Source organism: Micromonospora tulbaghiae, assembly GCF_900091605.1.
Lineage (GTDB): Bacteria > Actinomycetota > Actinomycetes > Mycobacteriales > Micromonosporaceae > Micromonospora > Micromonospora tulbaghiae.
The window spans coordinates 166,750-223,010 of record NZ_FMCQ01000008.1; the positions used below are offsets into that span (position 1 = coordinate 166,750).

The 56,261-nt window shown below is 73.5% G+C and carries 54 protein-coding genes (2 of these 54 only partly in view); 19 read left to right on the plus strand and 35 right to left on the minus strand.

What is annotated here, in order from left to right; genetic code table 11:
• The 4 genes from GA0070562_RS22600 to GA0070562_RS22615 all read right to left on the minus strand — a co-directional run.
• Window positions 1-164, minus strand: partial view of a hypothetical protein gene (locus GA0070562_RS22600; protein WP_091425654.1) — the 5' portion only. 439 nt of this gene lie to the left of the window's left edge; the window shows 164 of its 603 coding nt (coding positions 1-164); the start codon lies at window positions 162-164; its stop codon lies beyond the left edge, outside the window.
• A 39-nt stretch (window positions 165-203) separates the two neighbouring features.
• Window positions 204-1,205, minus strand: coding sequence for a type III polyketide synthase (locus tag GA0070562_RS22605; protein ID WP_393353315.1), 1,002 nt, complete (start codon window positions 1,203-1,205; stop codon window positions 204-206).
• A 267-nt stretch (window positions 1,206-1,472) separates the two neighbouring features.
• Window positions 1,473-2,639, minus strand: a complete 1,167-nt coding sequence (locus GA0070562_RS22610) for an acyl-CoA dehydrogenase family protein (protein ID WP_091425657.1) — start codon at window positions 2,637-2,639, stop codon at window positions 1,473-1,475.
• 40 nt (window positions 2,640-2,679) lie between these two features.
• Entirely contained in the window at window positions 2,680-3,438 is a 759-nt protein-coding gene (locus GA0070562_RS22615; RefSeq protein ID WP_091425659.1) for a methyltransferase domain-containing protein, read from the minus strand.
• Window positions 3,439-3,483: 45 nt separating this feature from the next.
• Between GA0070562_RS22615 and GA0070562_RS22620 the strand changes: the two genes are divergently transcribed.
• The 4 genes from GA0070562_RS22620 (at window position 3,484) to disA (ending at window position 8,078) form a co-directional block, all read left to right on the plus strand.
• Complete coding sequence (locus GA0070562_RS22620) at window positions 3,484-4,314, plus strand: UbiA family prenyltransferase (RefSeq protein WP_091425662.1); 831 nt, start codon at window positions 3,484-3,486, stop codon at window positions 4,312-4,314.
• Window positions 4,315-4,455: 141 nt separating this feature from the next.
• Window positions 4,456-5,205 carry a hypothetical protein gene (locus tag GA0070562_RS22625; RefSeq protein ID WP_091426048.1) on the plus strand — a complete coding sequence of 250 codons (750 nt, stop codon included), beginning with the start codon at window positions 4,456-4,458 and terminating at the stop codon, window positions 5,203-5,205.
• 104 nt (window positions 5,206-5,309) lie between these two features.
• Entirely contained in the window at window positions 5,310-6,758 is a 1,449-nt protein-coding gene (gene radA, locus GA0070562_RS22630) for a DNA repair protein RadA (protein WP_091426050.1), read from the plus strand.
• A gap of 129 nt (window positions 6,759-6,887) precedes the next feature.
• A complete protein-coding gene (gene disA / locus GA0070562_RS22635) occupies window positions 6,888-8,078 on the plus strand; it encodes a DNA integrity scanning diadenylate cyclase DisA (protein WP_091425665.1) in 1,191 nt (396 codons plus the stop codon).
• 8 nt (window positions 8,079-8,086) lie between these two features.
• On the opposite strand, the gene GA0070562_RS22640 is transcribed toward disA, so the two are convergent.
• The 3 genes from GA0070562_RS22640 to GA0070562_RS22650 form a co-directional block, all read right to left on the minus strand.
• A complete protein-coding gene (locus tag GA0070562_RS22640) occupies window positions 8,087-8,860 on the minus strand; it encodes a hypothetical protein (protein ID WP_091425668.1) in 774 nt (257 codons plus the stop codon).
• A 105-nt stretch (window positions 8,861-8,965) separates the two neighbouring features.
• A complete protein-coding gene (locus GA0070562_RS22645) occupies window positions 8,966-9,529 on the minus strand; it encodes a peptide deformylase (protein ID WP_091047297.1) in 564 nt (187 codons plus the stop codon).
• A complete protein-coding gene (locus tag GA0070562_RS22650) occupies window positions 9,526-10,038 on the minus strand; it encodes a glycine cleavage system transcriptional repressor (RefSeq protein WP_073829205.1) in 513 nt (170 codons plus the stop codon). The genes GA0070562_RS22645 and GA0070562_RS22650 overlap by 4 nt, the downstream gene beginning before the upstream one ends.
• A 96-nt stretch (window positions 10,039-10,134) precedes the next feature.
• On the opposite strand from GA0070562_RS22650, the gene GA0070562_RS22655 reads away from it, so the two are divergent.
• Window positions 10,135-11,034 (plus strand): HhH-GPD family protein, encoded by a 900-nt coding sequence (locus GA0070562_RS22655; protein WP_091426052.1) that lies wholly within the window; start codon window positions 10,135-10,137, stop codon window positions 11,032-11,034.
• A 220-nt stretch (window positions 11,035-11,254) separates the two neighbouring features.
• On the opposite strand, the gene GA0070562_RS22660 is transcribed toward GA0070562_RS22655, so the two are convergent.
• The 3 genes from GA0070562_RS22660 to lysS form a co-directional block, all read right to left on the minus strand.
• Window positions 11,255-13,792: an ATP-dependent Clp protease ATP-binding subunit gene (locus GA0070562_RS22660; RefSeq protein WP_091425671.1), complete on the minus strand. Its 2,538-nt coding sequence runs from the start codon at window positions 13,790-13,792 to the stop codon at window positions 11,255-11,257.
• Window positions 13,793-14,297: 505 nt separating this feature from the next.
• Complete coding sequence (locus tag GA0070562_RS22665) at window positions 14,298-14,648, minus strand: histone-like nucleoid-structuring protein Lsr2 (protein ID WP_013288952.1); 351 nt, start codon at window positions 14,646-14,648, stop codon at window positions 14,298-14,300.
• A gap of 120 nt (window positions 14,649-14,768) precedes the next feature.
• Window positions 14,769-16,277, minus strand: a complete 1,509-nt coding sequence (lysS, locus tag GA0070562_RS22670) for a lysine--tRNA ligase (protein WP_091425675.1) — start codon at window positions 16,275-16,277, stop codon at window positions 14,769-14,771.
• 93 nt (window positions 16,278-16,370) lie between these two features.
• Between lysS and GA0070562_RS22675 the strand changes: the two genes are divergently transcribed.
• Window positions 16,371-17,117: a class I SAM-dependent methyltransferase gene (locus GA0070562_RS22675; RefSeq protein WP_091425676.1), complete on the plus strand. Its 747-nt coding sequence runs from the start codon at window positions 16,371-16,373 to the stop codon at window positions 17,115-17,117.
• 2 nt (window positions 17,118-17,119) lie between these two features.
• On the opposite strand, the gene GA0070562_RS22680 is transcribed toward GA0070562_RS22675, so the two are convergent.
• The 7 genes from GA0070562_RS22680 to GA0070562_RS22710 form a co-directional block, all read right to left on the minus strand.
• The gene (locus GA0070562_RS22680) at window positions 17,120-17,878 is read right to left on the minus strand and encodes a type III pantothenate kinase (protein WP_013288955.1); all 759 of its coding nucleotides are present in this window, start codon (window positions 17,876-17,878) and stop codon (window positions 17,120-17,122) included.
• Window positions 17,879-17,887: 9 nt separating this feature from the next.
• Window positions 17,888-18,784: a carboxylating nicotinate-nucleotide diphosphorylase gene (nadC, locus tag GA0070562_RS22685; protein WP_091425678.1), complete on the minus strand. Its 897-nt coding sequence runs from the start codon at window positions 18,782-18,784 to the stop codon at window positions 17,888-17,890.
• Window positions 18,781-20,472 (minus strand): L-aspartate oxidase, encoded by a 1,692-nt coding sequence (locus GA0070562_RS22690; protein WP_091425681.1) that lies wholly within the window; start codon window positions 20,470-20,472, stop codon window positions 18,781-18,783. Before GA0070562_RS22690 ends, nadC begins: the two co-directional genes overlap by 4 nt.
• 61 nt (window positions 20,473-20,533) lie before the next feature.
• A complete protein-coding gene (locus GA0070562_RS22695; RefSeq protein ID WP_091425683.1) occupies window positions 20,534-21,427 on the minus strand; it encodes a septum formation family protein in 894 nt (297 codons plus the stop codon).
• Window positions 21,428-21,622: 195 nt separating this feature from the next.
• Window positions 21,623-22,048, minus strand: a complete 426-nt coding sequence (gene panD, locus GA0070562_RS22700) for an aspartate 1-decarboxylase (RefSeq protein ID WP_091425686.1) — start codon at window positions 22,046-22,048, stop codon at window positions 21,623-21,625.
• Window positions 22,049-22,078: 30 nt separating this feature from the next.
• The gene (gene panC / locus GA0070562_RS22705; RefSeq protein ID WP_091425689.1) at window positions 22,079-22,921 is read right to left on the minus strand and encodes a pantoate--beta-alanine ligase; all 843 of its coding nucleotides are present in this window, start codon (window positions 22,919-22,921) and stop codon (window positions 22,079-22,081) included.
• Entirely contained in the window at window positions 22,921-23,850 is a 930-nt protein-coding gene (locus GA0070562_RS22710) for a Rossmann-like and DUF2520 domain-containing protein (RefSeq protein WP_091425691.1), read from the minus strand. The genes panC and GA0070562_RS22710 overlap by 1 nt, the downstream gene beginning before the upstream one ends.
• A 193-nt stretch (window positions 23,851-24,043) precedes the next feature.
• On the opposite strand from GA0070562_RS22710, the gene GA0070562_RS22715 reads away from it, so the two are divergent.
• Entirely contained in the window at window positions 24,044-25,117 is a 1,074-nt protein-coding gene (locus GA0070562_RS22715; RefSeq protein WP_175438849.1) for an SAM-dependent methyltransferase, read from the plus strand.
• Window positions 25,114-26,283, plus strand: coding sequence for an NADH-quinone oxidoreductase subunit D (locus tag GA0070562_RS22720; RefSeq protein ID WP_175438836.1), 1,170 nt, complete (start codon window positions 25,114-25,116; stop codon window positions 26,281-26,283). Before GA0070562_RS22715 ends, GA0070562_RS22720 begins: the two co-directional genes overlap by 4 nt.
• Before the next feature lie 10 nt (window positions 26,284-26,293).
• Here the strand turns inward: GA0070562_RS22720 and GA0070562_RS22725 are convergent, their stop codons facing one another.
• From GA0070562_RS22725 to GA0070562_RS22740, 4 genes are all read right to left on the minus strand, one after another.
• On the minus strand, window positions 26,294-28,195 hold the full coding sequence (locus tag GA0070562_RS22725) for a hypothetical protein (RefSeq protein ID WP_091425699.1): 1,902 nt from the start codon (window positions 28,193-28,195) through the stop codon (window positions 26,294-26,296).
• Between the two features lie 124 nt (window positions 28,196-28,319).
• Window positions 28,320-29,324 (minus strand): glycine betaine ABC transporter substrate-binding protein, encoded by a 1,005-nt coding sequence (locus tag GA0070562_RS22730; protein ID WP_091425701.1) that lies wholly within the window; start codon window positions 29,322-29,324, stop codon window positions 28,320-28,322.
• 153 nt (window positions 29,325-29,477) lie between these two features.
• Window positions 29,478-30,200, minus strand: a complete 723-nt coding sequence (locus GA0070562_RS22735) for an ABC transporter permease (RefSeq protein ID WP_091425704.1) — start codon at window positions 30,198-30,200, stop codon at window positions 29,478-29,480.
• Window positions 30,197-30,886 (minus strand): ABC transporter permease, encoded by a 690-nt coding sequence (locus GA0070562_RS22740; protein WP_091425708.1) that lies wholly within the window; start codon window positions 30,884-30,886, stop codon window positions 30,197-30,199. The genes GA0070562_RS22735 and GA0070562_RS22740 overlap by 4 nt, the downstream gene beginning before the upstream one ends.
• A gap of 2 nt (window positions 30,887-30,888) precedes the next feature.
• Here GA0070562_RS22740 and GA0070562_RS22745 point away from each other — a divergent pair, with 2 nt between their 5' ends.
• Entirely contained in the window at window positions 30,889-31,881 is a 993-nt protein-coding gene (locus GA0070562_RS22745; RefSeq protein ID WP_091425711.1) for an ABC transporter ATP-binding protein, read from the plus strand.
• A gap of 2 nt (window positions 31,882-31,883) precedes the next feature.
• On the opposite strand, the gene GA0070562_RS22750 is transcribed toward GA0070562_RS22745, so the two are convergent.
• From GA0070562_RS22750 to folP, 7 genes are all read right to left on the minus strand, one after another.
• Entirely contained in the window at window positions 31,884-32,375 is a 492-nt protein-coding gene (locus GA0070562_RS22750) for a hypothetical protein (RefSeq protein WP_091425714.1), read from the minus strand.
• A gap of 83 nt (window positions 32,376-32,458) precedes the next feature.
• Window positions 32,459-32,761, minus strand: coding sequence for a hypothetical protein (locus GA0070562_RS22755; protein ID WP_091425717.1), 303 nt, complete (start codon window positions 32,759-32,761; stop codon window positions 32,459-32,461).
• A gap of 59 nt (window positions 32,762-32,820) precedes the next feature.
• The gene (locus tag GA0070562_RS22760) at window positions 32,821-34,047 is read right to left on the minus strand and encodes an ABC transporter permease (RefSeq protein ID WP_091425719.1); all 1,227 of its coding nucleotides are present in this window, start codon (window positions 34,045-34,047) and stop codon (window positions 32,821-32,823) included.
• 113 nt (window positions 34,048-34,160) lie between these two features.
• Complete coding sequence (locus GA0070562_RS22765; RefSeq protein ID WP_091426053.1) at window positions 34,161-34,649, minus strand: DUF3180 domain-containing protein; 489 nt, start codon at window positions 34,647-34,649, stop codon at window positions 34,161-34,163.
• Between the two features lie 85 nt (window positions 34,650-34,734).
• The gene (gene folK, locus GA0070562_RS22770; RefSeq protein WP_091425721.1) at window positions 34,735-35,262 is read right to left on the minus strand and encodes a 2-amino-4-hydroxy-6-hydroxymethyldihydropteridine diphosphokinase; all 528 of its coding nucleotides are present in this window, start codon (window positions 35,260-35,262) and stop codon (window positions 34,735-34,737) included.
• Window positions 35,259-35,618, minus strand: a complete 360-nt coding sequence (folB, locus tag GA0070562_RS22775) for a dihydroneopterin aldolase (RefSeq protein WP_091425723.1) — start codon at window positions 35,616-35,618, stop codon at window positions 35,259-35,261. The genes folK and folB overlap by 4 nt, the downstream gene beginning before the upstream one ends.
• Window positions 35,615-36,583, minus strand: coding sequence for a dihydropteroate synthase (folP, locus tag GA0070562_RS22780; protein ID WP_175438837.1), 969 nt, complete (start codon window positions 36,581-36,583; stop codon window positions 35,615-35,617). The genes folB and folP overlap by 4 nt, the downstream gene beginning before the upstream one ends.
• Before the next feature lie 358 nt (window positions 36,584-36,941).
• Between folP and GA0070562_RS22785 the strand changes: the two genes are divergently transcribed.
• From GA0070562_RS22785 to GA0070562_RS22815, 7 genes are all read left to right on the plus strand, one after another.
• Window positions 36,942-37,256: a hypothetical protein gene (locus GA0070562_RS22785; RefSeq protein ID WP_013288976.1), complete on the plus strand. Its 315-nt coding sequence runs from the start codon at window positions 36,942-36,944 to the stop codon at window positions 37,254-37,256.
• Window positions 37,257-37,270: 14 nt separating this feature from the next.
• Complete coding sequence (locus tag GA0070562_RS22790) at window positions 37,271-37,633, plus strand: hypothetical protein (RefSeq protein WP_013288977.1); 363 nt, start codon at window positions 37,271-37,273, stop codon at window positions 37,631-37,633.
• Between the two features lie 49 nt (window positions 37,634-37,682).
• Window positions 37,683-41,066 carry an ATP-binding protein gene (locus tag GA0070562_RS22795; RefSeq protein ID WP_091425728.1) on the plus strand — a complete coding sequence of 1,128 codons (3,384 nt, stop codon included), beginning with the start codon at window positions 37,683-37,685 and terminating at the stop codon, window positions 41,064-41,066.
• A gap of 187 nt (window positions 41,067-41,253) precedes the next feature.
• A complete protein-coding gene (locus tag GA0070562_RS22800) occupies window positions 41,254-43,164 on the plus strand; it encodes an MraY family glycosyltransferase (protein ID WP_091426055.1) in 1,911 nt (636 codons plus the stop codon).
• The gene (locus GA0070562_RS22805; protein WP_091425730.1) at window positions 43,161-43,721 is read left to right on the plus strand and encodes a hypothetical protein; all 561 of its coding nucleotides are present in this window, start codon (window positions 43,161-43,163) and stop codon (window positions 43,719-43,721) included. Before GA0070562_RS22800 ends, GA0070562_RS22805 begins: the two co-directional genes overlap by 4 nt.
• Window positions 43,718-44,893 (plus strand): M23 family metallopeptidase, encoded by a 1,176-nt coding sequence (locus tag GA0070562_RS22810; protein ID WP_091425733.1) that lies wholly within the window; start codon window positions 43,718-43,720, stop codon window positions 44,891-44,893. Before GA0070562_RS22805 ends, GA0070562_RS22810 begins: the two co-directional genes overlap by 4 nt.
• A 10-nt stretch (window positions 44,894-44,903) precedes the next feature.
• Window positions 44,904-45,503: a hypothetical protein gene (locus tag GA0070562_RS22815; protein WP_091425735.1), complete on the plus strand. Its 600-nt coding sequence runs from the start codon at window positions 44,904-44,906 to the stop codon at window positions 45,501-45,503.
• Between the two features lie 5 nt (window positions 45,504-45,508).
• Here the strand turns inward: GA0070562_RS22815 and GA0070562_RS22820 are convergent, their stop codons facing one another.
• Window positions 45,509-46,066: a hypothetical protein gene (locus tag GA0070562_RS22820; RefSeq protein ID WP_091425738.1), complete on the minus strand. Its 558-nt coding sequence runs from the start codon at window positions 46,064-46,066 to the stop codon at window positions 45,509-45,511.
• Between the two features lie 213 nt (window positions 46,067-46,279).
• Between GA0070562_RS22820 and GA0070562_RS22825 the strand changes: the two genes are divergently transcribed.
• Together GA0070562_RS22825 and GA0070562_RS22830 are read left to right on the plus strand one after the other, a co-directional pair.
• A complete protein-coding gene (locus GA0070562_RS22825) occupies window positions 46,280-48,862 on the plus strand; it encodes an FtsK/SpoIIIE domain-containing protein (RefSeq protein ID WP_175438850.1) in 2,583 nt (860 codons plus the stop codon).
• Entirely contained in the window at window positions 48,859-49,560 is a 702-nt protein-coding gene (locus GA0070562_RS22830; RefSeq protein ID WP_091425743.1) for a hypothetical protein, read from the plus strand. Before GA0070562_RS22825 ends, GA0070562_RS22830 begins: the two co-directional genes overlap by 4 nt.
• Before the next feature lie 54 nt (window positions 49,561-49,614).
• Here the strand turns inward: GA0070562_RS22830 and folE are convergent, their stop codons facing one another.
• The 4 genes from folE to GA0070562_RS30365 form a co-directional block, all read right to left on the minus strand.
• Window positions 49,615-50,232, minus strand: coding sequence for a GTP cyclohydrolase I FolE (gene folE, locus GA0070562_RS22835; protein ID WP_013288986.1), 618 nt, complete (start codon window positions 50,230-50,232; stop codon window positions 49,615-49,617).
• Between the two features lie 86 nt (window positions 50,233-50,318).
• Entirely contained in the window at window positions 50,319-52,331 is a 2,013-nt protein-coding gene (ftsH, locus tag GA0070562_RS22840) for an ATP-dependent zinc metalloprotease FtsH (RefSeq protein WP_091425747.1), read from the minus strand.
• A gap of 433 nt (window positions 52,332-52,764) precedes the next feature.
• Window positions 52,765-53,340 (minus strand): hypoxanthine phosphoribosyltransferase, encoded by a 576-nt coding sequence (gene hpt, locus GA0070562_RS22845; protein WP_013288988.1) that lies wholly within the window; start codon window positions 53,338-53,340, stop codon window positions 52,765-52,767.
• 99 nt (window positions 53,341-53,439) lie between these two features.
• Complete coding sequence (locus GA0070562_RS30365) at window positions 53,440-53,577, minus strand: hypothetical protein (protein WP_175438838.1); 138 nt, start codon at window positions 53,575-53,577, stop codon at window positions 53,440-53,442.
• Between the two features lie 150 nt (window positions 53,578-53,727).
• Between GA0070562_RS30365 and GA0070562_RS22850 the strand changes: the two genes are divergently transcribed.
• Window positions 53,728-54,687, plus strand: coding sequence for a GlxA family transcriptional regulator (locus GA0070562_RS22850; protein WP_091425751.1), 960 nt, complete (start codon window positions 53,728-53,730; stop codon window positions 54,685-54,687).
• A gap of 161 nt (window positions 54,688-54,848) precedes the next feature.
• Here the strand turns inward: GA0070562_RS22850 and tilS are convergent, their stop codons facing one another.
• Window positions 54,849-55,778 (minus strand): tRNA lysidine(34) synthetase TilS, encoded by a 930-nt coding sequence (gene tilS / locus GA0070562_RS22855; RefSeq protein ID WP_091425753.1) that lies wholly within the window; start codon window positions 55,776-55,778, stop codon window positions 54,849-54,851.
• A gap of 145 nt (window positions 55,779-55,923) precedes the next feature.
• A protein-coding gene (locus tag GA0070562_RS22860) for a zinc-dependent metalloprotease (protein ID WP_091426057.1) crosses the window boundary here: on the minus strand, window positions 55,924-56,261 show its 3' end. The gene runs 730 nt beyond the window's last position; only the last 338 of its 1,068 coding nucleotides appear in the window; its start codon lies off the right edge, out of view; the stop codon is at window positions 55,924-55,926.

The following is a 56,261-nucleotide window of genomic DNA, read 5'->3' on the forward strand; positions in this document are numbered from 1 at the left end:
CGCCAGGTGCGGGAGATGGGTTCGGCGCTCGCGGACAGCGCCGGCACTGCCGTGGTCGCACCCGGCTCCGGTGCCGCCGACCGCCACCAGGCCGCGCCGGCCGCCAGCGCCAGGACGGTCAGGACGGTCAGCAGCACCCGTCCGTTCCGCTCGTCGGAGGCCATGACGGCAGCGTATCCGCGCGGCCCCGGCGGGGCGAGCCGTCAGCCCACCCGTTCCAGCAGCACCGCGTAGAGCGTCAGGCCCGGGCCGAACGCGAGCATCACCACCCAGCGCGGCGGTGACGGCTCCGTACGCCACAGCCGGTCCAGGATCAGCAGCACCGTCGGGGACGAGCAGTTGCCGTGCTCGGCGAGCGTCCCCCGGGACGCGGCGAGCCCGTCCGGCGGCAGCGCCAGCTCACGCTCCACCACGTTGAGGATCCGCGGCCCGCCCGGGTGCACCGCCCAGCCGTCCACGTCGGAGCGCGTGCACCCGTGCCGCGCCAGCAGCTCGTCGACCAGGGTCTGCACGTGCCGGGAGAGCACCTGCGGCACCTTCGGCGACAGGCCCATCCGGAAACCGGTGTCGGTGACGTCCCAGGTCATGTGGTCGGCAGTGGACGTGTCGGTGACCGAGGTGACCTCACGCAGCGCGTACCCCCGGCCGCCGGGGACGACCACGGCGGCGACCGCCGCGTCCGAGAACAGCGCGTGGGAGACGATCTGCTGGGTGTCCACCCGGGCGCCCGGCGGCTGGATGTGCAGGCTGGTCAGCTCCGCGCAGAGCAGCAGCGCGGGCCGCCCGCGGGCGGTGACGAAGTCGCTGGCCGCGCCCAGCCCGGGCAGGGCCGCGTAGCAGCCCATGTGCCCCACGAACATGCGCTGGGTGCTCGGGGACATCCCCAGGTCCCGGGCGAGCAGGATGTCCAGGCCCGGGGTGGCGTACCCGGTGCACGAGCAGACGATGAACAGCCCGACGTCGGCGGCGTCCAGGCCGGCGGCGGTGAGGGCCCGGCTGACCGCCTCCTTGCCCAGCGGCAGTGCCTCGACCTGGTAGCGGCGCATCCGGCGCTCGGTCGGCCACTCCGAGACGTCCTCCAGCAGCGGGTTGACCGCCGCCTGCCGCCGGGTCACGCCCGAGTTCGCGAAGATCCGCTCGGCCAGCGCCCGGGTGTTCCCCTGGAAGTGCCCCGCGAAGAAGCCCGTCCACAGTTCGTCCTGCATCGCGGCCGGCGGTTGCGCCGTACCCAGACCCGCGATCACCGGTATGCCCACGTCCCCCACCCCTCGCCCTTCACTCGCACCTCGCGCTCACCGTGCCGCCTTTCGTTCGCGACTGCGGGGCTCGCAAAACCGGCTCACTCCTCGCGCTCACCGTGCCGCCTTTCGTTCGCGACTGCGGGGCTCGCAAACCCGGCTCACTCCTCGCGCTCACCGTGCCGCCTCTCGTTCGCGACTGCGGGGCTCGCAAACCCGGCTCACTCCTCGCGCTCACCAACGAGGGAGCGCGCTGTCCCGGTCCGGGTCGCCGCCAAGTGCGGCGATGCCCAGCCAGTCGGCGCACACGTCGGACGTGGCCGGATGCAGCGAGCCGCAGCGGGCGTCCCGGTAGAGCCGCTCCAGCGGATGCCCGCGGCGGGTCGCCGACGTGCCCGCCGCCTCCAGCATGGAGGCCGCCACCTCGGCGGCGGTGGTGCCCGCCAGCAGCTTGGCCCGCCACACCCAGCGGTTCGTCTCCGCGTCGCCGGGCGCCTCGTCGACCCGGCGGGCCGCCTCGGCGACCACCAGTTCGGCGGCGGCGGTGGCCGCGTCGGCCCGGCCCAGGCGGGCCCGTACGGCGGGCAGGCCGGCGAGGTTGCGGGCGTTGAGGTGCTCGGCCGCGGCGTCGATGGCGGCCCGGGCCACGCCGACGTAGACCGCCGCGTAGCTCGCCACCAGCCAGTGCGGCATGAGCTGGGCGACGACCAGGGCCAGTCCTTCGACGCCGCCGAGCAGCCGGTCGGCCGGGACCGTCACGTCCAGGTGCACGTCGTGCGAGGAGGTGGCACGCATACCGAGCGAGTCCCAGGTGGGCTCGACGGTGATCCCGTCCCCGGCGGGCACCAGGAACTGCGACACCACCGACTGGTCGGCGGCGCTTCGGGCGGCCACCAGGTAGCCGTCGGGGTGGCCGGCCCCGGAGCAGAACGTCTTGCTGCCCTTGATGTGCCAGCCGCCCTCGACCGGTTCGTAGACGGTGCTGAGCTGGGACAGCCGGGCGCCGGCGCCGCGTTCGCTCATCGCTACCGCGTACCAGGCGCCGTCGGCCGCCGCGCGCAGCAGCCGGTCCCGCGCCGCGAGCGCCTCCGCCGGTACGCCGAGCGCCTCGGCCAGTTCCTCGGTGACCGCGCCCAGCGCGCCGGTGACCGAGGCGTGCATGTTGAACACCAGCGCGGTCGCACCGTTGCCCCGGGCCAGTTCGGTGGCGACCGCGGCGTACTCGGCGAAGCTCGCGCCCGTGCCACCCAGCTCGGGCGGCACCATCAGGCCGAACAGCCCGGCCGCCCGCAGGTCCGCGAAGTCGTCCACGGGGAACGAGCCGTCCCGGTCGTGCTCGGCCGCGCGGGCGGCCAGTCGCGGCGCCAACCGGCGGGCCGCCTCCAGCGCGTGCACAGTCATGTCGCCCCCTCCTCGCGTCCTTTACCCCGGGCGGCCCCGGCTACCCGCCCCGGCGCCCCCAGCCCTGGTACAGCACCGCCGTCGACCGGGTCGGCACGATGCGCGGTTCGGTCCTGCCCGGACGGTCACCGGCGCCGCGCATGCGGCGCAGCAGCCAGGCCAGCGTGCCGCCCAACTCCGGGCGGACCCCGCGCACCGTCAGCGACACGCCGTGCCGGGCGCACTCGGCGACCAGCGCGCGGGCGTCGACGAACAACCGTGGATCGTGGATGCCGCGCGGCACCGTGGGCAGCCGTTCGCCCAGCTCCACCGCGACCAGCCGGGCCAGCAGCGTGTCGTTGAGCGTGTCCAGCACCAGCAGGCCGCCCGGGCGCAGCAGCCGGCACGCCTCGGCGACCGCACGCCGCCAGTCCGGCACGTGTTCCAGCAGTTCCCCGGCGGAGACCACAGCCGCGCAGCCGTCGGCCAGCGGCACCGCCGTCGCGTCGGCCTGGACCACCGTCACGCCGTGCTCGGCGGCCTGGTCGAGCGCGGAGCGCGTCAGGTCCACCCCGACGTGGCGGTAGCCCTTGCCGGCCAGGTGCGGCGCCAGCAGCCCGGCGCCGCAACCCAGGTCGACGAGCAGATCGTCCGGCGTGGACGCCGCCGGAACCAGCGCCGCCCGGGCCCGGGCCAGCCAGTGCAGCATCGCGAACGCGCCGTCCGGCCGCCACCACTCACCGGCCAGGTCGTCGTACTGCCGCGGGTCGTTCGGCGGCAGCACCCGGTACGGAGTGGACACCGGCGACGCGTCGGGCATGCGTCGAGCGTGGCACGACTGCCCGGTAACGACCAGACTTCCCTTATGTCGACACGGGTGTTAGGGCTGGTCAGGGCGAGCCATCCGGAGCCCGCGGCGGCGGTCACCGTCGTCGCCGCGCTGCTCGCCGCCGGCGTCGGGCACTCCGCGGCGGGCGTCGCGGCGGTGGCGCTGACGGTGCTGGCCAGCCAGCTCGCGGTGGGGTGGAGCAACGACCTCATCGACGCCGAGCGGGACGCGGCGGTGGGGCGTACCGACAAACCGGTGACCACCGGCGAGGTCGCCCGGCCGACGCTGGCCCGGGCCACCGCGGTGGCCGCTGTCGCCGTGCCGGTCCTGGCGCTGGCCGGCGGCCCGGCAGCGGCGGCCTGCGCGACGTTGGGCCTGGTCTCCGCGCTGCTCTACAACCGGCCGCTGAAGTCGACGCCGGTGTCGGTGCTGCCCTACGCGGTCTCGTTCGGCGCGCTGCCCGCGTTCGTGGTGCTGGCGCTGCCCGGCTCGCCGGTGCCCCCGGCCTGGCTGGTGGCCGCGGCCGCGCTGCTCGGCGCCGGCGCGCACTTCGCCAACGTGCTGCCCGACCTGGCCGACGACGCCCGGACCGGGGTACGCGGCCTGCCGCACCGGTTCGGGCCGGTCGGCAGCCGGCTGGCCGCCGCCGGGCTGCTGCTCGCGGCCACCGTCGCGCTGGTCCTCGGGCCGCCCGGGCCGCCGTCGTGGACCGGCATGTCGGCGGTCGCCGCCGCCGTCGCCGTGCCGGCGGTCGGCTGGTACGCGGGACGCGCGACCGCCGGACGCTCGGCGACCGCCTTCCGGGCGGTGCTGGTGGTGGCGCTCATCGATGTGGTGCTGCTGGTGACGAGCGGCCGGCTGGTCTGAGGAGTCCCCTCCGAGGTGGCATTGCCGGGTCCGCGTGCGGGCCTCGATCAGCTCCAACTACCCTGGAGCGCGGTCTGCGCGGGTATGGCCACCCCGTGCCCGGTGGTCGACCGGGCGGGGATCGTGACGAGGAGGACCGACGTGACGCGCTCGATCAGGGGTTCCCGGGGGCCGGCCCTGCTGCTGGCCGGCACGGCGGCGGCGAGCCTGCTGCTGTCCGGGTGCGGCGCCGGGCAGATTTCCGAGACCGCCAACAAGATCCCGTCGGTACAGGGCGTCAACGTCCAGACCTCCGACAACCTCTACAAGGTGCGCGGGCTCTACGTGCAGTTCCCGGGCCCGAAGGGCTACGAGGCCGGGTCGAACGCGCCGGTCAACGTGGTGATCTACAACGACAGCGAGAAGCCGGTGACCGTGACGGTCACCACCGACAGCGCGCGGGAGATCGTGCTCACCGGTTCCGGCGCGGGTGAGAGCGGCGCTGCCACGCCGACCGGCTCGCCCACCGAGCCGGCCACCTCCTCGCCGACCGCCACCGACCCGAGCGCGTCGCCGAGCCAGTCGCTGGAGGTGACCGGGTCGCCGTCGGCCAGCCCGTCGCCGAGCGAGAGCGAGTCCGCGCCCGCCGGCCAGCCGGCCCGGATCGAGATCCCGGCGCTCAGCTACGCCCAGCTCAACGCCGGCAACCCGCGGTTCCTCCAGCTCGTCGGCCTGAACGAGAAGCTGCTCGTCGGCCAGCAGGTCAACCTGACCTTCGACTTCGGCGACGGCAAGGTCGTCAAGACCCCGGCGCCGATCGGCATCCCGCTGACCCCGGAGGCCACGCCGTCGAAGATCGTGAACCCGCGTGAGCACGCCGGTGAGGACGGCGGCGCCGAGGGCGGCCACTGACCTCCGTACTTCCTCCGTCGGCACCGCCGCCGTGGCCAGCGCCACGTCGGCGGTGCCGCCGTTTCGGGTGGGCTTTCGTCGTACGGGCCGGTTAGCGTCCGGTGGTGACCACGCCCCGATCGACCTCCTCCCGTGCCGGCGCCGGCCGCGGTCGCGCCGCGACCCGCGAACCCCGCCCGGCCTACGAGTGCGACGCCTGCGGTCACCAGCCCCCGAAGTGGGTGGGCCGGTGCCCCGAGTGCGGCGAGTGGGGTTCGGTGGTCGAGTGCACGGTCACCGGCCCGGTGGTCTCCGGCCGGGTGGTCAGCTCACGGATGCCGGCCGAGCCGGCCCGGCCGATCGCCACGATCAGCGCCGCGCCCGCCCGGGCCCGTCCCACCGGCGTCAGCGAGCTCGACCGGGTGCTCGGCGGCGGGCTGGTCCCCGGCGCGGTGGTGCTGCTCGCCGGTGAGCCCGGCGTGGGCAAGTCGACGCTGCTGCTCGACGTGGCCCAGCAGTGGGCGGCCGGAGCCGGCAGCCCGTCACTGGTGGTCAGCGGTGAGGAGTCGGTCAGCCAGGTGCGGCTGCGCGCCGAGCGGATGGGCACCCTGCACGACCAGCTCTACCTGGCCGCCGAGAGCGACCTGTCGGCGGTGCTCGGCCACCTCGACGCGGTCAAGCCGGGGCTGCTGGTGCTCGACTCGGTGCAGACCATCTCGACCACCGGCACCGAGGGCGTGCCCGGCGGTGTCACCCAGGTCCGCGCGGTCACCGCCGCCCTGGTCGCGGTGGCCAAGGAGTGCGGCATCGCCACCGTGCTGGTCGGGCACGTCACCAAGGACGGCCAGGTCGCCGGTCCCCGGGTGCTGGAGCACCTGGTCGACGTGGTGCTGCACTTCGAGGGCGACAAGCACTCCTCGCTGCGGATGGTGCGCGGCGTGAAGAACCGGTTCGGCGCGGCCGACGAGGTGGGCTGCTTCGAGATGCACGAGGGCGGCATCAGCAGCCTGGCCGACCCGTCCGGCCTGTTCCTGACCCGCTACTCCGAACCGGTGCCGGGCACCTGCGTGACGGTGGCGATGGAGGGGCGCCGGGCGCTGGTGACCGAGGTGCAGGCGCTGATCGGGGCGACGGTGGCCGGCTCGCCCCGGCGTACCGTCTCCGGCCTCGACAGCGCCCGGCTCGCCATGGTCCTCGCGGTGCTCCAGCGCCGCACCGAGCGGCTCACGCTGCACGACCGGGAGGTCTTCGCCGCCACCGTCGGCGGCATCCGGGTGGTGGAGCCGGCGGCCGATCTGGCCGTGGCGCTCGCGGTCGCCTCGGGCGGGCTCAACCTGGCGCTCAACCCCCACCTGGTGGCCATCGGCGAGGTCGGGCTCACCGGCGAGGTCCGCCGTGTCGGCGCGGTGCCCCGCCGGCTGGCCGAGGCCGCCCGGCTCGGTTTCCGGCTGGCCCTCGTGCCGCCCGGGTGCGGGCCCGAGAGCAGCGGCGCCGGGCCGGACAACATGCGGGTGATCGAGGTCACTGACGTGCGGGCCGCCCTCCAGGCGGCCGCGCGCGCGTCGGCGGAGTGACACGGCGGGATCCGCCGGGCGTTTCCGGGCAGGCCACGCAGCCCGCGACGAGCCGCCCGAGCCGGGCATCGTGACACATCACAGTAACCACGAGAGCACCCACCGCATGGCAGTCCGTAGACTGTGCCCGTGCCGATCGACCGCGATGCCACCAAGCCCGCAACGGCGACGCCGCACGCCCGTACCGGCGCCGTGAGCGGCAACCCCGCTCGTGCCATCAGCGTGAGCGTCAACGGAAGCGTCGGCGGCGGGGCCGGCGCCGATCCGCTGCGCGCCAACCTCGCCCTGATGGCTCCCGGCACCGCCCTGCGGGACGGCCTGGAGCGGATCCTGCGCGGCCGCACCGGCGCGCTGATCGTGCTCGGCTACGACAAGGTCGTCGAGCAGATCTGCACCGGCGGCTTCCCGATGGACGTGGAGTTCTCCGCCACCCGGGTCCGTGAGCTGTGCAAGATGGACGGCGCTGTGGTGCTCTCCAGCGACGGCAGCCGGATCGTGCAGGCCGGCGTGCACCTGATGCCCGACCCGTCCATCCCCACCGAGGAGTCCGGCACCCGGCACCGCACCGCCGAGCGGGTGGCCCGGCAGACCGGCTACCCGGTCATCTCGGTCAGCCAGTCGATGCGGATCATCAGCCTCTACGTCAACGGCCAGCGGCACGTGCTCGACGACTCGGCGGCCATCCTGTCCCGCGCCAACCAGGCGCTCGCCACGCTGGAGCGCTACAAGCTCCGGCTGGACGAGGTCTCCGGCACGCTCTCCGCGCTGGAGATCGAAGACCTCGTCACCGTCCGCGACGCGGTGGCTGTGGTGCAGCGCCTGGAGATGGTCCGGCGGATCGCCGACGAGATCGCCGGCTACGTGGTGGAGCTGGGCACCGACGGTCGCCTGCTGGCCCTCCAGCTCGACGAGCTGATGGCCGGCGTGGACGCCGACCGCACCCTGGTCATCCGCGACTACCTGCCGACCGGCCGCAAGTCACGCACGCTCGACGAGGCGCTCGTCGAGCTCGACCTGCTCAGCGCCACCGAACTCATCGACCTCGTGGCGGTGGCGAAGGCGATCGGCTACCCGTCCGCCTCCGACGCGCTCGACGCGGCGGTCAGCCCGCGCGGGTTCCGCCTGCTGGCGAAGGTGCCCCGGCTGCCGGTCGCCGTGGTCGACCGGCTGGTGGTGCACTTCGGCAGCCTCCAGCGGCTGCTCGGTGCGACAGTGGAAGACCTCCAAGCGGTCGAGGGCGTGGGCGACGCCCGCGCCCGCGGCGTCCGCGAGGGCCTGTCCCGGCTCGCCGAGGCGAGCATCCTCGAACGGTACGTCTGACCGACCGCTCAGCCGGTGACGGTCAGCTTGACCGGCTCGCTGAGCTTGGTGCCGACGCGGGCGAACACCTGGTACGCGCCGATCGCCGCGAAGTCGCCGTTCGCCAGCCCGCTCGCGCACCGGTTGTCCAGCCGGCCGTTCCAGCCCAGCTCGTAGGAGCGCTCGAAGTTCGGCGTGAACGACTGCACGTCCGACCCCTTGCCGGTACCGCACGTGTCGGACGACCAGATCTTCTCCGCCCCGGACTTGACGTACAGCTCCTGGAGGTCGGCGCCGACGTCCCGGCTGCACGTCCGGTTCGACACGTTCTTGACCTTCAGGCGCAACGTGACCACTGTGCCCCGCTGGGCGGTGGGCGGCACCGCCACCGGCGTCACCAGCAGCTCGGAGTCGGTGCAGGTGCCGTCGTCGGAGACCGGCTGACCGGTCGCGCCACCGTTGCCGGTGCCACCCCCGTTGTTCGCGCCCCCGCCGGTGTTCCCACCGTCACCGGTGGCGTCGCCGCCGGTGTTCCCGCCGCCGGTGTTCGCGCCACCGCCGCCGGAGTCGCCTGCCGTCGGTGACGGGCTGCCCGTCCGAGGGGTCAGCACCGAGCCGGACGGGTCGGGCTGAGCCCCGGCGGAGCCGGTCGGGGACGGGTCCGTGCCCGGCGCTCCGGTGTTGCGGTCCGTACCGGTGCACGAATACAGCAGGACAATCAGGAAGAGCAGCCCTGCTCCGAGCACGACGGCACGACGCCGCCAGTACACGGCAGGGGGCAGGGGGCCGACCGTCAGACGCATGATGCGCCTACCGTAGCCGCGCGGCGCACGGCTCGGCGGTCCGACGCGCCGGGAACCCGCCGCCGTACGGCCGCACCCGTCCACACAGGATTCCGAGCGCCACCGTCAGAGGTAGACCTTGCGCTGGTAGATCGCGTGCGCGCCGGCCACCCGGTCGAGGAACAGCAGCCCGGCGCAGTGGTCGATCTCGTGCTGGAGCGCACGCGCCTCGAAGCCGTCCGTCACCAGCCGGACCGGCTCGCCGCTGCCGGGAAGCGCGCCCTCGACCACCAGCCGGCTGGCCCGCTTCACGTCGCCGGTCAGGTCCGGCACCGACATGCAGCCCTCCCGCCCGGCCTTCCACCGGGACGCCTCCACCACACGGGCGTTGCAGAGCACGAACGTGCCGTGCACGGTGACCGCCTTCGGATGCCCCGTGACGTCCACCGCGAACACCTGCGCGCTCACCCCGACCTGCGGCGCCGCCAGTCCCACGCACCCGGGCGAGACGCGCATCGTCGCCACCAGGTCGGCGGCGAGGCGCACCACCTCGGCAGATGTGGGGTCGACCTCCGGGCCGGGTCGACTCAGCACCGGCTCCGGCGCGGTGACCACCGGGCGTACCGCGCCGGGGACGCCGAGCTTCTCCGGTGTCCAGCCGCCCAGGCCCGCGTACTCCGGCCCGGTCACAGCAGGTCCGTGTCCGCCGGGCGGAGGCTGACCCCCACGCCCAGCTCTGCCGCGACGCGGGTGAGCCGGCCGGCCACCTCGTCCGACACACCGGGCGGCAGCTCGACCTCGGCGACCACCACGTAGAGCGAACCGGTGAGCCGGGTGCTCAGGTCGGTCACGTTCCCGCCCGCGTCGGTGAGCACCCGGGTCATCGCCGCGACGATGCCCATCCGGTCGGCGCCGTGCACCGCCAGCACGTACGGCTCCCCGGTGGGCTCGCTGCCGGCGTCGGGCGTGACCGCGCGTACGGTCGCCAGCAGGTGCCCGTCGGCGGCGAGCGGGGCCAGCGCGGCCTCGACATCGGCGGCGGCCGGGCCCACGCAGATCAGCGTCATCGCGAAGTGTCCACGCAGCCGGGTCATCGTCGAGTCGGTGAGGTTCGCGCCCAGCCGGGCGAGGACCTCCGCGACGTCGGCAACGATGCCCGGCCGGTCCCGGCCGATGACGGTGATCGCGAGCTCGTTCATTCGGACATTCTGCCCCGTCGTCCATGATCGATCGCGCCCGGCCACCCGGCCCGCCCAACCTGCGGGAAAGACCGCCGTGACATGATCGGCGGCGCGATGTCCGATCCCACATTCGCCACCCAGGTCAGCCGGTGGTACGAGCGCAACGCCCGCGACCTGCCCTGGCGCAAGCCCGGCATCGGCGCCTGGGCGATCCTGGTCAGCGAGGTCATGCTCCAGCAGACCCCTGTGGTCCGGGTGGTGCCCGCCTTCCAGGCGTGGCTGGCCCGCTGGCCGGAGCCGCGCGCGCTCGCCGAGGACACCCCGGCCGAGGCGATCCGGATGTGGGGACGGCTCGGCTACCCGCGCCGGGCGGTACGCCTGCGCGAGTGCGCGGTGGCGATCGTCGAGCGCCACGGCGGCGTGGTGCCCGACCGGCTCGACCAGCTGCTGGCACTACCGGGCGTCGGCACGTACACGGCCCGCGCGGTCGCCGCTTTCGCGTACGGGCAGCGGCACCCGGTGGTGGACACGAACGTGCGGCGCGTGGTGTGCCGGGCGATCGCCGGTCAACCCGACGCCGGCCCCACCACCCGCCCGGCCGACCTGGTCGCCACCGAGGAACTGCTGCCGGTCGAACCGGCCGCCGCCGCGCTGGCCAGCGCCGCGTTCATGGAACTCGGCGCTGTCGTCTGCACGGCCCGCGCGCCGCGCTGCGCGATCTGCCCGGTCGAGTCGAGCTGCGCCTGGCGGGCCTCCGGGCAGGCCGCGCCCACCGGACCGACCCGTCGGCCGCAGCGCTACGCCGGCACCGACCGGCAGGTACGCGGACTGCTGCTCGCGGTGCTGCGGGAGTCCGCCGGCCCGGTGCCGCACCAGCGGCTGGACCAGGTCTGGCACGACGACGTGCAGCGGGCCCGCGCACTGGCCGGCCTGGTCACTGACGGCCTGGTGGAGCCGGTCGGCGAGGAGTCGTTCCGCCTGGCCGGCGACGGCCCTGCCGTCCCCCTCCCCTAACGCCCCACCCCCGCCCTTCCACCCCGCGCCCGCCCCCGGGGTCCACCCCGTTGGTCATGAAGTTAGCGGGGACAAACCGGACGCCAAGTGCGGTCAACTTCATGATCGACGGGGCGGAAGGGTGCGGGTGGGCGGCACCCGGGGCGAGGGCGGGAGGGGATGGAAAGGCGACGGCCCCGGTGGCTTTCGCCTACCGGGGCCGTCGCCCTCGGTGCTCTAGCTATGCGGCGTCGTCCGCCCCGGTGGCGGCGGTGCCGCCGAGGTCCGCCGGGACCGCGTCCGGCACGGCGTCCGGCCGGTCCGCGCCCCGGAAGACGAGCTTGGACTTGTCGATGTCCTCCGGGTCGCCCTCGCAGTCCACGACCACGATCTGACCCGGGGTCAGCTCGTTGAACAGGATCCGCTCGGACAGGTTGTCCTCGATGTCGCGCTGGATCGTGCGACGCAGCGGCCGCGCGCCCAGCACCGGGTCGAAGCCCTTCTTCGCCAGGTACTTCTTGGCGTTGTCGGTCAGCTCCAGACCCATGTCCTTGTTCCTCAGCTGGCCCTCGATCCGCTGGATCATGATGTCCACGATCGAGAGGATCTCGATCTCGCGCAGCTGGTGGAAGACGATGGTGTCGTCGATCCGGTTCAGGAACTCGGGCCGGAAGTGCTGCTTGAGCTCGTCGTTGACCTTCTGCTTCATCCGGTCGTAGTTCGACTCGGAGTCCTCAGAGGCCTGGAAGCCCAGCGACACCGCCTTGGCGACGTCGCGCGTACCGAGGTTGGTGGTCAGGATGATGACCGTGTTCTTGAAGTCCACGATCCGGCCCTGGCCGTCGGTGAGGCGCCCGTCCTCCAGGATCTGGAGGAGCGTGTTGAACACGTCCGGGTGGGCCTTCTCGATCTCGTCGAAGAGGACCACCGAGAACGGCCGGCGACGCACCTTCTCGGTCAGCTGCCCGCCCTCGTCGTAGCCGACGTAGCCGGGAGGGGCACCGACGAGCCGGGACACCGTGTACCGGTCGTGGAACTCCGACATGTCGAGCTGGATGAGGGCGTCCTCGCTGCCGAACAGGAACTCGGCGAGCGCCTTGGACAGCTCGGTCTTACCGACGCCGGACGGGCCGGCGAAGATGAACGAGCCGGAGGGGCGCTTCGGGTCCTTCAGGCCGGCCCGGGTACGCCGGATCGCCTTCGAGACCGCCTTGACCGCGTCCTCCTGGCCGATGACGCGCTTGTGCAGCTCGTCCTCCATGCGCAGCAGGCGCGAGGTCTCCTCCTCGGTCAGCTTGTAGACCGGGATGCCGGTCCAGTTGCCGAGCACCTCGGCGATCTGCTCGTCGTCGACCTCGCTGACGACGTCCAGGTCACCGGCCTTCCACTCCTTCTCCCGCTGCGCCTTCTGCCCCAGCAGCTGCTTCTCGGTGTCGCGCAGCTGGGCGGCCCGCTCGAAGTCCTGCGCGTCGATCGCGGACTCCTTGTCGCGGCGCACCTGGGCGATGCGCTCGTCGAAGTCGCGCAGGTCCGGCGGCGCGGTCATCCGGCGGATCCGCATCCGGGCGCCGGCCTCGTCGATCAGGTCGATCGCCTTGTCCGGCAGGAACCGGTCGGAGATGTACCGGTCGGCGAGCGTCGCGGCGGCGACCAGGGCGGCGTCGGTGATGGAGACGCGGTGGTGGGCCTCGTAGCGGTCCCGCAGGCCCTTGAGGATCTCGATGGTGTGGGCCAGCGACGGCTCACCCACCTGGATCGGCTGGAAACGACGCTCCAGAGCGGCGTCCTTCTCCAGGTGCTTGCGGTACTCGTCGAGCGTGGTGGCGCCGATGGTCTGCAGCTCGCCACGGGCCAGCATCGGCTTGAGGATGCTGGCGGCGTCGATCGCGCCCTCGGCCGCGCCCGCACCGACGAGGGTGTGGATCTCGTCGATGAACAGGATGATGTCGCCGCGGGTGCGGATCTCCTTGAGCACCTTCTTCAGGCGCTCCTCGAAGTCACCGCGGTAGCGGGAACCGGCGACCAGGGCACCGAGGTCGAGGGTGTAGAGCTGCTTGTCCTTCAGCGTCTCGGGCACCTCGCCCTTGATGATCTTCTGGGACAGGCCCTCCACCACGGCGGTCTTGCCGACGCCGGGCTCGCCGATCAGCACCGGGTTGTTCTTGGTGCGGCGGGACAGCACCTGCATGACCCGCTCGATCTCCTTCTCGCGCCCGATGACCGGGTCGAGCTTGCCCTCGCGGGCGGCCTGGGTCAGGTTGCGGCCGAACTGGTCCAGCACGAGGCTGGTCGACGGCGCGGCCTCACCCGGCGCGGCACCGGCGGCGGCCGGCTCCTTGCCCTGGTAGCCGGAGAGCAGCTGGATGACCTGCTGGCGCACCCGGTTCAGATCTGCGCCGAGCTTCACCAGGACCTGGGCGGCGACGCCCTCGCCCTCGCGGATCAGGCCGAGCAGGATGTGCTCGGTGCCGATGTAGTTGTGGCCGAGCTGCAGCGCCTCGCGCAGCGACAGCTCCAGCACCTTCTTGGCCCGCGGCGTGAACGGGATGTGCCCGCTCGGCGCCTGCTGGCCCTGGCCGATGATCTCCTCGACCTGCTGACGCACGCCCTCCAGGGAGATGCCGAGGCTCTCCAGGGCCTTTGCCGCGACACCCTCACCCTCGTGGATCAGGCCCAGCAGGATGTGTTCCGTACCGATGTAGTTGTGGTTGAGCATCCGGGCCTCTTCTTGGGCCAGGACGACAACCCGTCGCGCTCGGTCGGTGAACCGCTCGAACATGCCCTCGTGCTCCTCACGTGCCGTGCGCCTTGATGGTCAGATCTCGGCGGGGCCGGTGCGCGGACGTCCGGGACGGGCGTCCGTGCCTCCTTACTCTATCGCCGCGGACCGTCTCCGCTGAGGTCGTGTGCCCCTGCGAATGACCGTTCCGACGTCGTTTCTGACAACCGTCCACGCTCAGGAGGTGTTCCGGGGCCCCTGCCTGTACGCGCAGAGCGAAATTCGACCGGCGCCCGAACGGCCGGTCGAGTGGACCAAAGGCGGCACCGATGCGTCCGCCGGGTCGTCCACAGCCTGTGGATGAAGTCTCCACCGCCTGTGGACAACCACCCCGGGCGGGGATTTCTTCCCCGGCGGCGCCGCGCCCGCGCGCGGTGGGCCGGACCGGACATCCGGCACCGCCGGGGACGGCGGGGCGCAACAGGGACCCCGGTACGGAAACGGCGACGCCGGCCCGGAGTCGCACTCCGGTCCGGCGTCGGCGTCGCCCGTGACGAGGGTGGGGTCAGTGCCCCGCCTTCGCGTGGTACTCGTCCACGATCTCCTGCGGGATCCGGCCCCGGTCGGAGATGTCCTTGCCGGCCTTCTTGGCCCACTCGCGGATGGCCCGGTTCTGCTCCCGGTCGGCGGTCGCGCCGCCCCGGCCACGAGCGGCCCGGCCACCCACGACCACACCCCCGCGACCGACCTTCGTTCCGTTCGCGATGTACGGCGCGAATACGTCGCGCAATTTCCCGGCGTTGGAAGCGGAGAGGTCGATCTCGTACTGCACGCCGTCGAGCGCGAACTTGACGGTCTCGTCAGCGTCCCCGCCGTCCAGGTCATCGACCAGCTTGTGAATGATCTGCTTGGCCACGTCCCACATTCCTTTCGAGCAGGGTTGTACTCCTGCAATACACCGAGCACAATAACCCGTCCGGCGCTTGCTCCGTCAATAGGACGGGGTAACGAGCCGGAGAAGGCTTGCGGGGAGCGCCTACTCGGGCCGGACCAACGGGAACAGGATCGTTTCCCGAATTCCGAGTCCCGTCAGCGCCATCAGCAGCCGGTCGATTCCCATTCCCATGCCGCCGGACGGCGGCATTCCATACTCCATCGCTCGGAGAAAGTCCTCGTCCAGCCGCATCGCCTCGTCGTCGCCGCGCGCCGCGAGCTGCGCCTGGGCCACCAGCCGCTCCCGCTGCACGACCGGGTCGACCAGCTCCGAGTACGCGGTGCCCAGCTCGAATCCGAGCACGTAGAGGTCCCACTTCTCGGCCAGTCCCGGCTCGCTGCGGTGAGCCCGGGTCAGCGGGCTGGTCTCCTCCGGGTAGTCCATGACGAACGTCGGCGCCTGAAGGGACGGCACGACCAGTTCCTCGAACAACTCCTCGGCCAGCTTGCCCGGTCCCCACTTCGGGTCGACGGAGAGACCGACCTTGTCCGCGTACTCGACCAGGCGCGCCCTTTCGGTGCGGACGGTGACCTCCTCACCGAGCGCTTCGGAAAGAACACCGAACAGCGTCACCGACCGCCACTCGCCGCCCAGATCGAACTCACGCCCGTCGGCGTGGGTCACCACGGTCGAGCCGGCGACCGCCACCGCGGCCCGCTGTACGAGATTTTGGGTCAGCTCGGCCATCGTGTGGTAGTCGCCGTACGCCTGGTACGCCTCCAGCATCGCGAACTCCGGCGAGTGCGAAGAGTCGATGCCCTCATTACGGAAGTTGCGGTTGATCTCGAAGACGCGGTCCACGCCACCGACCACCGCGCGCTTGAGAAACAGTTCCGGCGCGATTCGCAGATACAGATCCGTGTCGAGCGCATTGCTGTGGGTCACGAATGGGCGTGCCGCGGCGCCGCCGTGCAGCAGTTGCAGCATCGGGGTCTCGACCTCGATGAAGTCCTGCCCGTGCAGGGTGTCGCGCAGACTGCGTACGGCGGTGGCCCGCGTGCGCACCATCTGCCGGGCCTGCGGGCGGACCACGAGGTCCACGTAGCGCTGGCGGACCCGGGACTCCTCGCTGAGCGGCTTGTGCGCCACCGGCAGCGGGCGCAGCGCCTTGGCGGTGACCGCCCACTCCTCGGCGAGAACAGACAGCTCACCGCGCCGGCTGGTGATCACCTCGCCGGTCACGCCGACGTGGTCACCGAGGTCGACCAGGCGCTTCCAGTCGGCGAGCCGCTCGGCGCCGGCCCGGTCCAGCGAGAGCATCGCCTGGACCTCGGTGCCGTCACCGTCGCGGAGCGTCGCGAAGCAGAGCTTGCCGGTGTTGCGAATGAAGATCACCCGGCCGGTGACCGAGACCCGGTCGCCGGTGGCGGTGTCGGTGGGCAGGTCGCCGTAGCGCTCGCGCAGCCGTGCGAGCGTGGTGGTCCGCGGGAAACTGACCGGGTACGGCTCGACGCCCTCGGCGAGCATCCGGTCCCGCTTCTCCCGGCGGACCTTCATCTGCTCGGGAAGGTCGTCGGCGGGGTCTGTGGGCAGGGCGTTCTGCTCGGTCACGGCACGCTTCCTCAAGCCTTGGGAACATCGGCGGGGTCAGCACATGAGCGTACTCAAGCGCCGTGGCGGCCGTTACGGGATAACCTGCCCGCCATGACCGACCCCACTGCGGCGCTCTCGTTCGGCGCGGCCGCGGCCGAGTACGACCGGTTCCGTCCCCGCTATCCGGAGGCGGCGCTGCGCTGGGCGCTGGACGGCCTGGACGCCGCCCGGGTGGTGGACCTCGGCGCCGGCACCGGGATCCTCACCCGCGGACTGCTGGCGCTGACCGGGCCGGTGGCTCATGTCGTACCGGTGGAACCTGATCCGGGGATGCGGGCGCAACTGGCCGCCGCCACGCCGGGCTCGACGGCGCTCGCCGGCAGCGCCGAGGCGGTGCCGCTGCCGGACGGGTCGGCGGACGCGGTACTGGTCGGGCAGGCATACCACTGGTTCGACCGGGAGCGGGCGCACGCCGAGGTGGCCCGCGTGCTGCGCCCGGGCGGCACGTTCGCGCCGGTCTGGAACATCCGGGACGAGCGGGTCGGCTGGGTGGCGGAGCTGAGCCGGATCGCCCACCTCGGCGACAACGCGGGCGACGTGACCCAGCGGTACGCGGACTTCGGCGGAGCGTTCACCGACGTCGAGGTCGGCCAGTTCCCGCACGCCACCACGCTCACGCCGGACGAGGTGGTCAGCATGCTGCACACCCGCTCGTACTGGCTGACGGCCGACGCGGACGAGCGGCGACGGGTCGACGCGGAGCTGACGGAGCTGTTCGCCGGCCACCCCGATCTGGCCGGCCGGGAGACGGTCGAGCTGCCCTACCGCACGTTCGTGCTGCGGGCCCGCCGCCGCTGACCTCAGACGTTGCGGTCGTAGACCATCCGCAGGCCGATCAGCGTGATCATCGGCTCGTGGTGGGTGATGGTGTGGCACTCGCCGAGCACCAGCGACGCCAGGCCGCCGGTGGCGATGACCGCCTTCACGCCGCCCAGCTCCTCGGACATCCGCTCGACGATCCGGTCCACCTGGCCGGCGAAGCCGAAGTAGAGCCCGGCCTGGAGGCACTCGACTGTGTTCTTGCCGATCACCGAACGCGGGCGGGTCGCCTCCACCTTGCGCAGCTGGGCGGCCCGGGCGGCCAGCGCGTCGAAGGAGATCTCGATGCCGGGTGCGAACGCCCCGCCGAGGAACTCCCCCCGGCTGCTGACCAGGTCGAAGTTGGTGGTGGTGCCGAAGTCCACGACGATCGACGGCCCGCCGTAGAGCGTGTACGCGGCCAGCGTGTTGACCACCCGGTCCGCGCCCACCTCCTTCGGGTTGTCGATGGCGAGCTGCACGCCGGTCCGCACACCCGGCTCGACGATCACGCTGGGCAGGTCGGCGTAGTACCGGTCGAGCATGGTGCGCAGCGAACGCAGCGCGGCCGGCACGGTCGAGCAGGCGGCCACGCCGGTGATCTCCACGGCGTCCCCGGCGAGCAGTCCGCGGAACATCAGGCCCAGCTCGTCCGCTGTGGAACGGGCGTCGGTCTTGATCCGCCACGAATGCACCAGCTTGTCGCCGTCGAAGGTCGCCAGCACGGTGTTCGTGTTTCCGATGTCGATGCAGAGCAGCACAGCGGCAGCCTAGACGTCGCGCAGGTCGAGGGCGATGTCCAGGATCGGCGAGGAGTGGGTGAGCGCGCCGACCGAGAGGAAGTCGACGCCGGTCGCGCCGTACTCGGCGGCCATCGGCAGCGTCAGCCCGCCGGTGGCCTCCAGTTCCGCCCGGTCGCCCACCGACGCCACCACCTCGCGCAGCTGCGCCGGGGTCATGTTGTCCAGCAGCAGGAACCGCGCCCCCGCCTCGACCGCCTCCACCGCCTCGGCCGGCGTGTCCACCTCGACCTGCACCGCGACGTCGGGGAACGCCTCCCGGACCCGGCGGAACGCGGCGCCGATCCCGCCCGCCGCGACCTTGTGGTTGTCCTTGATCATGGCGACGTCGTACAGGCCCATTCGCTTGTTGGTGCCGCCACCGGCCCGGACCGCGTACTTCTCCAGCGCCCGCAGCCCCGGCGTGGTCTTGCGGGTGTCCAGCACCATCGCCTTCGTGCCGGCCAGCGCGTCGGCCCAGGCCCGCGTGTGCGTCGCCACGCCGGACATGCGGGACAGCAGGTTCAGCGCCGTCCGCTCGGCGGTCAGCAGCAGCCGGGTCGGCCCGGTCACGGTGGCCAGCACGTCGCCGCGCGCCACCCGCTGCCCGTCGTGCGCGACCAACGAGACCTCGACCGTACGCCCCGCGCCGGTCACCTCGCCGACCAGCTCGAACACGGCGGCGGCGACCGGCAGTCCGGCCACCACGCCGTCGGCGCGCGCCACCAGATCGGCCGTGTCGTGCTGCTCGTCCGGGATGGTGGCCACGCTCGTGACGTCGAGGAAGTCGGGCCCGAGGTCCTCGTGCAGCGTGTCGAGGATGATCTGCCGGACCCGCTCCGGGTCCAGGCCACCGTCGCGCAGCGCCTGCTCCGTCGACTCCCTCACCAGTTCTTCTCCTCCCAGCGTTCGGCCACAATGCCGTCCGTGCCCACCTCGGCCACCAGGTGGCCCAGCCACCTCTCGTCGGCCGTCGGGAAGTCCTCCCGCCAGTGGCAGCCCCGCGTCTCCTGGCGCGCGTACGCGGCCGCAACCAGCGTCGACGCCACCGTCAGCAGGTTCGTCGCCTCCCAGTCGGCGGTACGCGGCACGCCCTGCCCCGCGCCCAGCTCCGTGAGCGTGGCGGCGGTGGCTTCCAGCGTCTGCGCCGACCGGAGCACGCCGGCACCCCGCGTCATCGCCCGTTGCAGCTCCGCCGTGCCGGTCGCCGGCACCAGCGCGCCCGGCCCGCCCACCCAGGCACCGGTCTCCGCCGGGCGGGCCTGCTCGGGCAGCCCGGCGGCGACGTCCTCGGCGATCCGGCGGGAGAAGACGAGCCCTTCCAGCAGCGAGTTGCTGGCGAGCCGGTTGGCGCCGTGCACACCGGTGCAGGCGACCTCGCCGCAGGCGTACAGGCCGGGGATGGAGGTGCGGCCGCGCAGGTCGGTCCGGACGCCGCCGGAGGCGTAGTGCGCGGCGGGCGCGACCGGGATCAGGTCGGTCGCCGGGTCCACGCCGATGGCCAGGCAGGACGCCACGATGGTGGGGAACCGCCGGGCCAGGAAGTCGCCGCCCAGGTGCCGGGCGTCCAGGTACACGTGGTCCGCGCCGGACGCCAGCAGCACCCGGTGGATGCCCTTGGCGACCACGTCCCGGGGAGCCAGCTCGGCCAGTTCGTGCTGACCGACCATGAACCGCTTGCCGTCGCCATCGACCAGGTGCGCGCCCTCGCCGCGCAGCGCCTCGGAGACCAGCGGCTGCTGCGCCAGCCCCGCGCCCGGACCGCCGGCCGGCACGATCAGCGCGGTCGGGTGGAACTGCACGAACTCCACGTCGGTGACGGCCGCGCCCGCGCGCAACGCCAGCGCCACTCCGTCCCCGGTGGAGACCGCCGGGTTGGTGGTGGCGGCGAAGATCTGCCCCATCCCGCCGGTGGCCAGCACCACCGCGCGGGCGAGGATCGCGCCGACGCCGTCCTCGCTGCCCTCACCGAGAACGTGCAGCGTGATGCCGCAGGCCGGGCCGAGCCCGCCCGGTCCGTCGCCGGGAGCGCGCAGCAGGTCCAGCACCAGGGCGTGCTCGACCAGCCGGATCCACGGGTCGCGGCGCACCGCGTCGTGCAGCGCCCGCTGCACCTCCGCGCCGGTGGCGTCGCCGCCGGCGTGCACGATCCGGTCGGCCCGGTGGCCGCCCTCCCGGGTCAGCATCAGTGACCCGTCCGGGTTGCGGTCGAACTCCGCCCCGATCCGCATCAGCTCACGCAGCCGGGTCGGCCCCTCGGCCACGAGCGCGCGGACCGCCGCCGGGTCGCAGAGGCCGACCCCGGCCACCTCCGTGTCGTACGCGTGCGCATCCGGGGTGTCCGCCGGATCCAGCACGGCGGCGATCCCGCCCTGCGCCCAGCGGGTGGAGCCCTCGTCCATGTCGACCTTGGTGACCACCGTGACGTGCAGGCCGGCCTCGCGCAGGTGCAGCGCGGCGGTCAACCCGGCCACGCCGGAGCCGACCACGATCACGTCTGTCGTCTCCACCCAGCCGGGGGCGGGCGCGGCGAGCAGCCGGGGCAGCGCCGGCAGGTCGACGGTCGGTAGGTCCATGAGCACAGTCAACCCGAAGCGAACTCGGCCCGGGCGCGGGGGGCGTGACGAGTGCGCCCGGCTACCTCTTCCGGCGCGGGAGGGCGGCCGGTCCGGCGCCCTTCAGGGAGGTGGTCACCGTACGGTCGCTGAGCCACAGGTAGCAGCGCACGCCCCGGTCGCCGACCGCCCAGCGACCGGCAGCGGGCGGCCGGACCACCACGTCGCTGCGGTAGCGCAGGAACGCGTCGGCGGGTACACCGGCGTAGCGGGCGATCACGCCGAAGCAGCCGTCGTAGAGCGGAACCCAGTCCTCCGGCTTCTTCGGGTACGGGCGGTCCGGCGCGGCCCACACGCCGACGAACTCGGCGTCGTGCGCCACCGTGCAGTCGACCGGGGTGAGCCGCTGCACGCGGCCCGCGTCCCGGCCGGTGCGCTGGCAGCCGAGCCGGAGCGGGGACGGCGGCTTGAGCGCGTCGCGCAGGCTGCCCGTACGGGTGACCACGGTGGCCGCAGCCTCGACCGTTGTCAGCTCGGTCAGGTCGCACCGGTACCAGCGGGAGCCGGCCGTCCACCCGGCACCTGTCGGCACCGCCACTGCCAGCCGGAGCCGCCCGGCACGCCAGTCGTCACCCACGTACCCGGCGGCCCGCTTGTCGCAGTCGGCGAACGCGGTACGCAGCTCGGGTGAGGTGAGCGGCGGAGGGGTGGGCCGGTCGGCGGTGAACGCCCCGACGTGCACGGTCTCCACCCGGTGCGGCAGCTCGCAGCCGACCGGCGCGTACGCGGCCAGGCCGACGCTCGCTGTGAAGTCGGCGACCTGGCAGACCCCCGCGGCCGGGGTGAACGGCCCGGGTGCGGCCATCGCGGCCCAGTCGTCGGTGAGGTCGCCGTCCAGCCCGCCGGCGCCGGCGCAGCCGGTCAGGGCGGCGCTCGCGACCATCGCGGCGACCAGGAAGCTCATCGCACGGCGCATCGCGGCCTCCCCCAGCCGACGACCGTCGATCCCCGACGGTCCGCCCAGGGTAGCCGAAAATGACCTTCCGGTGACAGACCGCGTTCCCCACCCGTCTGCCCGTCGATCTTGCACTAACCGCCCCGGCAAAGCACCCAAAAAGGGCGACAGAAGGGCCGCAACTGCAAGATCAACGGCCCGAGGCGGGGAGAGGCGTCAGCGGGCGGCGGCTAGGGGATTGGGGATGGGGGCGCCTGCGGTGCCGGGGGCGGTCGTGGTCGGGTCCGTCGAGAGGTCGACGATCTTGTTGTCGGCGTCCACGTGCACCACGTTCGGGCGGTACGTGCGGGCCTCGGCGTCGTCCATCTGCCCGTACGAGATCAGGATGACCAGGTCACCGGGGTGCACCAGGTGCGCGGCGGCGCCGTTGATGCCGATCACGCCGCTGCCCCGCCGGCCCGGGATCACGTACGTCTCCAGCCGGGCGCCGTTGGTGATGTCCACGATCGCGACCTGCTCACCGGGGAGCAGGTCCGCCGCGTCGAGCAGATCCTCGTCCACCGTCACCGAGCCGACGTAGTGCAGGTCGGCCTGGGTCACGGTGGCGCGGTGGATCTTCGACTTGAGCATGGTCCGGAACATCGGGGTGCCTTTCCGCATTCGTGGTGGGGTTCAGGTACGCGGCGCGAGGTGGATGGCCGTGTTGTCGATCAGGCGGGTGGCGCCGACCCAGGCCGCGATCAGCAGCCGGGCCGGACCGGTGACCGGGCCGGGTTCCAGCTCGGTGTCGGTGAGCACCAGGTAGTCCAGGCGGGCGTCCGGCGCGTCGAAGGCCCGGTGCGCGGCGGCGAGCACCGCACCCGCGTCCTCGCCCCGCTCGGCCGCCGCCGCGCCGGCCCGCAACGCGGCGGACAGGCTCAGCGCGGTCTGCCGCTCGGGCGCCGACAGGTACCGGTTGCGGCTGGACATGGCCAGCCCGTCCGGCTCCCGGACGGTCGGCACGCCGACGATCTCGGTCGGCACGTCGAGGTCGCGGACCATCCGGCGGACCAGGGTGAGCTGCTGGTAGTCCTTCTCGCCGAAGAAGGCCAGGTCGGGGCGGGTGAGCTGGAGCAGCTTCATGACCACGGTGAGCACGCCGTGGAAGAAGCCGGGACGGCTCAGGCCCTCCAGGTCCTCGCCGAGCGGACCCGGGTCGAGCCGCACGGTGGGCCGGCCCTCCGGGTACATCTCGGTCGCCGAGGGCGCGAACACCACGTCCACCCCGGCGCGGCGGCAGATCTCCAGGTCGGAGTCGAGCGTGCGCGGGTAGCGGTCGAAGTCCTCGTTCGGGCCGAACTGCAGCGGGTTCACGAAGATCGTGACGATGACGTGGCCGGCGCGCTCGCGGGCGGCCCGCAGCAGCGCCTCGTGCCCGGCGTGCAGCGCGCCCATGGTCATCACCACGCCGACCGGGCCGGCCATCGCCTCACGGGCCGCCGCCAGTTCCTTGCGCGTGTGCAGCACCTCGGCCATCAGGCCGCCACCTCGATTCGGTCGAGCACGTTCCGCAGCGCGGCCGCGTCCGCCGGGCGAAGGCGGCCGACCGCGACGGCGCGGTCCGCCGTCCGTCGTGCCAACGCCAGATACGCGGGTACGGATTCCGGCGCGGTCCGCGCCAGCCGGTCCAGATGCCGGCGTACGGTGCCCGCGTCGCCCCGCGACACCGGGCCGGTCAGCGCGTCGTCGCCCAGCCGCAGCACGTTCTCCAGCGCGGCCCGCAGCAGCGGGGCGAGCACCTTCTCCGGCCGTTCCACCCCGGCGTCGCGCAGCCGGTCGGCCGCCTCGTTGACGAGCGTCACCAGGTGGTTCGCGCCGTGTGCCAGCGCCGCGTGGTAGAGCGGCCGGTCGTTCTCACCGACCCACTCCGGTACGCCGCCCAGGTCGGCCACCAGCCGGGCCGCGAACGGGCGCAGCTCGGCCGGGGCGGTCACCCCGTAGGAGATGCCGGGCAGGCGGGACAGGTCGTCCGGCGTACCGGTGAAGGTCATCGCGGGGTGCAGCGCGAGCGGCCGGGCGCCCGCCTCGACGGCCGGGGCCAGCGCGGCGAGCCCGTGCGCGCCGGAGGTGTGCGCCACCACCTGGCCGGGACGCAGCGCGCCGCTCGCGGCCAGGTCCGCGACCACGCCCGCGAGCGCGTCGTCCGGGACCGCGACGATCAGCAGGTCGGTGGCGGCACGCGCCACCTCGGACGCGGTGCGGTGCGGGGTCTGCGGCAGCAGCAGCGCCAGCCGGGCCCCCGTCGCGCCCGAGGCGCCGGACGCGGCGACCACCCGGTGACCGGCGGCGGCGAGGGCCGCGCCCAGCACGGCGCCGACCCGGCCGGCGCCGAGGACGCCGACGGCGAGGGTACGCGGGAAGACGAGCGGGGCAGCGGTGGCCCGGGGGCGCAGCGGTGCGCTCATGGCAGCGATCCAGTCCTCGAAGGGGGTACCGGTCGATGGCAAGTATGCGCCCGGGTGACAGACCCGAAACAAGAAGGTGTGAAAACCTTCACCGACCGCCCGAAGCGGCCGCTCCGGTGGCGGGCAAACCGCCCTTTCGGGTACGTCCCGTAGGGTCGGCACGGTGACCTCCCCGCTGCGCTGGCACGACGCGATGGAGCGGGCGCTGTACGGGCCGGACGGCTTCTTCGTCTCCGGCGCCGGGCCCGCCGCGCACTTCCGCACGAGCGTGCACGCCTCGCCCGTCTTCGCCGCCTGCCTGGCGCGGCAACTCGAGATGGTGGACGCGGCGCTGGGGCACCCGGCCCGGCTGGACGTGGTGGACGTGGGCGCCGGCCGGGGCGAACTGCTCCGGGCGCTGCTGGCACAGGCAGCACCCGAGCTGGCCGCCCGGATCCACCTGGTAGCCGTGGAACGGTCGGCCCGCCCACCGGACCTGCCGCCGGAGATCGACTGGCGGGCCGACATCCCCGACGGCATCACCGGTCTGCTCCTGGCCACCGAATGGCTGGACAACGTCCCCGTGGACGTGGCGGTCCACACCCCCGCGGGCTGGCGCCTCCTCCTGGTGGACCCGGCAACCGGCCAGGAGACAGTCGGACCGCCCCCGTCCCCCACCGACACCACCTGGCTGACCCACTGGTGGCCCCCCAACCCCACCCCCGCTCCTACCAAGGTGATCAAGGAGTTTGTGGCGGCGGAGGGCTCGGATCAGGACACAAACTCCTTTATCAACGCCGTCGGCGAGGGTAAGGGCGGGGTTGGTGGGCGGGCGGAGATCGGGTGGTCGCGGGACTTGGCCTGGGCGGAGGCTGTGGGGCGGGTGGCGCGAGGGCTGGCGCTCGCGGTGGACTACGGGCATCTGCGGGAGTCCCGGCCCGTCGACGGGACGCTCACCGGGTACCGGGGTGGGCGGCAGGTGCCACCGGTGCCGGACGGGTCCTGCGACGTGACGGCGCACGTCGCCATGGACTCGGTCGCCTCCGCCGGTGAGCGGGTCGCGCGGTGCGCGTACTCCCTGGTCTCTCAGCGGGAGGCGCTGCGGGCGCTCGGGGCCGACGGCGGGCGACCGCCGCTGAGCCTGGCCTCCCGCGACCCGGCCGGCTACCTGCGGGCGCTGGCCACGGCGTCGGCGGCGGCCGAGCTGACCGACCCGGCCGGGCTCGGCGGGCACCTGTGGCTGCGGCAGCCGGTCGGCGTCGCGCTCGACGCGGTCGTGGCACGATGACGGGCATGACCACGGACGCCGCCGACCTCCGCGAGCTCACAGTCGGTACCGGCGCCGGCGGTGAACAGCTCGGCACCGACATGGTGCTCAACATCGGGCCGCAGCACCCCTCGACGCACGGCGTGCTGCGGTTGCGCCTGGTGCTCGACGGGGAACGGGTGGTCGCCGCCGAGCCGATCGTCGGCTACATGCACCGGGGGGCGGAGAAGCTCTTCGAGGTACGCGACTACCGGCAGATCATCGTGCTGGCGAACCGCCACGACTGGCTGTCGGCGTTCTCCAACGAGCTGGGCGTGGTGCTCGCCGTCGAGCGGCTGATGGGCATGGAGGTGCCGGAACGCGCCACCTGGCTGCGGATGGCGCTGGCCGAGCTGAACCGGGTGCTCAACCACCTGATGTTCCTCGGCTCGTACCCGCTGGAGATCGGCGCGATCACGCCGATGTTCTACGCGTTCCGGGAACGGGAGACCATCCAGGCGGTGATGGAGGAGGTCTCCGGCGGCCGGATCCACTACATGTTCAACCGGGTCGGCGGCCTGAAGGAGGAGGTGCCGTCCGGCTGGACCGGGCGCGCCCGCACCGCCATCGCCGAGGTACGCCGCCGGATGCCCGACCTCGACAACCTGATCCGGCGCAACGAGATCTTCCTGGCCCGTACCGTCGGGGTCGGTGTGCTGTCCGCCGCCGACGCCGCCGCGTTCGGCGCCTCCGGGCCGGTCGCCCGCGCCTCCGGGCTCGACCTCGACCTGCGCCGCGACGAGCCGTACCTGGCCTACGACCAGCTCGACGTGCCCGTGGTGACGAAGACCGCCGGTGACTGTCACGCCCGCTTCGAGGTGCTGCTCGACCAGGTGTACGCCTCGCTCGACCTCGCCGAGCAGTGCCTGGACCGGGTGGACCGGATCAGCGGGCCGGTGAACACCCGCCTGCCCAAGGTGCTGAAGGCGCCCGAGGGGCACACGTACGCCTGGACCGAGAACCCGCTCGGCATCAACGGCTACTACCTGGTGTCCCGGGGCGAGAAGACCCCGTGGCGGCTCAAGTTGCGCACCGCCTCGTACGCGAACGTGCAGGCGCTGTCGTCGCTGCTGCCCGGCTGTCTGGTGCCGGACCTGATCGCCATCCTCGGCTCGATGTTCTTCGTGGTGGGCGACATCGACAAGTGATCGTGGGCGGTCAGCGCCAGCGGTCGGCGTCGTCCCGGTGCGGCCGGCCGTGCCCACCGTGCTCCGGGCTGCGCCACTCCGGCTCCGCCGGCCGCCGTTCCGGCTCGGGCCGACGCCACTGCTCCGGCTCGGGCTGACGCTGCTCCGGCTCGGGCCGGCGCCATTCGGGAGGCGGCTGGCGCCACTCCGGCTGGCCGCTGCGCTGCGTCGGCGGCCGCCACTCGTCCGGCACCGGCACCCCACCGGCCGGCAGCGCCGGGTGGCTCTCCCCGGACCAGCGGGCGTCCGGTCCGTCCGGCCCGCTCGCGTCCGGTCCGCCGCCGCGTACCGAGGCCCACCGGTCCTCGACGCGGTACTCCGTGCCACCACCGTCGGCGTGCACGGCGGCGCGCCGCTCCCCGAGCCGGATCTCCCGGCCCGCACCGTCGTCGCGGACCGCGGCCCACCGGTTACCGGCACGCATCTCGGACCACTGGTCGCCGTCGGCACTCGCCCGCCCGGCCGGGGCGTCCGCCGCTGCCGCCGGCCAGGTGCCCGCCGCCCGGCCGGCCCGGTCGTCCTCGCCGCCGGACCAGGGCCGCTGCTCCTCCGCCGCCGTCCGGCCCTGGCCGCCCGACCAGCCGCCCCCGGAGGTACGCCCCGACCAGCCCTGTTCACCAGCGGTACGCCCGGACCAGCCCTGTTCACCGGCGGCGGCCCGGCCGACACCCGCCCACGGATGTTCGGCACCAGGACGCCCGGGGTCAGCCCACGGGTGCCCGTCGTCGCCGGATCCGGCACCCCGACCACCGTCGTCCGACCCGGCGCGGCGGCCTGACCGGCCGTCCGGGTCGCGGTGTTCCGCGCGCCAGTGGTCGGCCGCGTCCGCGCCCCGGGGCCTGTCCTCGTCCGACCAGCCGCCGGGGAACCCGCCGTACCGGCTTCCGGCCGGCTCACCACCGCCGACGATCGTGTGTCGGGTGGTGACGTGCACCGTCTCGGTGTGGTGGACCACGCCGACAGGGCGGGTCTCCGGCCGGGCGACCGGCTCGGAGACCCGCGCCGCGCCGTACACCCCGCTCGCCGGCTGGTCGGGACGCACTGAGGCCCGCGCCGGCTCGGCGTCGTGCCGACCGGCCCGTGCCGGTTCGGAGTCGTAGCGGCCGGCCCAGGGCTGTTCGGTCTCATAGCGGCCCGCCCGGGACGGCTCGGCGTCATAGCGGCCCGCCGGGGACGGCTCGGCGTCATAGCCGCCCGCCCGGGGCTGTTCGGTCTCATAGCGGCCCGCCGGGGACGGCTCGGTCTCGTAGCGGCCCGTCCGGGGCGGGTCGGCGTCGTGGTGGCCGGTCCGAGGCCGGTCCGCGTCGTAGTCGGTTCCGTAGCGGCCGCCGGAGTACGCCCGCCGGGCCGGTTCGTCGTCGTCCCGGCCGGCCGGGTACGCCCGGTCGACATCGGGCGTGCCGGTGACCGGCACCCGGGCCGCACCGCTCGGGCGCGCCGACGCGGCCACGGAGGGAGACGCGGGGGCGGAGGCGGACACGGGCCCGGAGGCCAGTCCGGCGGCGGCTGCGTCGAGCCGGTGCCGTACCGCGCCGGCCACCTCCTCGGCCCGTCGTGCCTGGTCGAGCGCCTGGTTGCCGCGCTGGGCGGCGGCCACGATCTCGGCCCGCAGCTCCCGCCGGAGCTGCGCCAACTCCTCGCGCAGTTCCTCGGCGGCCGCGCCGCCGGAGCCGCTCTCCGGTCGCAGCGCGATGGACAGACCGATGAGCACGACCGCGAGGATCGCCAGGACGGCGCCGAACCGGATCGAGCCGTTGCCGTCGGCGATCAGCAGGATGAGCGCAGCCAGGGGCGCCAGCCCCACACCGACCCAGAACAGGACGGTGAGCAGGGTGGGCGTGCTCTTGTCGGCGGGCGCGACCGAGGCGGGCATGGCTGAGCAGAGTACCGAGAGTTCCACCAGAGGGGAACGGGTCGGCACCATTCGATGAGCGGCCCGTCGAACAGGGCAGCCGTGCCGCCGGCCGGCACGCGTGGCGCCGGCCGGCGGTGGTGCGTCAGCTCGTGGCCAGCGCGGCGTCGGAGGAGAAGACCAGGCCGACGCTCGCCGAACCGGTCTTCAGCGCGTTCTTGGTCTGCGGGCCGCCCGCGTCCAGCGAGCTGAACGAGCCGGCCTTGAAGTCGTAGACCTCGACCAGACCGGCCTGGCACTTCGGCCGCTGCGGGCACTCGGGCGGCCCCGCCAGCACGGTGGCCTGGCCGGAACACTTGGCGGCCAGCTCAGAGAGCGTGGACACGCCGTACTTGTCGGCGAACGCCTTGGTCACCGCGAACGCGTTCTGGTCCTGCGCCTGGGAGGGCTGGCCGAAGACCAGGCCGGCCTTGTCACCCTCGGTCTTCAGCGCCGCGACCGTCTTGTCCAGCTCCGGCGAGGAGACGGGCTGGGCGTCCTTGCCGTTGGCCTTGGTGTTGAGGAACTCCGCCATGGTGGCGGCGTACTCCGGGACGACCTGGATCTGCCCCTTCTCCAGGGCCGGCTCGTAGAGCTCCCGGTTGCCGATGGTCTGCACCTTGACCTGGTAGCCGGCGGCGGTGAGCGCGATCTTGTAGAGCTCGGCGATGGTCTGGCTCTCGCTGAAGTTGCCGGCGCCCACGGTGATCTGACCGCCCGGGCCCTTCTCGATCCCGTCGGTCACGCCGTTGGCGGAGGCGAACTCCTGCGCCGCGACCTGGGGCGTCTTGCGGTCGACGTCGACCGCCCGGTTGAGCTGGATCAGCTTGGGGGTGTCGAGCTTCGCGGAGACCTTGTCCAGCGCGGCGACGAGCTGCGGCGTGGCCGCCTTCGCGTTGATCGCGGGGATGACGTTGTCGGTGTTCTGGAGCTTCTTGTCGTCGGTGAGGACGACGAGCTGGTCGCCCGCCACCGGGGCGCAGCCCGCCCCCGAGGCACCCTGCTCGGGCGCGTCGGTGCCGGACGAGCCGGCGTCGCCGCAGCCGGTGAGGAGAACAGCCGCGGTGAGTGCGCCGAGCGCCCCCGCGGCCAGTGTCGTACGCGCGCGCATCAGTGCCCGCCTTCCGTGTCCCGGCGCGACCCCCTCGGGCCGGCCGCGTGTCCGACGGGCGATCCGGACGGCCACCCGCGACTCCAGCCAATATCTTCCGGACCCGACCGACAAACTCGGAGCGGTTTTCGTCACCCGATCGTCACCGACGGCTCAGCCGCCGGTCGTCGCCGCCGTCGCGCGGCGGTTCGCCCGCCGGCGTACCCGGCGCAGCGGGCGCGGCGTCACCACCCGCTCCACCACCGCGAGCAATCCCTCGACGAGCAGCGCCAACCCGGCCACCAGCACCCCGCCGGCGATGATCTGACCGCCCCCGGCGGCGATGTCGAGCCCGAACCCGGCCCGGATGATCTGGCCCAGCCCGCCGCCGTTGACGAACGAGGCGAGCGCGGCGGTGGCCACCACCTGCACCGCAGCGGTACGGAAGCCGGCCGCCAGATAGGGCACCGCGAGCGGCAGCTCCACCCGGCGCAGCACCTGCCCGCCGGACAGGCCCATCCCCCGGGCCGCGTCCCGGGCCTCCGGATCGGCCTGCCGCACCCCGGTGTACGCGTTCGCCAGCAGCGGCGGGACCGCGAAGACCGCGAGCGCCACCACCACGGCCGGCCGGCCGAAACCGAGGAACGTCAACGGCAGGATGGTCAGCAGGGCCAGCGTCGGGATCGCCAGCGTGACGTTGGAGACCAGCAGGACCAGCCCGCCGCCCCGGCCGCTGTGCCCGAGCCAGAGCCCGATCGGCCAGGCCACCAGGCACCCGAGCAGCACCGCCAAGGCGGACATGCTGAGGTGCTCGCCGAGGCGGTCCAGCACGCCGCCGGGGTTGGTCCAGTTCAGCGGGTCGTTCAGCCAGACCACTGCCTGCTCGACGGGATTCACCGGGCGGACCTCCCGCGCAGCCAGGGAGTGAGCAGGCGTCCCACGCCTGCGAGCACCAGGTCGAGCACCAGCGCCAGCAGCACGCACAGCACCGTGCCGGTCATGATCTGCGCCTTGTAGAAGTTGTTCTGGAAGCCCGCGAAGATGAGCTGGCCGAGGCCGCCCCGGCCGACCACCACCCCGACGGTGACGAGCGCGACAGTGGACACGGTCGCGAGCCGTACGCCGGTGAGGATGCCGGGCAGCGCCAACGGCAGCTCGATCCGCAACAGCCGGCCCCACCTGCCGTACCCCATGCCCTCGGCGGCCTCGCGCACCTCCGGCGGCACCTGGGTCAGCCCGGCCAGCGCGTTTCGCACGATGACCAGCAACGCGTACAGCGCGACCACGGTGAGCACGGTGATCGCGCCGATGCCCAGGTACGGCGCGAGGAACGCGAACAACGCCAGCGACGGGACGGTGTACAGCACCCCGGTCACCGCCAGGATGGGAGCCGACAGCGACCGGAACCAGTACGCGAGCACCGCGAGCGGCAGCGCCACCAGCGCGGCGATCACCACGGCCCGGGCGGTCAGCCAGGTGTGCTCCCGCAGCGCGGCGAGGATCGTGTCAGAGTTGTCCCGCACGTACTGCCAGGAGAACCACGGATTACCCGGGTCGGCCCGGTAGCTCAGGTGGAGGGACACACGTGGACGGTACCCCGGGAGGCACCGCCGGAGGCGGCGCGGCGTCGATCACGCTGGAGCGCATCCGCAAGCGCTACCCGGACGGCACCGAGGCGGTACGCGAGCTGAGCCTGGAGGTCGCCGCCGGTGAACTGGTGGTGCTGATCGGCCCGTCCGGCTGCGGGAAGTCGACGGTGCTGCGGATGATCAACCGGCTGATCGAGCCCACCGACGGGCGGATCCTGCTCGGCGACGACGACGTCACCCGGGTCGATCCGGTGGCGTTGCGCCGCCGCATCGGCTACGTCATCCAGAACGTCGGTCTCTTCCCGCACCAGACCGTCGCCGCGAACGTGGCGACCGTGCCGGGGCTGCTGGGCTGGCCGAAGCAGCGGACCCGGGACCGGGTCGGCGAGCTGCTGGAACTCGTCGGTCTCGACCCGGCGCAGTTCGGCCGGCGGTACCCGCACGAGCTCTCCGGCGGGCAGCGGCAACGGGTCGGCGTGGCCCGCGCGCTCGCCGCCGATCCGGTGGTGCTGCTGATGGACGAGCCGTTCTCGGCCGTGGACCCGATCGTCCGGACCCGCCTCCAGGAGGAGTTCCTGCGCCTGCAGGCCGAGGTACGCAAGACGATCGTGCTGGTCACCCACGACCTCGACGAGGCGGTCCGGCTGGGCGACCGGATCGCGGTGCTGTCCGAGGGCGGCCGGCTGGAGCAGTACGACACACCCGCCGCCCTGCTCGGTGCGCCCGCCTCGGACTTCGTCCGCGAGTTCGTCGGCGCCGACCGGGGCATCCGGCGGCTCGCCGTCACCCCGGTGACCCGCGCGGTGCTCGACCCGCTCCCGGCCGACGGCGGCACCGGCCTGCCCAACGTGGCGCTCGGCGACTCGGCGTACGACGCGCTCGGTGCGCTGCTCACCGCCGGCGCGGAACACGCCGTGGTCACCGAGGAGGGGCGGGCGGTGGGGCTGCTCGCCCGGAGCCGGGTGCTGACGCTGGGCGCCGTGGACTGAGCTCAGGCCCGGCCGCCGAGGCTGGCCAGTCCGACGATCCAGCCCGCGAAGAAGCCGTACGTGACGCCGGTGCTAGCCGCCTGGAACGCGGCGAACAGCGAGCCGTGCGGGCCGAGGAGCGTGGCGAGCAGGGCACTGAGCCCGCCCGCGAGCGCGTACGCGCCCCAGCCGGAGAGGAACTGGCTGCCCGAGGACGTGACCCGGTCGGTCTGCGGGCCGGGCAGCAGGTACAGCAGCGCCGCGGCCAGCACGATCAGCAGGATCGCCCGCAGGTTGGTGGCGAACACGCCCTCGTCGGCGTGCCACCGCCAGGACGGCCAGGCGAGCAGCCGCAGGAACCAGCCACCGGCCCCGGTCGGGTCGGTGCCGCGCTGCGCCCAGTCCACGTACATCGGGCTGCCGCCGACGGCGACGAGCAGGAACGCGGCGAGCGTGCCGGTGCCGGCGGCCGAGCCGTACCGGGAGACGGTGCGGGGGCGGTTGCTCAGAGCCATGCGGCGGTCAGTTCCCGTCCGGTCCCGCCGGGCAAACCTGCGTAACCGGTCGGCCGTCGTCGGCCGGCGGGCCGTCATCGACCTCAGTGCTTCATCAGGTAGTCGATGAAGGCGGCGCGCAGCAGCGGCGCGGACTCCTCGTAGCCGTGCCCGGTCAGCTCACGCCAGAGCGCGTTCGCCTCGTCGATGGTCGGGCCGACCGAGTTCGGCGCGCCGTCCAGCGCGGCGGCCTCGTCCGCGTTCGGCAGGTGCCGCAGGACCGACCAGAAGAACCCCACGTCGCGGCGCTCGCGCGCCAGGTGGAACGCCTGCTCACGCAGTTCCTCGGTGGAGAGCTTGTCGAGCTCGTCGAAGGTACGGCCGCCGGGGGCGGGAGTATCGGTCATGCCGCCGAGCCTAACCGGAGAGATCAGTCCGGGCGCGCCGGACGCACGGCGGCCGCCGGTCAGCGGTCGTCGGCGTCCCAGCGCCGGGGCTCGTTGTCCCAGCGCGGTGCCTCCCACGCCTCCACCGGGGTGTCGTGCTGGCGTACCGGCAGCACCGACGGCCAGGCGTCGGCCGGCTCGGGCGCCGGGGTCATCGTCCAACCGCCGCTCAACGCGCCGTCCCGGGCCGGGCGGACCGGGCCGGTCCCGACCGTCGCCGCCGGGCGCGGCCGGCCGAACGTCTCGACCAGCCGGGTGACGAGCAGGCCCACGCCGAGCACGGCACCGCCGAGCGCCCACCGGCTGACCGTCCAGCCGTGCGGGACGGTCCAGGCGAGGAACACCACCACCAGGCAGACCGCGAACAGGGTGCCGAAGATGCCGCCGCGCCGCCCGTACGCGCTGGTGCCGGCGAGCATCACCGTGCCCACCGCCAGCACGGTCCAGTCCAGTCCGGTGCCGGGCGCGACCTGGCCGTCCCCGTTCGCCGCGATCAGCACGCCGCCCAGCATCGCCAGCACGGTGGACCCGACGAGCGCCAGCGCGGTCACCGTGGCGGCCGCCACGCCGCGCCGCCGGGCCGGGTCGGCGACCGGGCGGAACCGGCCGATCAGCCGGCGTACGGGTTTCATCGCGGCGAACAGGCCACCGAGGACGGCCACCGCGGCGAAGCCGACGAAGAAGTAGAGCGCGCTGCGACGAGGGTCGTAGTCACCCTGCACCGCCACCGGGCCGGTGCGCCGTTCCAGGTAGACGATCACGCCGGCCGCCCCGGCCAGGCTCGCCGCCCACCCGGGCACATGCAGCACCACCACGGCCAGGGCTAGCGCCAGCCCGGCCGCCGCCGCCACCGCAAGCGCCGGCAGCAGCGCCTCCCGCATGCCCCGGTCGCCCTGCTCGGCGAAGTGCAGCGCGGCGGCCAGCGCGACCGGGCCGACCGCCAGGTTCACCGCGCCGGCCCGCAGGCTCAGGCCGGCGGCGAGCGTGAGCAGACCGAGCGCTGCGACGTCGACGAGCAGCGTCTTCAGCGCGCCGCCGCGCAGCGCGTCCGCGTCCTCCCGCCAGAGCAGCCAGGCCATCGCCACCAGTCCGGCGAGCAGCACGAACTCCCAGAGCACGTGCACCGCGATCCGGTCCCGGCCGGGTTCGCCGTGCGCCGGGTCGTCGAAGACGTTCTCCAGTACGGCAGCGGGCACCCCGGACGACGTCTCCGGCGGCGCTGTCCGGCCCGCATCGTCGTACGCCATTGGCTCGCGCCTCCCCAGGTGGCCGCGTCCGGCCCACGGGCGGGCGGACCGGTGGCGGCCGTCGCTCTCCGGTCGCCAGGGACGGTACCTCCGGGGCGGGGTGGGGGGAACCCTCAGAGACGCCCGCGGGGCGTCTCCCGGTCGCCCGGCTCGCGGTCCTCGTCGTCCTCCTGCTCCGGCACCCGGCAGGAGCGTTCCAGCCAGAGCGCGGCCGCGACCAGCGCCAGCGCGGCGATCAGGCCGCCGAGCGCGGCGGGGCGATCGTTCGTGGCCGCGTTGGTCTGTTCCACGAAGAGCCAGCCGGTCAGGCCGGCGTAGAAGCCGGCGAAGATGGCCCCGGCCAGCGCGGACGCCTTTGCCAGCACCACGAACCGGGCGACCAGCAGTGGGTTCACCGGCTCCCGGCCGGGTCGCCGCTCGATCCGGCCCCGGGTGTTCACCGCCGCGTAGCCCTCCAGCACGGCCAGCCCGGCCAGCGTGATCACCGGCAGCCAGGGCAGGTCAGACCCGAGGTCTCCGTAGAAGCTGCTGATCAGCAGCCAGGCCACCGCGGCGGCGGCCAGACCGGCCACCACCAGCGTGGAGGTCCGGGTCGGACCCATCCGGAAGCGGTCGGGCCCCTGCGGGGAGCGGTCGGTGCTCACCGCACCTCCTCAGCTCGCCACTGCCGGGCCACGCTCCACCGGGTCATGTGTCCGACTCTAGCGTCAGATCGGGTCGCGGGCTCAGTTCCAGGGCGTCCCCGGCCAGCGGCTCGGCGTTGAGCAGGTCGGTCAGCCAGCCGTGCCCGGGCAGCCGGCCGTGCGGCTCGATGTCGATCCACGGGCGCAGCACGAAGGCGCGCAGGCGGGCCCGGGGGTGCGGCACTGTCAGCTCGGGATCGTCGCGGAGCACCGGCTCACCGGCGTCGTCCCAGACCGCGATCACGTCCACGTCCAGCGTGCGGGGCCCGTACCGCCGTTGCGGGTCGCGGGCGCGCCCGGCCGCCGCCTCCGCGGCCCGGGCGCGGGCCAGCCAGTCCTCGGGCGTCGCCGCCGGGTCCGCGGCCATCACCACCGCGTTCAGGTACGCGGGCTGGTCGGCGTCCCCCCACGGTGGAGTCTCGTAGACGCCGGAGACCAGCAGCACGCTGTCGCCGAGCGCGGCCACCGCGCCGCGCAGGTGGCCGAGGCGGTCGCCGAGGTTGCTGCCGATCGACAGCACGGCCCGGGTCATCGGGTACGCCGCATCGTGACGGCCACGTCCCGGAACGCGTGCGGGATCGGGGCCTCCGGCTTGTGCACGGTCACCGTCGCGGCGGCCACCAGCGGCTCGGCCAGGCAGACCGCGAGCAGCCGGTCGGCGAGCGTCTCGATCAGGTTCACCGGCTCGCCGGTGATCACGGCGACCAGGCGTTCGGCCAGTTCGCCGTAGTGCACGGTGTCGCTCACCTCGTCCGAGCGCGCGGCCGGGCCCAGGTCCAGTTCGAGCACCGCGTCGACCACGAACTCCTGCCCCTGTGCGCGCTCGAAGTCGTAGACGCCGTGGCGGCCGTGCGCGCGCAGGCCAGTCAGCTCGATCCGGTCGGTCATCGGTCGCCTCCGCTCAGGCCGGTGGCCGCTTCCGCCGGCCGGGTGCCGCCGGTGGCCGCCTCCGCCTGCCGCCCGCCGGTGGCCGCCTCCGTCGGCGACGCGCTCGCAGGCCGGGTGCCGGTCGCGGTGGCGAGCCGGGGGCTGCCGGTGGCACGCCAGACGGCGAGCGCGTCGGCGGTGGCGCGGACGTCGTGCACGCGTACCCCCCAGGCGCCGGCCGCGACGGCGAGCACGCTCGTCGCGACGGTCGCGGCCTCCCGGCCGGCGGTGGGCCGGGGCTCGCCGGCCGGGTCGGCGAGCAGCCGGCCGAGGTAGGACTTGCGGCTGGCCCCGAACAGCACCGGAAAGCCCAGGTCGACCAGCTCGGGCAGGCGGGCGCTCAGCGCCCAGTTGTGGGCGGCGGTCTTCGCGAAGCCCAGGCCCGGGTCGACGATGATCCGGTCGGCGGCCACCCCGGCGGCGAGCGCGGCGTCGACGCGCCGGCTCAGCTCGTCCCGGACCTCGGCCACCACGTCGGTGTACGTGGCCAGCTCGCGCATCCCGCGGGAGTGCCCCCGCCAGTGCATGAGCACCCAGGGGCAGCCGGCGTCGCGGACCACCCGGGCCATGTCCGGGTCGGCGAGGCCGCCGGAGACGTCGTTGACCACGTACGCGCCGGCGGCGAGGACCGCCTCGGCGACCCGGGCGCGGCTGGTGTCGATACTGACCCGGATGCCGGCGGCGCTCAGCTCGCGGACCACCGGCAGCACCCGGGCGGTCTCCGTCTCCGCGTCGACCCGGTCGGCGCCGGGCCGGGTGGACTCGCCGCCCACGTCGATCAGGTCGGCGCCGTCGGAGCGTAGTCGCACCCCGTGTGCGACGGCCGTGTCCAGATCGGCGTATCTGCCGCCGTCGGAGAAGGAGTCGGGCGTGACGTTGAGGACGCCCATCACCACCGGGGTCTCCGCCCGTACCAGATCGGTCACGGACCCGACAGTACCGTTCGCCGGCAGGGCTTCCGGCCACCGGGCGAGCGCCCGACGCGGCACCCCTGACGTGCGCATTGGAACAGGTGTACGATCGGTCATCCGGGCCGTCCGAGGTCGACTCTTCACGGCTTGTCGCAAAGGTGGCCGGGCCGTACGCTTTGGAATTGCCCAGCATCGAGATGGCGAAGCCTGGAGGGAGGGCCGAAGCGGGAAGAATCCCCCCAAAACTCACCACTCTGCGTGGTGGGTGACGGACTCAGCGTTGACGGCGCTGTCTCTGACGAGCACCATCCCGCCAGGCTTGCCTACTTGCACCAACGCGGCGCTGCCGGCCGCGACCTTGGGGAGGTTTCCAGTGATCGCCATCGAGCTCATGGCAACGGCGTCCAGTGCCGTGGACCACGCGCTCCACACCCTGGCGTCGACTCCACTCGCCGAGCCGGCCCCGAAGGGCATCGACACCGACAACGTCGTCACCTTCTTCGCCAGCAAGATCGCGCCGATCCTGCTCGCGGTCCTCGGAGTGATCTTCATCGGCCGGGCCAGCCGGGGTGAGATCTCCAAGGTGCTGACCAGCTCGGCCATCGCCATCATCGGCCTGGCCTTCATCGCCGGAGCGGCCACACTCTTCTTCGTCGGCGACTACCTGATCAACCTGATCTTCGAGTAGGGCGTTGGGCGACGATGCGGCTGCGCACCGACGACGACATCTACCGGGCACGCCTCGTCTACCTGGGGCCGCCCGGGTACACCCTTCCCGTCCACCTGCCGTACGCCCAGTACGGCCTGTTCATGCTGCTCGTACCCCTCTACATGTTCATCCACTGGTTGTTCACGCTCCAGGTCGAGCTGTTCCCCGCCTGGGAGATCTCGCTGGCGATCGTGACGACCTCGTTCATCTTCCGGTACGTCGACCCGGACCGGCCCGCGCGCATGGTCATCCGGACCGCGCTGACCGACTGGCGACGCACCCGGGAACCGGCCACCGAGCAGCGGGATCCGCGGCTCGTCGCGAGCCGGATCAGGATCCGGGAGGAACTGGCATGACCGGGCGTACGACAACCGTGCAGACGAACGACGCGGGTGAGGCGGTCGCATGAGTCGCTCTTCCACGCCGGGTTCCCCGGCCGGGCGCCCGGCCGGGCCCACCGGTAACGGTGCGCGATCGTTCGACTACCCGCCGGACGAGGATCTGGACGAGGTCGTCCTGGACAGCGCGCTCGTCACCAGCCCCGGGCACAGCCGCGTCGGCGTCTTCCAGCCGCCGCGACCGCTCACCCCGCGCGAGCCGGTACGCCCCGACGGCGACATCGACTCCCCCTTCCTCGACCTGTTCGGCGGCGCGCAGCCCCGGCGGCGACCGGCCGCGCCCACGCCGCCCGCACCGGTCGAGCCGGTGGTGGCCCCGCCCCGCCGCGGCGTCGGCCGCGAGCCCCTGCCGATCCCGCACCAGCCCGCCGTGCCGGTCGCGCCGGTGCCCCGGCCCGAACCGGAACCACCGGCCCGCGAGCAGACCCCTGGGGTACGCGTGGTCGGGCGCCCCCGGCCCGAGCCCACACACGCCGCACCGCTGCCGATCGAGCCGTCCCTGCCCGACCCGCCGGCCGCGATCGCCCCGCCGCCGCCGTCGCGTAGCCGGGTGCCGCAGCAGGCCGGTGACCGGCTGCCCGCTCTCCGGCCCCCGGCCGAGCCCGAGCCGGCGCTCCCGCCGCCCCCGCAGATCCACGCCCCCGCGCCCGCGCCTGCTCCCGCCGACTACCGGGAGCCGGATCTCGCTGCGGCCGACCCGCTCGCGGCCGGCGCGGCGCCGTCGCGGGAGGTCGGCCGTCCCGCGCACCGCGAGGTGGCGCCGCCCCGGCAGCGCACGCCGGACCGCCGGAACCGGCCGACCAAGCCGGTCCGGGTCCGCGCCCCGAAGATCAAGTTCGGCGACCGGGATCCGTCGGTCGAGCTGGCCATCACCGAGATCGCCGGCCACCTCACCTTCACCCCGAACACCGTCACCGCCTGGTACTGGCTGCCCGAGGTGCGGTGGGCGTTCCGGCCGGACGCCGAACGCGAGGCGCTTCTCTCGGCGATCTCCGAGCAGTACGCCGGACTCGCCGGGTTCCGGCTGCACCTGCGTCGCACCACCCGGCCCTTCCCGGCCGACGAGTGGGCCCGCACCATCGACGCGCACACCGCCGCCCCGCTGCCCGACGTACCGGGCACCACCGGATGGGCCGACCACCTGGTCGCCGCCCAGCGGCACCTGATGGCGGTCAACCACGCCGAGGGCCAGACCTACCTCGGTGTCACGTTCGCCCGCCGGTCACTCGGCGACTCACTCACCGAACGACTGCTCCGCACATTCGGCCGGGGCACCGCCGACGGCGAGCGGCGCCGGCTGAGCCGTACCGTCGAGCAGTTCGACGAGGTCCTCGGCGCGTTCGGCATGCGCGGGCGCCGGGTCACCGCGCCCGAGCTGGAGTGGCTGCTCTACCGCTCGGTGGCGCTGTGCATGGCGCCGCCCGGCGTCCTGTCCCCGATCACCAACGGCCGGTGGGAACGCGGCGATCTGCTGGCCCTCACCGAGCAGGTCGAGCGCTACCGCACCCCGTACGGCTCCACGGTGAAGCTGGTCAACCGGATGACCGGCGAGGAACGGCACGTCGCCGTGCTCGCGGTCGGCCGGATGGAGCCGCTGGAGATCCCCGAACGGCACGAGCCCTGGCTGCACTTCCACGAGCGGCTGCCGTGGCCGATGGAGCTGTCCACCCGGGTCGACATCCTCGGCCCCAACGACTCCTTCCGGAACCTCGAACACCGGCTCCGGATGATCCGCTCCCAGCAGCTCGACTACGCCGAGCACGGCATCGACGCGCCCCCGGAGCTGGAACGACTGGCCAAGCGCGCGCTGGTGATCGGTGACGAGATGACCACCGGCCTGCCCGTCGACTCGGCCCGGGCACACGGCTGGCACCGGATCGCGGTCGGCGGCCGTACCCGGGAGGAGTGCATGGAGCGGGCCCGGCGGCTCATCCAGCTCTACTCCCGGGAGCTGCGGATCTCGCTGCAGCATCCGAAGAACCAGGACTGGCTGGCCCGCGAGTTCATCCCCGGCGAGCCGATCGCCAACACCGGCTACGTCCGGCGGATGCCCGTCAACCTGCTCGCCGCCGCGCTGCCCCAGGCCGCGTCCACGGTCGGCGACCGGCGCGGCGACCTGATCGGGCGTACCGCCGGCACCTGCCGCCGGCCGGTCTTCCTCGACCTGCACTTCCCGATGGAGGTACGCGAGCGCTCCGGCCTCGCCGTCTTCGTCGCCGAGCCGGGCGGTGGCAAGTCGACGCTGCTCGGCGCGCTCGGCTACCTGGCCGCCCGCCGCGGCGTGCAGGTGACGCTGCTCGACCCGTCCGGCCCGCTGGCCCGGCTCTGCGCCATGCCCGAGCTGGCCCCGTACTCCCGGGTGCTCAACCTGACCGGCTCCGAGCAGGGCACGCTGGCGCCGTACTCGCTGATCCCGACGCCGCTGCGCAGCGAGTTCGGCGCCGGGGCGCCAGGCGACCGCGAGTTCGAGATCGCCGTCTCCAACGCCCGAGCCGAGCGCCGGATGCTGGTGCAGGACATCTGCATGATGCTGGTGCCGCCGCAGGTGGCCCGGGAGGCGTCCACCGCCACGCTGTTCCGGCACGCGGTACGCCAGGTGCCCGCCGAGGAGACCTCCACGCTCGACGACGTGGTCACCTGCCTTCAGGGGCTCGACGACGACGCCGGCCGCGAGCTGGCCCACCTGCTGCTCGACACCGCCGAGATGCCGCTGGCCATGCTCTTCTTCGGCCGGCCGCCGGAAGGGCTGCTCGGCGCCGACGCCGCGCTCACCGTCATCACCATGGCCGGCCTGCGGCTCCCCGACCTCAAGATCGAGCGGGAGTACTGGTCGGCCGAGGAGGCGCTCGCGCTGCCGATGCTGCACACCGCGCACCGGCTCGCCGTACGCCGCTGCTACGGCGGGTCGATGTCCTCCCGCAAGCTGGTCGGCCTCGACGAGGCACACTTCATGGAGGGCTGGCGGTCCGGGCGGTCGTTCCTGGTCCGGCTCGCCCGCGACTCCCGCAAGTGGAACCTCGCAGCGCTCGTCGCCTCGCAGAACCCGAAGGACATCCTCGGCCTCGACGTGCAGAACCTCGTCTCCACCGTCTTCGTCGGCCGGATCGCCGAGGACAGCGAGATCGCCTCCGAGGCGCTGCGCCTGCTGCGGGTGCCTGTCGACGACGGGTACGAAGCGACACTCGCCTCGCTCTCCCAGGCCGACAGCGGATCGGCCAACCGGCTCGGCTTCCGCGAGTTCGTCATGCGCGACGTCGATGGGCGCGTGCAGAAGGTCCGAGTCGACGTGTCGTACGTCGACGGGCTGCTGGAGCACCTGGACACCACCCCCGCTGCGGTCGCCCAGGCCGCCGGGATACTGCCGACCGTCCTGGCTGACCTGGAGGCGTGACATGGCAAGGGCCTGTGTCGGAGTCCCCGGTCGAGCCGAGGCGGAGCCCAGGCGGCGTCCGGCAAGGCGGCGTTTCTTCCGGATACCGGTGTCGTATCCGGACGGAACTCCAACGCGGCCGGTCGTCGCCTGGGCCCGCCGCAGGCCGGCCAGGGACTCCGACACAGGCCCGCGGGCCCGGGCACGGATCGCGGCGCTCCTCCTCGCGCTCGGCGTACTCGCCGGGGCCACGATCTCCTGGCCGGTGATCGGGGCGGCCACACCCGCGTACGCGGCCGCGCCGGTCACCCAGGCGCGCGCCGAGCTGTGCAGCACCAAGGAGTGGCAGGCCGACTTCCGGTCCTGCGTCGGCAAGCTCAAGGAGGTGAGCGAGGACCAGGTCGAGTGCCGTAATGCCCCGGTGCCCGCCGCGCCGGACTCGGGCCTGGCCGGCTGGTTCGCGTCCCGGCCCGACTCGGCGAAGGAGCCCGGCCCGAAGGGCCTCTACAGCGACTACGGGTACGCCGGATACAGCTACAACACGTACGACGTGGACGGCGGCTGCGCCTCCTCGGTGCTGCACCCGGACTACCGATTCACCACGATGGTCGCCAACGGCGAGTTCATGTTCGCCAACGCGGTGATCGGCGCCTCGAACGCGCTGCGTGAGCGCGCCTGGGATCCGCGGACGATGTGGAGCTGGGCCGACCCGCTTGTGGAGCAGGCCACCAAGGCCGTCTACCAGAAGGTGTTCAGCGTCTTCGGCATCATCACCGTCTGCGTGGTCGGCCTCTACCTGCTCTGGCGGTCCCGCCAGTCGGACATGAGCAACGCGATGACCACCGCGGGCTGGGCGCTGCTGGTGATGGTGGCGGTGACCGCGCTGGCCGCCTGGCCGGTCAAGTCCGCGAACATCGCCGACAACACGCTGATCACCACGCTGGGCGTGGTGCACGACGCGGTCGGTCCCTCCTCCAAGACCGTTCCGCCGGACAAGTGCGCGCTGCCGAACCCGAGCGCCTGTGTCGACAAGCGGCCACCCGCCGTGCGCGCGAGCGACACGGCGACCGAGACGATGCTCTACCGGAACTGGCTGCGCGGTGTGCTCGGTTCGGCCGACAGCGAGACCGCCAAGAAGTACGGCGAGGCGCTCTACGACGCCAAGTCCCTGACCTGGGGCGAGGCGGAGGCTATCCGGACTAAGCCGGCCACTCGCGACGTGGTCATCAAGGCCAAGCAACAGCAGTGGGCCAAGGTCGCCGAGCAGATCAAGACCGAGGACCCGGAGGCGTACGAGTATCTCCAGGGCACCCGGGACATGGACCGGATCGGCGCCGGGTTCATCGCGGTGCTGGCATCGGTGCTGTTCGCCATGTTCGACCTCACCGCGTCGCTGCTGGTGCTGCTCGGCTTCCTGATCTTCCGCTGGGCGGTGATCGCCGCGCCGATCCTCGGCACGGTCGGCCTGATGCGCCCGGCCAGCGCCGGCCTCCGGCGGCTGGCGAACGCGGTGGTCGCCGCGGTCTTCAACATCGCCATCTTCGGCACCGGCGCGGCCATCTACCTCTTCGCCGTCGACCTGATCATGAACACCGCCACGCTGCCCGGCTGGCTCCAGGTGGTGCTGGTCTGGCTCTGCGGGGTGGTCGGCTGGTTGCTGCTGCGCCCGTACCGCCGGATCACCCAGCTCGGCGGCAAGGACAGCAGCGAGGCGGTCAGCTCGGCCGGCTCCTGGCACCGGCGGTTCTTCCGGGACATGCGGATCGCGGCCCGGCTGGACGTGGCGGAACCCGGCGGCACCAACGAGCCGGCGATCGGCAAGCGCCGTACCGTCACGGCCGACCAGCGCAGCCTCCGGCCGGAGGCCCGGCACGAGGATCCGGCACACAGCGCCAGACCCGCTGAACGGGAGCGGCCGGACGGGCGGGAACGGCCGGAGGAGGCACCCGCCAGCGGACGACCGGCGACCACACCCCGGCCCCGGCGCGCGCCGTCGACCTGGACCGAGCCGGACGTGCCGGAGGAGTCGCCCTCCTACGCCGTCTACCGGCCGGACTCGGCGGGCCGCGGCACCTCCCCGGCCCGGCCGGCGCCGCGCATCCGCTCCGAGGCCCGGTGAGTCCGGTGCGACGCGCGCTGGAATTCCTCTTCACCCGGATCCTCCGGTCCCGGATCGGCGTCGCCCTCGTGATCGCCGTGCTGGTCTTCGGGGTGATCGGCGCGGCCCGCCTGGTCGCCGGGCCGGGCGACCCGGGCCTCGGCCTGACCAGTCGACCCACCCAGCCGATCAGCACTTCGGACCCGGAGGCCGGTGACGACGGCGTGCTGGCCAGCCCGCCGGCCGCGGTCGCTCCGAAGACCCGGCCGGGCGAGGACACGCCGGAGCAGGTCGCCGGGCGGTTCACCACCGCGTGGCTGAGCGGTCCGGGCAGCAGCGGCGACGCCTGGCAGGCCCGCCTGCGGCCACTCTCCACCCCGGCGCTGGCCGAGAAGATGACCGGTGCCGACCCGGAGACCGTTCCCGCACGGAGGACGACGGGCGCTCCGACGCTCCGGCCCCGCACCGAGTCCTTCGTGGAGGCGTTGGTCCCGCTGGACAACGGCACGCTCCGGCTCGAACTCGTCGCACCGGACGGGCCCTGGCTGGTGGACGCGATCGACTGGGAGCGGTCGTGACCGCCGGCCCGGCCGTCGCCGGACAGGTCCGCCGGAAGCTACGCCTGGGCGTGGTCGCCACCGCCGTCGCGAGCGTGCTCGCCCTGCTCTGCTGCGTCGGCGGCGCCGGCGCCTTCCTCCTCACCGAACTGGGCGGCGACGAGGACGACCCGAAGCTCGCGGCCCTGAACTGTGACCCGGCCTACCAGGTGAACCTGACCGGCGACATGCCGCGCTTCGCCGAGTACGGCGAGCGCCAGCTGCGCAACGCCGCGGTCATCATCAAGGTCGGCCAGGACATGAAGCTCCCCGCTCGCGGCTGGGTGATCGCGCTGGCCACCGCGATGCAGGAATCAGCGCTGCGCAACCTCGCGAACAGCACCGTCCCGGCGTCGCTCGCGCTGCCGCACGAGGGAGTGGGCGCCGACCACGACTCGCTCGGCCTGTTCCAGCAGCGGCCCGGGTGGGGCAGCGTCGAGCAGCGGATGACGCCCTCGTACACGGCCCGGAAGTTCTACCAGAAGATGGTGCAGGTGCCGAACTGGCAGCAGCGCCCGCTCACAGTCGTGGCCCAGCGGGTCCAGGTGAGCGCCTATCCCGACGCCTACGCCAAGCACGAGGAACTGGCCGGACGCATCGTCGACGCGCTCGCCGGCGGCGCCGCCCGGACCGTGGAGATCGCCGGGAAGGCCGTGTGCGACGCGGCGGCCGGAGACCGGATCGCCGCCTCCGGCTGGACCGCGCCGCTGCCCGGCGGCGTGGTCTCCGGCTTCCGCACCACCGCCCGTCCCAGCCACCACGGCGTGGACCTGGCCGCCTCGAAGGGCACGCCGATCCACGCCGCCTCGGCGGGCCGGGTGCTGGTGGCCCGCTGCGACCCCGACCGCTCCGGGCGGAAGGACTGCGACCGGGACGGCTGGCCGAACAAGGGTGGCTGCGGATGGTTCGTGGACATCCTGCACGCCGGAGGGTTCATCACCCGTTACTGCCACATGGTCGAGCGACCGAGGGTGGTGCCGGGTCAGTCGGTCGCGGCGGGTGAGGTCATCGGGCTCTCCGGCAGCAGCGGCAACTCGTCCGGCCCGCACCTGCACTTCGAGGTGCACAAGAACGGCGACCGGTCCAGCAACGGCGCGGACAACCCGGTGCCCTTCATGCGCAAGCGGGGCGCGCCCCTCGGCGAGACCGAGTGAGGCCGGGCGGATGAGCAATCCCCTGCCCGACCCGTTCGCCGACCGGCCGGACTGGGCGCCGCTGCCGCCCCGGCCGGTGGAGACCGTCCCCGCCACCGGCGGGACCGAGCTGCGTGGCCGCCGGGTGCTGGTCGGCCTGCCCGGTCTCGGCTGGCGCGGCGACCTGCGGGCCGACGAGCGCGTGGTGCAGGGCAGCCGCACCTACGTGCCGGTGATCCCGGAACACGAGTGGTACCGGGCCGAGGCCGAGCAGGTGGAGGTGTTCGCCCCGCTGGTGCCTGTGGAACGGGTCTGGGTGGAGACCATCGGCGAGCGGCGTCCGGCGACCGGGGCGACCGCCCCGGGACTCCGGCTGGTCTCGCTGGACGTGCCCGAACGCCGGCCGCCCACGCCGGTGTTCGAGGCCGACGCGGTGACCGGGCGGCGCGTGGTGCACGTGGACAACGGTGTGGAACGGCGCGACCTGCGTGCCGTCACCGAGACCTACTCCGGCGCGGACGGCGACATCTGCGTGCGGGTGGCCCCGGAGCTGGAGTGGTACCGGTGGGCGTGGCGTGGCCAGGCACCGACCACGTTGGAGGTGCCGGTGCACCTGCTCTGGCTCGAGTAGCCGCGTCAAGCGGCGCGTTGTGCCGAGCAGACGCCCCAGCCGTCTTGGTCCTTCGTCTCAAAAACCCAAGTCTGGCGATCACCCTGGCGAATCCCGTCCACCACCGCTGAGAACACCAGGTCTACCCGCACCTGAGCCTTCTCACCCGCCTGCTCGACGCTGAGGTTCTCCCAGCTCACGGAAATCGTCGTGTTAAACCGTTGCTCCCGTGCGACAAGGTCATCGCGAAGTGATCGCAGATCGTCAAGGTCGACGTCGTTACGGCACTCGAACCCCGCGGCCTTGACGTCATTGCGTTCGTCGACGGAGTACTGGATGTAACTAGCGACGACAACCTCAGGAGAGCCACGGTCCGGGGCGGTTGCGCGGTCGTACAGCACGAACCCCACCACCCCGCCGACAGTGCACAGCACCGCCAGCACCCCCGCGACCACAGTGAGCACTGTGCGCACCGGGCGCTTGGGGCGTACCGGTGCGGGAGCGGGCGCGGGGGGCGCCAACTGCTCCGGCGGGGTCCGCTGCGCCGGTACTCGGGACACCTGGGAACCGGCGGGGGGCTGCACTGATTCCACCTCCTGAGGCTATCGGCTGCGCCTCGCGTACCCAATGCCTGGAACTGGCGGATCGTGGCGAACCGCCGGGCGGACGCCGCCCGGCGGCGGGGTGAGGCTGCTCACCGCCGACCAGCTCACCGCGCCGACCGACATCCCGGTGGACGGCCGCCGCCTGGGTTACCGTCACACCTCGGGGAGGACATGTCGGCCTCGGAAAGAGAGGTGGACGCGGTGGCGACTCCGAAGGCGCGCGCCGGCCGGGCCGCCGCGCTGCACCGCCGGGCCGAGGCCGCCGCGACGGCGGCGGCGGGCATCCTCGACGAGATCCGGCCCGCGCCGGCCGACCATCATCGGCAGTACGAGCTGGCCGAGCGCCTGCGGGCGGCGGCCGATCTGGCGGCGCCCGGTTGGGCCGGCGGGCCGCTGGAATCACTGAGCGCGACGACGCCTCCCGGTGACGGTCTGCCGCCGCTGGTCCGGGTGGGCACCGCAGCGCCGCTCGACGACGCCCGCTTCCCCGCGCTGGTGCCGTTGCTCGGCAGCGGCCACCTGAGCCTCGACGCCGACGCCTCGGACGCCCGGGTGGCCGGGCTGCTCCGCGCGCTGCTGCTGCGCGTCTTCGCTGCCACTCCGGCGGGCGCGCTGCTGGCGCGTGCGGTCGACGGCGGTTCCGGCGAGACCTTCGCCGGGTACGCGCCGCTCTCCGACGCCGGTCTGCTGCCCCCGCCCGCCACCGACCTCGCCGGGATGCGCGCCGTACTGGCCGAGGCGGAGCAGTGGGTGGCCGCCGGGACGGCCCGGCAGCGCGGGCACGACCGGACGCTGCTGCTCTTGGTCGCGGCGCTGCCCGACGGTACGACCACCGCCGACCTGGACCGGCTCGCCGGACTGGCGGAGGGCGGGCCGCGCGCCGGGCTGCATCTGGTGCTCGCCGGCTGGCCGGACGGCAGTCCGCTGCCGCGCGCCACAGCGGTCACGGTCCGCACCGCGTACGCGCTTGTCGGTGACCCGCCGGGCGCCGGCTTCAGCAGTCCCGGCGCCGAGCCGCCGGGCGGGCTGAACTCGCCCGTGTTCCTCGACGACGATCCGCCCGCCGACCTGGTCGCCGCTGTGTGCGCGCGGCTGGCCCGGCAGATCGAGGACGGCTCCCGCCTCTCCCTGCGTGACCTGCTGCCGACGGACGGTTTCTGGACGGCCGGCTCGGCCGACGGGCTCAGCACCACTGTCGGTGACGCCGCCGGACGCCCGGTCAGCCTCGGCTTCACCGAGCTGACCCCCCACTGGCTGGTCAGCGGCCGGGGCCAGGCGGGCCGGTCCGCGTTCCTGACCGACGCGTTATTCGGCCTCGCCGCCCGGTACGGCCCGGACGAGCTGGCGCTCTACCTCGCCGACCTGGCCGACGGCGAGTCCTTCGTGGAGTTCCTCCAGACCGAGCGGGACCGCTCCTGGGTGCCGCAGGTGCGTGCCGCCGGCATGGCGGCCGACCGGGAGTACGTGGCCGACCTGTTCGGCGAGCTGGAGGCGGAGCTGCGCCGCCGCGAGGAGGCGTCCCGGCGGGCCGGCGGGCAGCGGTACGCCGAGCTGCGGCAGCACCAGCCGCTGCCCCGGATCGTCTGCGTGGTCGACAACTTCCCGCTGGCGCTGCGTGAGCGGGACCGCCTCGCCGCCGACCTGCTGGCCCGGCTGGACGCGCTCGCCCGCGCCGGCCGGTCGTACGGGATCCACCTGGTGCTGGCCGGCGAGGGAGACCTGGGCATCGGCGGCCCGCGCGACCCGCTGCTCGGCCAGTTCCCGGTGCGGGTGGCTCTGCCCGGCGGCTCGGCGGTGCTGGAGCCGGCGAACGACTCGGCGGCCGGGCTGCCGGTGGGCAGCGCGGTGGTGAACACGGCCGGCGGTCTGGGCGGTCCTCGCGGCGCGACCCGGGGACACGAGCGGATGATCCGCTTCCCTGATCCGTACGAGGATCCCGAGGTCCTGACCGGCCTGCGGCGACGGCTCTGGGAGGCGCGGGGCGACTCGGCGACGCCTCCGGTGGTATTCGCCGGGTACGCCCGCCCGCTGCTCGCCAACGATCCGCGGCACCGGGCCGCGCTCGCCGGCCGGGCACACGCGCCCGCCGCGCTGCTGGGCCGGGCGGTGGACGTACGGCGGTCCACCGTGACGGTGCCGCTGGGGCCGGGCGCGGGGCGGAATCTGGCCGTCCTGGGGCGGGACGAGGAGGCCGAGCGCCTGCTGGTCACGGCGGTACGCAGCGCGGCGGCGGCGCAACCGGGCTCGGCCCGGTTCGTGCTGGCGCCGCTGGCGAACGGGTCGGCCGAGCCGGCCGGAGGGCTCGCCGCCGAGTTGGCCGGACGCCACCGGGTGGAGACCGTCGACGCGGCCGGGCTGCGCACCGCCATGGAGTCGGACGAGCCGGGCTACCTGGTGGTCTTCGGGCTGGACGTGCCGGACGCCGCCGAGCTTCCGCCCGACCTGCTGCGGACGCTGCTGCTGGAGGGGCCGCCGACCGGCCGGCACCTGCTCGGCTGGTGGCGGACACCGGCTCCGCTGGCCGGGCTGCTCGGCCCGGAGGGCGAGGTGGACAAGCTCACCGCCGTGGCGGTCACCGACGTACCGGGCGGCCGGCTGGAGCAGCTCTTCGACCGCCCGGTCTGGTGGCGGCCCCGGCCGGGTCGCGCGATGCTCTGGGACGGCCCGGACGAGCAGGGCACCGTCTTCGTGCCGTACGGCACGGCCGAGGTGGCGACGGCGCGGGTCGAGCCGGGCCCGCAGGTGACGGACCGCGCCGGGGAGGGGGCCGCATGAGTGAGACCGGCACGGCCGTACCGGGGCCCCGCTCGGGTGGGCCGACCACTGTGGCGGACCCCGCCGAGTCGGCCTGGGCGGAGTACGTCGCGGCCGCGCGGGCGCTCGACGGCGTACGCCGGGCGGCGGCCACCGCGGCTGGGGAGCAGGCACGGTCGGTGGCCGCGGCCCGTGAGGAGCTGACCGCGGTACGCGAACGGCTGGCGCCGCAGCAGTCCCGGCTGCGTGAGCTGGGCGTACCGTCGATGTCGCTGGTCCCGACGCCACCGGAGGTGACCGAGGCGGCCCGGTCGATGGCGGGCGGGCCGTCGTCGGTGCTGGCGGCGCTGCGCGCGGCCGGGGACTGGGCGGACGCCGCGGACGACACGCTGAGCGCCCGTGGCCTGCCGCGGCTGGCCCGGTGGCCGGCCCGTCCCCGCAACCTGCTGGTGTACGGGCCGCTGGCGCTCGTGGTGCCGCTCCTCCAGCTGGTGCTGTACGCGGTCGCCGGTCCGGGGCCGGTGACGGTGCTGGCGCTGCTCGTGGGGCTGCCGCTGCCGGCTGTCGCGTTCATGCTGGGCTGGCTCGCGGTGGGGCGGGTCTTCCGCCCGCGGCCCACCGACCGGGTGGACCGGACGCCCCGCTTCGGCGCCCTGGTCTGCCTGGTCCCGGCGGTGCTCACCGCCGCCGGCCTGCTGCTGGCCATGCTGCCCGACTGACGACGGCCGCGCCCTCCCGGGTGGGAGTACGCGGCCGTCGGTGTCGGTCGAGGGTCAGCGGGCCATGATCAGTGCCATCGCCTCGGCCCGCGACTTCGCGTCGTTCTGGAGGCCGCCGCGAACGGCGGACGTGATGGTCTTCGCGCCCGACTTCTGGATGCCGCGCATCGCCATGCACATGTGCTCGCACTCCAGCACCACGATCACGCCGCGCGGGGCGAGGCTGGACATCAGCAGGTCGGCGATCTGCGAGGTGAGCCGCTCCTGCACCTGCGGCCGGCGGGCGAACACCTCGACCAGCCGGGCCAGCTTCGACAGGCCGGTGATCCGGCCGTCCGGGCCGGGGATGTAGCCGATGTGCGCGCTGCCCCGGAACGGCAGCAGGTGGTGCTCACAGAGGCTCATCACGTCGATGTCCCGGACGAGCACCAACTCCTCGTGGTTGGCCTCGAACGTGGTGCGGAGCACCTGCGCCGGGTCGACCCGCAGGCCGGCGAAGAGTTCGGCGTAAGCGCGGGCCACCCGGGCCGGCGTCTGCTGGAGGCCGTCGCGGTCCGGGTCCTCGCCGACCGCGATGAGGATCTCGCGGACCGCCTTCTCGATCCGGGCGAGGTCGACGCTGTCCTCCACCGGGCCACCGGTCAGCTTGCCGCTGATCAGACGCGCGGCCACGTAGTCGAGCGCGTCGTCCCCGTCGGGCTCGGTTGCGGAGACGGCCGACTCCCTGTGCGGGGAGCCGGCCGTCGTCGGATCGCTGTTCAGTGCGTACCGTCCGAGTTGTTGCTGGAACCACCGATCGAGGCGGCGGCGTCGGCGCGGGACTGCGCCGCCAGTGCCTCCTTCTCGGCCGGCGTGAGCACCGGCGGCTCGGTGGAGGGCTGACGCTTGCCGAAGCCGTGGTACGGCGCCATCGGCGGGCGCTTGACGACGCGCGCGCAGATCCGGGCCATGTCGGCGGTGGAGAGCGTCTCCTTCTCCATCAGCTCCAGGACCATGTTGTCCAGGACGTCCCGGTACTCCACCAGGATCTCCCAGGCCTCGTCGTGGGCCAACTCGATCAGCGCGCGCATCTCGCCGTCGATCTCGGCGGCCACCACGTCGGAGTAGTCCCGCTCGTGGCCCATGTTGCGGCCGAGGAACGGCTCGTCGCCGCTGGTGCCGTACTTGATCGCACCGAGCTTGGAGCTCATGCCGTACTGCGTGATCATCGCGCGGGCCAGCTGCGTGGCCTTCTCGATGTCGTTGCCGGCGCCGGTGGTCGGCTCGTGGAAGACGAGTTCCTCGGCCGCCCGGCCACCCAGCGCGTACGCCAGGGTGTCGATCATCTCGGCCCGGGTCTGGGTGTACTTGTCCTCCGTCGGGAGGACGAGCGTGTGACCCAGCGAGCGACCCCGGGACAGGATGGTCACCTTGTGCACCGGCGCGGCGTGCGGCAGCGCCCAGGCGACCAGCGCGTGCCCACCCTCGTGGTACGCGGTGATCTTCTTCTCCTGGTCGCTCATCACCCGGGTCCGGCGCTGCGGGCCGGCGATCACCCGGTCGATCGACTCCTCCAGGGAGTCGTTGGTGATCGCCCGCTGCTCCTTACGAGCGGTGAGCAGCGCGGCCTCGTTGATCACGTTGGCCAGGTCGGCGCCGCTGAAGCCCGGGGTACGCCGGGCGACCGCGTCGAGGTCGACGTCGGGCGTGAACGGCTTGCCCTTGGCGTGCACCCGCAGGATGGCCTTGCGGCCCTCCATGTCGGGGGCGTCGACCGGGATCTGCCTGTCGAACCGGCCCGGGCGCAGCAGCGCCGGGTCGAGGATGTCCGGCCGGTTGGTGGCGGCGATCAGGATGACGCCGCCCTTGGTGTCGAAGCCGTCCATCTCGACCAGCAGCTGGTTGAGCGTCTGCTCCCGCTCGTCGTGACCGCCGCCCATGCCGGCGCCACGGTGTCGGCCGACCGCGTCGATCTCGTCGACGAAGACGATCGCCGGTGCGTTCGACTTGGCCTGCTCGAACAGGTCACGGACGCGGCTGGCGCCGACACCGACGAACATCTCCACGAAGTCGGAGCCGGAGATGGAGTAGAAGGGCACCCCGGCCTCGCCGGCGACCGCGCGGGCCAGCAGCGTCTTACCGGTACCGGGCGGGCCGAACAGCAGCACGCCCTTCGGGATCTTGGCGCCCAGGGCCTGGTATTTCGCCGGGTTCTGCAGGAAGTCCTTGATCTCGTGCAGTTCCTCGACCGCCTCGTCCGCACCCGCGACGTCCGCGAAGGTGGTCTTCGGCGTGTCCTTGGTGATCATCTTCGCCTTGGACTTGCCGAAGTTGAGCACCCGGGAGCCGCCGCCCTGCATCTGCGACATGAAGAACAGCAGCAGGAGCACGAGCAGCGCGATGGGAAGCAGGTTGACCAGCAGACTGACCCAGATGCTGTCCGACGACACCTTGGTGTCGACCGGGCCGGTGATGCGGTCCGCCGCCTCGGCCTCGCGTACCTGGTTCCAGACCTGGCCGCCGACCTCGTACGGGAACTGCGCCTCGATCTTGTCAGTGGTGGTGTCGCCGTCGAACTTGGCCTTGTCCTTCAGGTCGAGCTGGAGCGTCTGCTCCTTGTCCTGGAAGACGACCTTCTCGATGCCACCCTTGTTGAGCTGGTCGAGCGCGACGGACGTGTCCACGCGGTGGTAGCTGGGACCAGCGGTGAACAGTTGACTGAGCACAACGGCGCCGAGGATGACCAGGATGATCCAGACCACCGGTCGGCGGAAGAAACGCGTACGTTCCATGCTGTAGTCGGGTGCCGAGGCGCCCGCATCCTCCTGATCGACGTCCTGACCGTCTGAATGGTGTCGCCGCCTTGAGCGGCGGCCGGGGCCGCCGTGCGGGCCGGCCCGACCCCCGGGGCACGCAAACTGCCGCACCACGGTCATTCGACGGTACACCGTGCGCGCGAGGAGTGAGCTTGCGAGCCCCGCAGTCGCGCACATTCGAAACCTCGGTGCGCGCGACGAGTGAGCTTGCGAGCCCGGCACTTACGCGTAGGGCGAACCGGGGTTTGAGCCGGCGCGGCGGGGAGCTCCCACCCGGCCCGCCCACACCGCACGGTCACGCGGTTCGAGGGGCCGGGCGTGGAGGGTGCCTCCACGCCACCGGTCCCTACCGTAGACCGGAAGACTGAGAGCCCGCTGAATGTCAGCTGATGAAGGACTCGGCGAATCCTCAGGCCCGCGCGTACACCTCGGGCTTGAGCACCCCGACGTAGGGCACCTCGCGGTACCGCTCGCCGAAGTCGAGCCCGTAGCCCACGACGAACTCGGTCGGGATGTCGAACCCGACGTACTTGACCGGGACCTGCACCTTGACCGCGTCCGGCTTGCGGAAGAGCGCGACCACCTCGACGCTCGCCGCGGAGCGCGACTCCAGGTAGCGCAGCAGCCAGGACAGCGTCAGGCCGGAGTCGACGATGTCCTCGACCACCACCACGTGCCGGCCGGCGATGTCCCGGTCCAGGTCCTTGAGGATGCGGACCACGCCGGACGAGGTGGTGCCCTGGCCGTAGGACGAGACGGCCATGAACTCCAGCTCGGCGGGCGGACCCTGGCGGCCCAGCGCGCGGGCGAAGTCGGCCATGAACATGACCGCTCCCTTGAGCACACACACGAGCAGCAGGCCGTCCTCGACGTGGGCGTAGTCCGCCGAGACCTGCTTGGCCAGCTCCGCGGTCTTGTCGCGGATCTGCGCCTCCGAGATGATCACGTGGTCGATGTCGGCGTCGTACCAGGAGCCGTCAGCCATGCTCCTAGCCTGCCGTACGCCCCGGCGCCGCCGTCGGCGGGGCCGCCCCTTTTGGCGCGGTCCCGCCGGGGATTTTCGGCGCGAACTGAATAAATCACCTCAGCAGGTACGGGAGCGCCAGCGCTGTCCGTCATCGCTCGGCTTCCAGTCGGCCGAGTCGCGGGTGTCGGTGGTGAACCCGAAGGCGCTGGCGCCGACGAGAAGGAGCAGGAAGAGCAGGAACAGCAGAACGGTCATGGCGGCGCTCGCTTTCGTGTGGTTGAGACTGTTTTCGCCGCCGGTGCGCACCGGACACCATTGATTCTGTGCGCCACCGACCGATCCGGACAGTGGCAGGAATGTCATTGGGCATCGATTTACTGCCACCTGTCGGGTTACCCTCGTCACATGCTTCGCTCGGTCGCCGTCATCGCCATGGACCAGGTCGCCGCGTTCGAACTCGGCGTGCTCGCCGAGGTCTTCGGCACCGACCGCACCGCCGACGGCTTCCCCGGGTACCGGTTCGACGTCTGCACCGCCGACGGCGGTGCGGTCCGTAGCCGCTCCGGGTTCCTGCTCACCCCCACCGCCGACCTGGGCCCGGTCGAGGACGCCGACCTGGTGGCGATACCCGCGCACGCCGACGGCACCCCGGCGCCGGAGCCGGTGCTCGCCGCGCTGCGCCGCGCCGCCGACCGTGGCGCCTGGCTGCTCAGCGTCTGCGCCGGCGCGTTCGTCCTCGGCGAGGCGGGCGTGCTCGACGGGCGCGACTGCACCACCCACTGGCGGTACACCGACGAACTCCAGCAGCGCTTCCCGGCCGCCCGGGTCCAGTGCGACTCGCTCTACGTCCAGGACGACCGGCTGCTCACCAGCGCCGGCACCGCCGCCGGCATCGACGCCTGCCTGCATCTGGTACGCCAGGAGCACGGCTCCGCGGTGGCGACCCGGCTGGCCCGCCGGATGGTGGTCCCGCCGCACCGCGACGGCGGCCAGTCGCAGTACGTCGAGGCACCGATCCCCAAGGCGCCGGAGGCACCCACCCTGGAACCGGTGCTGGAATGGCTGATGGGGCACCTGCGCCGTTCGGTGACGGTGGACGAGTTGGCGGCCCGCGCCGGGATGGCCCCGCGCACGTTCGCCCGCCGGTTCCGCGCCGAGACGGGCACCACCCCGCACGACTGGGTGACCAACCAGCGGGTGCTGCTGGCCCGGCACCTGCTGGAGGACACCTCACTGAGCGTGGAGAGCGTCGCCGAGCAGGCCGGCTTCGGTGACTCGGCGGCCCTGCGGCACCACTTCACCCGCCGGGTGGGCACCACCCCGCTGGCCTACCGCACCACCTTCCGAGACCGCCAAACCACCTGACACCCCACCCCCGGCTGCCGCCCCCGCCCCCGCCCGCCCCCGGGCAGGCACCACCTCGCCCTCAAGCGGCGGTGATCAAGGAGTTTGGGGTCTGGGGAGGGCCGGAACGTGACCCAAAGTCCTTGATCACCGGGCGAGGGCGGGGGGCAGCCCGCGCCGAGCTAGGGCAGGAGGTGGCCGGCGTGGCGGCGTACCTGGTGACCGCCGGGTAGGTACACCGGGCCCTGTCCGCGCCACGCCGTGACCAGGGCGTCCAGTGCCGCCACGTGCCTGTGGGACAGCGCGGCCGGCGCGGCGCCCAGCTCGCGGGCCCAGGTGTGCAGCACCCGGGTACGGACGGCGGCAGGCAACTCGCCGAGCCCGGCGACGGACAGCCCGCCGTCAGCAATCCGGACCTCCGCGAGCGCGGCGTCGGCGAGCGCGTCGAGCGCGGCGTTGTCGGCCGCGAGCAGCCCGGCGGTGCGGGCGAGGTTCGCCACCACCCCCGGCCCCAGCGCGTCGACGAGTGCCGGCAGCGCGTCGGCCCGGACCCGCGCCCGGGCGTACGCGGGATCGGCGTTGTGCGGGTCCGCCCACGGATCGAGTCCGAGCGCGGCGCAGGCAGCCCGGGTGTCGGCGCGCGGAACGTCGAGCAGCGGCCGCAACAGGGGCACCCCGTCGACGTCGCGCCGCTCCGGCATCCCGGACAGCCCGCGCGGTCCGGCGCCCCGGGCCAGCGCCAGCAGGACGGTCTCGGCCTGGTCGTCGCGCGTGTGCCCGAGCAGCACCCCGGCTGCGTCGTACCGGTTGGCGGCGGCAATCAGCGCCTCGTACCGGGCCTCGCGGGCGGCCGCCTCCGGGCCACCGGGCCGGCCGTCCACCCGTACCGGAAGCACCTCGACCGGGTCGAGCCCTTGGGCGCGGGCCCAGCCGGCGACCGCCTCGGCCCGTCCGGCGGACCCGGCCTGCAGGCCGTGGTCGACGGTCACCAGGCCGGCCGGGCGTCCGAGCCGGGGGGCCACGAACGCGGTGGCGGCGGCGAGCGCGAGCGAGTCGGCCCCGCCGGAGCAGCCCACCAGCACCGGGCCGGTGCCCGGCAGGCCGGTCAGCACCCGGCGGACGGCGAGCCGGACGGCGGCGACGGCGGGATCGGGCGACGGAGAGCGGCGCGACCGGGTGCCGGAATCAGCCCAGCCGCCGGAACCGGCCGGGCCGACCGGAGCTGCCGAGCCAGCCGAACCAGCCGAGCCGGGCGGATCAGCCGACGGGCGGGGTGGCACCGGCGGGCCCGTGTACGCGGGACACCCAGGCGTCCGGGTCGCCCAGCTCGTCCAGGCGGGGCAGCGTCAGCGGGGACGAGAAGATCTTGTTGAAGCCCGCCATCCCCACCCGGTCGACCACGCCGTGCACGAACTTGCGGCCCTCGGCGTACTGGCGCATCTTGACCTCGATGCCGAGCAGCCGCCGGATCGCCTTCTCCAGCGGGTTGCCGGACTCGCGGCGCCGGTTGAACGCCGCCCGGATCGATTCGACGCTGGGGATGACCTGCGGGCCCACGCCGTCCATCACAAACTCGGCGTGGCCCTCCAGCAGCG

Excerpts from the sequence above, each read along its gene's own strand:
- panD (WP_091425686.1), bottom strand. The coding sequence starts at position 22,048 with ATGTTCCGGACCATGCTCAAGTCGAAGATCCACCGCGCCACCGTGACC.
- GA0070562_RS22640 (WP_091425668.1), bottom strand. The coding sequence starts at position 8,860 with ATGCGTCTGACGGTCGGCCCCCTGCCCCCTGCCGTGTACTGGCGGCGT.
- GA0070562_RS22750 (WP_091425714.1), bottom strand. The coding sequence starts at position 32,375 with ATGGCTCTGAGCAACCGCCCCCGCACCGTCTCCCGGTACGGCTCGGCC.
- GA0070562_RS22655 (WP_091426052.1), top strand. The coding sequence starts at position 10,135 with ATGTCCGATCCCACATTCGCCACCCAGGTCAGCCGGTGGTACGAGCGC.
- GA0070562_RS30365 (WP_175438838.1), bottom strand. The coding sequence starts at position 53,577 with ATGACCGTTCTGCTGTTCCTGCTCTTCCTGCTCCTTCTCGTCGGCGCC.
- GA0070562_RS22660 (WP_091425671.1), bottom strand. The coding sequence starts at position 13,792 with ATGTTCGAGCGGTTCACCGACCGAGCGCGACGGGTTGTCGTCCTGGCC.
- GA0070562_RS22760 (WP_091425719.1), bottom strand. The coding sequence starts at position 34,047 with ATGGCGTACGACGATGCGGGCCGGACAGCGCCGCCGGAGACGTCGTCC.
- GA0070562_RS22695 (WP_091425683.1), bottom strand. The coding sequence starts at position 21,427 with ATGCGCCGTGCGATGAGCTTCCTGGTCGCCGCGATGGTCGCGAGCGCC.
- GA0070562_RS22675 (WP_091425676.1), top strand. The coding sequence starts at position 16,371 with ATGACCGACCCCACTGCGGCGCTCTCGTTCGGCGCGGCCGCGGCCGAG.
- folB (WP_091425723.1), bottom strand. The coding sequence starts at position 35,618 with ATGACCGACCGGATCGAGCTGACTGGCCTGCGCGCGCACGGCCGCCAC.
- GA0070562_RS22815 (WP_091425735.1), top strand. The coding sequence starts at position 44,904 with ATGAGCAATCCCCTGCCCGACCCGTTCGCCGACCGGCCGGACTGGGCG.
- GA0070562_RS22850 (WP_091425751.1), top strand. The coding sequence starts at position 53,728 with ATGCTTCGCTCGGTCGCCGTCATCGCCATGGACCAGGTCGCCGCGTTC.
- ftsH (WP_091425747.1), bottom strand. The coding sequence starts at position 52,331 with ATGGAACGTACGCGTTTCTTCCGCCGACCGGTGGTCTGGATCATCCTG.
- GA0070562_RS22610 (WP_091425657.1), bottom strand. The coding sequence starts at position 2,639 with ATGACTGTGCACGCGCTGGAGGCGGCCCGCCGGTTGGCGCCGCGACTG.
- GA0070562_RS22715 (WP_175438849.1), top strand. The coding sequence starts at position 24,044 with ATGGAGCGGGCGCTGTACGGGCCGGACGGCTTCTTCGTCTCCGGCGCC.
- GA0070562_RS22730 (WP_091425701.1), bottom strand. The coding sequence starts at position 29,324 with ATGCGCGCGCGTACGACACTGGCCGCGGGGGCGCTCGGCGCACTCACC.
- GA0070562_RS22605 (WP_393353315.1), bottom strand. The coding sequence starts at position 1,205 with ATGCAGGACGAACTGTGGACGGGCTTCTTCGCGGGGCACTTCCAGGGG.
- GA0070562_RS22710 (WP_091425691.1), bottom strand. The coding sequence starts at position 23,850 with ATGAGCGCACCGCTGCGCCCCCGGGCCACCGCTGCCCCGCTCGTCTTC.
- GA0070562_RS22615 (WP_091425659.1), bottom strand. The coding sequence starts at position 3,438 with ATGCCCGACGCGTCGCCGGTGTCCACTCCGTACCGGGTGCTGCCGCCG.
- GA0070562_RS22690 (WP_091425681.1), bottom strand. The coding sequence starts at position 20,472 with ATGGACCTACCGACCGTCGACCTGCCGGCGCTGCCCCGGCTGCTCGCC.
- GA0070562_RS22830 (WP_091425743.1), top strand. The coding sequence starts at position 48,859 with ATGAGTGAGACCGGCACGGCCGTACCGGGGCCCCGCTCGGGTGGGCCG.
- GA0070562_RS22765 (WP_091426053.1), bottom strand. The coding sequence starts at position 34,649 with ATGGGTCCGACCCGGACCTCCACGCTGGTGGTGGCCGGTCTGGCCGCC.
- hpt (WP_013288988.1), bottom strand. The coding sequence starts at position 53,340 with ATGGCTGACGGCTCCTGGTACGACGCCGACATCGACCACGTGATCATC.
- panC (WP_091425689.1), bottom strand. The coding sequence starts at position 22,921 with ATGGCCGAGGTGCTGCACACGCGCAAGGAACTGGCGGCGGCCCGTGAG.
- GA0070562_RS22795 (WP_091425728.1), top strand. The coding sequence starts at position 37,683 with ATGAGTCGCTCTTCCACGCCGGGTTCCCCGGCCGGGCGCCCGGCCGGG.
- folK (WP_091425721.1), bottom strand. The coding sequence starts at position 35,262 with ATGACCCGGGCCGTGCTGTCGATCGGCAGCAACCTCGGCGACCGCCTC.
- GA0070562_RS22720 (WP_175438836.1), top strand. The coding sequence starts at position 25,114 with ATGACGGGCATGACCACGGACGCCGCCGACCTCCGCGAGCTCACAGTC.
- GA0070562_RS22755 (WP_091425717.1), bottom strand. The coding sequence starts at position 32,761 with ATGACCGATACTCCCGCCCCCGGCGGCCGTACCTTCGACGAGCTCGAC.
- GA0070562_RS22620 (WP_091425662.1), top strand. The coding sequence starts at position 3,484 with ATGTCGACACGGGTGTTAGGGCTGGTCAGGGCGAGCCATCCGGAGCCC.
- GA0070562_RS22725 (WP_091425699.1), bottom strand. The coding sequence starts at position 28,195 with ATGCCCGCCTCGGTCGCGCCCGCCGACAAGAGCACGCCCACCCTGCTC.
- GA0070562_RS22790 (WP_013288977.1), top strand. The coding sequence starts at position 37,271 with ATGCGGCTGCGCACCGACGACGACATCTACCGGGCACGCCTCGTCTAC.
- GA0070562_RS22650 (WP_073829205.1), bottom strand. The coding sequence starts at position 10,038 with ATGAACGAGCTCGCGATCACCGTCATCGGCCGGGACCGGCCGGGCATC.